Raw genomic sequence first — 53144 nt, forward strand, 5'->3', positions numbered from 1 at the left:
GCGTTCGGCGTATAGGTCGCCGTCGTGCCGCTGATCGACACCGTGCCATTGGCCGGATCGGTCAGCTTCGTCACGCTCGTATAAACTCCGGCAGGGGCCAGGGTGATCGATGCGGCAGTTTCATAGGCCGTCGTCGCCGACACATTCCCGGCGGTCGGGGCTGGAGGCAGGCTGACCGTCACCGTCACCGTCGCGGCGGGCGAGTTGCCGCCGGGGCCAACGGCCCGATAGGTGAAGGTGTTGGTGCCGTAGAACCCGGCGTTCGGCGTATAGGTCGCCGTCGTGCCGCTGATCGACACCGTGCCATTGGCCGGATCGGTCAGCTTCGTCACGCTCGTATAGACCCCGGCGGGGGCCAGAGTGATCGACGCGGCGGTCTCATAGGCCGTCGTCGCCGACACATTCCCAGCCGTCGGGGCTGGCGGGGTCGCGACCGTAACCGTCGCCGTGGCGGTGTTCGACACGCCCCCAGGACCAACGGCCCGATAGGTAAAAGAGGTCGTTCCGTAGAAGCCAGCCGTCGGGGTGAAATTGAACGAACCGGAGGTTCCCCCGCCCGTCGCCACGCTCCCGCCAGTCGCGGGCTGGGCGACCAATTGCATGTAATCCCAGCGCCCCGAGGGGGCGAGGGTGACAGCCGCAGTCTGGTTGTAAGGCGTGTTTGCGCTGACATTACCCACGGTCGGGGCGGGCGGAACAGCGGTGACAACCGTCACCGTCGCGACCGTCGAGTTACCGCCAGGGCCGGTCGCTCGATAAGTGAAGGTGTCCGTGCCGTAGAAGGACGCATTCGGCGTATAGGTCGCCGATGTGCCACTGACCGAGGCCGTGCCGTTGCTGGGCGCAGCCACGACAGCGAGAGAGGAGAACACGCCCGACGGGCTCAAAGCGAACGTGGTCGCCGTTCCGTAGGCGGTGTTGGCGTGAACATTGGCGACAGTTGGAGCTGGCGGCACGTTTACAGTCACCGTCACCGTCGCGGCGGCCGAGTTGCCGCCGGGGCCAACGGCCCGATAGGTGAAGGTGTTGGTGCCGTAGAACCCTGCGTTCGGCGTATAGGTCGCCGTCGTGCCGCTGATCGTCACCGTCCCGTTCGCCGGATCGGTCAGCTTCGCCACGCTCGAATACACCCCGGCCGGGGCCAGGGTGATTGACGCTGCAGTTTGATAAGCCGTCGAAGCGGTGACGTTCGACGCGGTCGGAGCTGGCGGCAGGCCGACCGTCATCGTCACGGTTCGGGTCGCCGAATTGCCGCCGGGGCCAAAGGCCCGATAGGTGAAGGTGTCCGTGCCGTAGAAGCCAGCGTTCGGCGTATAGTACGCCGTCGAACCCTGAATATACATATCGCCGTTTGCTGGCGGGCTGACTTCCTCCAGCCCCGTCCAAATGCCGGACGGCGTCAACGCAACTTCCGTCGCGGTCTGATAGGCCGTGCTGGCTGTCACATCGCTAGCGCCCGGCGCGGGAGGCAGGCCGACCGTCATGGTCACGGTTCGCGTCGGCGAATCCCCGCCGGGGCCGGTGGCGCGGTAGGTGAAGGTGTCGGTGCCGTAGAAGGCCGGCTTCGGCGTATAGGTCGCTGTCGTGCCGCTGATCGACACCGTGCCGTTCGCGGGCTGGGCGACCACAGCCAGGCTCGTGTAATTGCCGGAGGGGTTGAGCGAGACCGACGCAGCGGTTTCGTAAGGCGTAGAGGCAGAAACGTCCGACGCCCCCGGCGCGGGAGGCGTCGAGGGGATCATCACCGAAACCCGAGCTGGCGTGGATGGCGGACAGGTGCCCGTGACGCCGCAACCGGAACTCGCATCGTAGTCCAGATTGATGACGGCGTAATAGACATTGCCCGGCGTCGCATTGGCCGGAATGTTCCAGGTGTAGTTCAACTGTTTTGTGGGGTCCGAGAACATCCCGCCTTCAAAGGTGAAGCCCGAAAGTGTTTGCTCGCCCCCCCACACTAGTACCGGCCTCACGCCTCGCACCGTCAACGTGCCGGTGATCGTCTGACCCGCGTACGCAGTATAGGTGACGTGATCGCCGCAGATGCCGCCGAATGGGCTTGAGGGTATGGTACAGGTCGTCCGGTTGGTCTCCGTCTGCGCTTGCGCGGGCGCCGCCCACGACGCCGCGAAGATCAGCGTTGCCACGAGCAGGAGGAACGCCAGAAGGAAGCGATGCAGGGTTGGAGCGGGCGAAGCGATCTTCATAGCGATATCCTCAGAGCCCAGGACGAGGCCCGGCCGGTTTTATGGGATATGCTACATATTCTGTCGGTCGGACAAGCCTGAATATGTGGTATGGGCCATATTGATGAAGAGTGCGGGGGGCTCCGATGTCGGAGTGAAGCTCATTTTTTGGCTGTAGATGTCGATTTATGGTGACACGCTATACCGGGCTCGATATAAATGATTATCGGCATGAGGCCGGAGGGAGTTACACAATGTTCAAGTCTGTTCTTGCAGTTTCGGCGGCTATCGTTGCTCTGGCTTCGGCGGTTCCGGCGTCCGCTGACCAGTGGTCCACCATCAACGGTGAGCCCATCCGTATCGCGACTGTTCATACGCATCTGGAAGACGGCGACCGTGCGACCTTCAACCGGGTTGCGCGCGAGCTGCACGCTTCTGTTCGGATCTCGCGTGTTCCCCTGCCCTACACCACCCTGCAGTCCATTCCTGACGCGCGAGAGCTGGGCGTCGGCGACTGCAAAACCCTGTCGGTGGCTTTCCGCAACATTCTGGTGGCAGAGTACGGGTTCGACCGTGAGTCCCTGCTGCTGGCCACGGCCACGCTGCCGACCGGCGAAGGCCACGCCGTTCTGCTAATCAATGTGGTGGACAATGGGCGCCAACGGACGCTCGCTTACGACTCGCTGCGTCGCGCCGTCGTGCCGGTCGAAGACCTGACCCGCGCCGGCTATCAGTGGGAAGGGCGTGAGAGCTACCCGGACGAGAACGGGCGTCTGCTGAACTTCAACGGCCGGACCATCTACTAGGCCCGGATCGTTGACCAACTGGCCCCGCTTCGGCGGGGCTTTTTTTATTCTTCGGGCGGCGGGCTGGGCGGTAGCTCGCCATCGATCCCGTATGCGATCGTCGGCATTACTTCGGCCAGGCTGACCCCGGCGGCGCGGCACATCGTAATTACGGTCTGGAGCGACGGGTTGGCGTTATGCGTCTCGACCGCCGAGACATACGATTGCGTCAGACCCGTTTTTTGCTCGATTTCGAGCTGTGTCACCTTCGCCTTTTTTCGCGCTGCCTTATACTTCGCCGCGAAGTCCGCGATCTCTGGCCACTTCTCAACGTCGATTTCGACCCGTTTTGGCAAACGTCATACTCCAACCGACGCTGCGGCTTCCCACAGCGCCGTGATCCCCGCCACCTGGTCGCGTAACCCCTCCCGGTCAAAGGTATTGGCTGCGCTCCACAGTTTGGCATACCTGCCACCGCCGACAAGATTCCGCAACCGATAGGCGTACTCGCCGAAGGGGTAATCGGCGTTAACCTATTGTTGGCGGAAAAATATGTAGCTTACAACATATTCGCTTGCGGATCAGTCGGGCAAAGGGCAAGAAGGATTCGTCTTTTCGGGAACCGAACGGCGCGTCCGAGCGGGAACCGAAGACCGGCTTTCTAGGGGGATTACAGACACTTAGCGTTCGCGGCCCAAGGCCGCCACGGAATGCCAGCGCCGCGAGGTGGCGTTCGTCTTTTCGGGAACCAGACGATACGTCCTTTGGGGAACCGAAATGGGCTCCCCTGCTCGTCCATTCGTCCCTTAGGGAACTGAATGGCGGTTTGGCCGAATCGTCCTACCGTCGGCACGTCTTTTCGGGAACCGAAATAGGCCTATGTGCGGGCATCGCTTCGTCCCTTCGGGAACCGAAGCGGCCCCGCACCGAAAGCCAGGGCCGAATGAGGGCGTGGGAGGGCTGGTGCCGTGGCTGTGACTTCGTCTCGCCGGGAACCCAGCCTCGTTTCCCGCCCGAGGATTCGTCCCGCTGGGAACCGAAGGGGCCTTTTGGTGCGCCGTTTCTGGTGCGTCTCAGCGGGAACCGAACGCAAGTGAAGTCCAGCCCCCGTAAGGACTTGGTCGGCGGCCTCGCCTAGCGGGTGCGTCCAGCCAGGAACCGAAAGCCGAGACCTGTTCGCTTAGGCAGACATCCGTCTGTCACTTCGTCTTTCTGGGAACCGAACGGCTCCCGAACTGGAGTGCCTGCATGACCGTCCCGGCCAAAAAGACCCCATCGAAAAAGGCTTCCGCTGCGGATAGCGAACCCCTGCCCCTGATCGAGGTTATGGCTGCTGACGAGCCGGATCCGTTTAGCCTTCCGACCGCTGTCGCTGACGACGCACCATTGAGGGCGCCGACAGTGGTCGAGGAGCGGGTCTTGAAGATCCGGCAGGCCCCTTCCCTTCTGCGGATGGATCGGGTGCTCATGGAAAACCCGTTCTTTTCGCTGGAGAGGACCAATCCTCCGACAGAGCGCCAGACGCTCAACATTGGAGACGTGGAAATCATCATCTCGCCAAGCAGCTACGGCCAGGCCAACGTCTGGGACACCGACGTACTGCGGTACTGTATCTCGGAGCTGAACCGCCAGCGCGAGGCAGGAGAGAAACCGACGCGCGAAGTCGTCTTCGTAGCGCGCCAGTTCCTCCAGTTCGCCCGCCGAGGAACCGGCCAGACCGGCTATAAGGGACTGCTGGCGTCCCTACGTCGGCTGGCTGGAACCCAGATCGAGACCAATATCCTCTCCGGCGGGAAGCGAAGCATTACGGGCTTCGCGTGGATACACGACTACGAGCTTCTAGGTGACGATGATGGCGAAGGCGGCATTACTCGCCTGAAAGCAGTTCGCGTCGTGATCCCCGAGTGGCTGTTTTCGGCGGTTGTTGAAGACTCGCGCGTCCTCTCCTTCTCCCCCGAATATTTCAACATGACGGGCGGCCTGGAACGGCGGCTTTACGACCTCGCGAGGAAGTTCTGCGGCAGTCAGGACCATTGGCCGATCAGCCTTCGCAAGCTGCAAGCCCGTGTCGGTTCCAAGGCCGAGGTCAAGCGCTTCAAACTGGAGGTGGCCCGGATCGCCACGGCCGACAATCTGCCTGACTACAGCATCGAGGTCATAGACCAGACCTCCGGCGGGCTCCCTGGAAAGCGGAAGCCGCGGACGAACTTCGACCAGGTCAAAGTCATCTTCCGCCGCCGTAAGGGCGTTCAGGCCGACCAGACCGACGTTGCGGCCGCATCCAATGTCGTCCGGCTGGCCCCGCCAGCGCCTCAGAAAGCGTCAGGCAAAGGCGCCTTCCCCGAAAGCGGAACGATCCGTTACAGCCCTTGGAAAGAGGTCGCTCTGGACCACCTCCCAAGGCCGGCGGCAGATACCGACACCGTCGCCGCGCGCTTCCGCGTCTGGTGCGCCAGCCAGGGGATCAAACTGAACAGCGCGACCATCGAAAAGACCTTCATCGGCTTCTGCAAGGGCTGGAAGATTGAGCGTTGACGGTCGGCTGTTCGGTGCGTCCCGCCGGGAACCGAACGGTTCGTCCCGTCAGGAACTTGGCCGCGTCCCGCCGGGAACTGAACGTGCGTCCGGCCAGGAACCGGCGCACGTCCCGCCGGGAACCGAAGGTGGCGAAAAGCTAAGCGTTTTCCAACACTTCTAGTCCCTTTAACTCTGTAACTCTTTCTATAACCTTATAACTAGGGTTTCTGGTTTAAAAAATTTGGTCGGTAAGTCGCTGCTGCGTCTAGCACCGCGCCTGAACCCAACAGGCTCTCCGAAACCTAGTCGAGGACTCAGCCGTGCCCTCCCCTTCCCGGCGTTCCTCACCGCTATGCTGAACAGACGCCGATCAGTCCTGCTCAAGGCGCGGTTTTATCTTGTGCGCGGATCGCTTCTTGCCCTTTGGGAGGCGAAATATGTAATATGCACCATATGTCGTCCCCATCTGCCGCACTTCCGCCCGCTGTCTCACATCTCGCGCCCTTCAAGGCGGCTGAGACGTGCGACGGCCGTCTGATCGGCTACACCCGGTCTTGGGAAGACGATGACGGGCTGGATGCTCAGCGGGAGACGCTGCAGTTTGAAGGCTGCTCAGCGCTATACGGCGACGAAGCCAAGGGCTCCGCCACTTTTCGCTCGGGCCTCGACGCCGCCATTGGCGCCCTCTCGGCGGGAGATTGTCTCGCCGTTGTGAGCCTCGCCCGGTTGGCCTGGCGCGAGGACGAGCTGAGGACGATCATTCTGGCCGTGCAGGCGCGCAACGCGCACCTACGCTCCATTGCGGAGGACTTTGACACGCGGTCGCCGTCCAGCGTTTTCCAGACGATCCGCGCCTTGCAGGCCTTCGCCGTCGCTGTTCGACGTGATCGCGAAGACGAGGCGCTGGGCGGGCGCGATGGACGCACCAAGATTGTCTCCGCAAAGGCTCTGGCTGCCGCCATAGCCAGCGTTGAGGACGGATCAGCTACGGTTGACCAAGCCGCCGCGGCGCTGGGGATGTCCAGGGCGACGTTCTATCGGAAGCGCAAGCAAACTCAGGCAGCAGCATAGCGCCATGTTGTGTCACAGGATCAGCGATCGGATGGCAAGACAGCGGTACGAGGGCCGGAGCGGTCCTTTGAGCCGGTCTGTGGTCTCCAGCAGGACGCAGGGCAGACGCGATCTACTCACGAAGCCCTACGTCGGGCCGGGATCTTATCGAAATCGACCCCTACGGGGCGGTCTGGGCGGACCCTCCGGCCTTCCTAGCTGCGCGTCGTGCAGGCCGGTTTCCACCCAGCCCGGATTTCTCAGAACCCTTGAACCCGCCGTTTCAGGTCTCGTGATCGCGGATTGCCCGCGACCCGGCCGAAGCCCGGCCGGCTCTAAGTAGAAGGACCGAACCGATGAACCGTTGCATTTTTGAAGGCCACCTGGGCGTTGATCCGAGCTTCAACAAGACCCATTCCGATGCTGATGTGGCCAACATCTTCTTCCTGACGAACGCACCGGGCCGTCCTGACGGCCAGGGCGGCTGGACCAGCCCGGAAGCCGACGCCATTTCGGTCGCCGTCTTCAAGCCGAAGGCCATCGAGGCCCTTCGCGGGCTCAAGAAGGGTGCCAAGGTCGTCGTCGTCGCCAGCGCCGGCATTCGCGAGTGGACCGAAAAGGGTACCGGCGTGGTTCGCAAGGAACTCCAGCTCACCGTCACCGGCAAGTATCCCGGCCACGGCATCTTCGCCAGCATGGAGGCTTACGACGAGTACGAGGCGGAACGCCTGCGTCGTAAGGCTGAACGCACCGCCGCCTAAGTCAGCATCGCCCGCCTGGCGCAAGCCGGGCGGGCTTTGTGGTGCTTCTTCAATCTCTGACTAGTACCCTTTTCAGTAAGCATAGCATTTTTCGGGGCGACTTCGTTGGCTGACACTAAAGACAAAGGCGGCACGATTACTCCGTTTCCGAAAGAGCAGTTGAAGCCTCTGCCGGAACGTATCGTTGATCCTACGGAGAAGGGTCTCGATATGGTGACGACTGCTCTTGTGCAGCGCTTCGGCGTTGCGGGAGCTTATAACAAGCTTGTCGATCAGGCGATTAAGGTTCGCGAAGTTACGCGTAAACCGAGAGGTTAGATTTTGCTTGGCGATGTGTCCCGATAGCTTAGCTGTTTGGGAAAGGGGGGGCAGTCCCCGCCCCTGAGCCTGAACCCCTACGGGTTTCATGCTACCCCCAGGAAGCGGGGACACCCCGCAACGCCCCATTTTAACGCCGGGGAGGTGGGTGCTTTTCTTGGAAAATCGGGTTGCTGACCTCAAAAAATGGCCTATACTACATATTGAGAGACGGGCAGTCCGCCTCTTGGCCGTTCTGCTTCGGCCTTCTGACTGTGTAGTACCCTCCCAACTGAGGTCTCCCCTCTCCCCCCCCTCCGGTGAGACCTCTCCGAACCTGACGCCCTGCCGGTCAAAGCATGGGGCGTCAGGCGTCGCGAAAGCGGCGATCCCCCAGACCGCCCCCGGCAAAGCCGGACCGGCGGTCGGCCGATGCGGCCCCCCCGCCGCATCGGCCACCTTCGGAGGCAAGCTATGCCATTCGCCGAAATGTCCGTCCAGAACCGTGATCGCGTCCTTGCGTGGGCGCGGGGCCACAATTGGGGGCGAGAGGCCGAAATGAGCGAAGACGGGGTTCTCTACGGCGTACTGGAGCGGCTGGAGCCCGCTGACGACGGCCAGGCGCGGTCAGTCTCGCTATCCTTCTCGACCCTTCACGCTCTGGCAGGCTGGGCCGGATACTAAGCCTGAGTCACAGTACCCGCTTAGCGGGAATCTCGGCGGCTATGGAATCGTCAGAGTACGGCTCTGGTCCCGGCTCGGCCATTTCCGTGCAGGTTGTAGTGTCGGTTTGGGGTCATATCAGTAGAAACCCCTAAGAATGCGGACTTACGCTATTGTGCAGCGTACAACGATGAAGCGTTTTTCACATTTTTCTGACTGGTGAAAAGCGTTGCAGTGATTCAACATGACGCGGCCAAGTCGTGGACTTGGCGGAGTGCGCGCGCTAGTTCGTCACAATCTGGAAACGAATTGACGGCAAGGGTCGCGCAAGTTCTAGGGGCGTAACATGATTGTAGTAGAGAACGGGGCCGCTGTGGCCCTGTCGGCGTACCGGTGGCTAGAGTTTCTCGATAGCCGCGCTTCGGGCTTCCCGGCCTGTGCTTCCAGCTTCGGCCCGATCCTGGGCGATGTTTGCGGCGATGTCGCCGCCCTGCTGGCCGAAGGCTCCGACCCCCTGCTCTGCCCTGACCGCGATCCCTACGATCCCATCATCGTGACCGAAAACGGTCGCGCTGTGTCGCTTACGCCCGAACAATGGCTTGCCTACCTGGCCGCTAGCCTTGGCGGAGCTGGGGCGACGGCCGCCGCGTTCGGATCGGATCTTGGCGAGGTCGCGACCGTTCATGAGCAATTGACCGGGCCGAGCGCGCGCGTTCTCGCGGCAGGCGTGCGGGCGGCTCGCGCGGCCAACGGCGACGAGGCCCCCTCCCCTGCCCTCTTGACGGCCTCTGATCGCCCTCCGTTGAGGGCCTGCGCCTAATCTAGCCAAGTCCCGAGACTCGGCCTCTCCTAGACCCCCTAGACGTACTAGCTCCTCCGGTTTGGCTAGATGGTCTAGGGGGTCTAGTAGTTTTAGGCCCTCTAGACGGCCTAGCGGGTCTAGGCGGTCTAGGCGGCCTAGACGGCCTAGCCAGTCTAGGCGGGCCGGTCGCCCCGGCGGGTCCGCCTGCTCCGTCGCTACCGTTTTCGCTAGACGCGCCGTCTTAGCCGGTGTAACCGTTGTCTCCGTCGGGGCCGTTCGGTCCGTGCGCGCCGGTCTCTCCGGTTGGTACGGTCGGGCCGGTGTCGCCGTTTTGGCCGGTGTGTCCGGTCTCGCCGGGGTGTCCGGCGTGACCGTTCCGCCTACACGGAGGGGGCTATGCCCAACATTGTTGTTGCCAACGTGAAGGGTGGGAGTGGCAAGACCACTGTCGTCACGGTTCTGGCGTCTGAGCTGTACGAAGCCGGTGCCCGCGTGTGCATCCTGGAGGGCGACGTGAACCGCTCTCAGGCCCGTTGGGCGGGCCAGCGCGGCTTCCCGGTGATCGACACCAAAAAGCACTCCATCGCCAACGCTCGAGACGCTGCAGAGATTATCGCGCAGGTCGCGGGCGAACACCGCCTGCTCGTGATCGCTGCCGACAGCGAGGAGGGCGCGTCCCTGCTAGATTGGATCGAGGCGGCTACAGGGTGGGCCCAGTTCGTTCTCGCCGATCCCGAAGGCTCTCGGAACATCTGGCTCGATGATGTCGTGTCCCAGGCCGACCTTGTCATTGTGCCGTTCGCGCCGACCACGCTCGACGTGAACATGGTCATCGAGACGATCCGGTACATCGCTCACAAGTCGCGCACGTCGAACCGGTCGATTCCGTATCGGGCGGTTCTGACCCGTACAAGCAGCGGCGCGGTCCGCACTCGTGACGAGAACGAGATCCGTGCGTCCATCGGCAATGCCGGCGTTCCGCTTCTGGGCGTGTCATTGGCCGACCGACCGGCCTTCCGCGGCATCTTCAAAGCCGGGAAGTTGCTAAACGAGCTGACCGCTGACGACGCCGGCGGCCTGCCGGTCGCGCGCGAGAATGCGCGGGCGTTCGCCGCCGAGGTAATTCAAACCCTGCGAGCCGGAAAGGAAGCGGCATGACCACGGATACCAAACCGACGTACGACCCGTTCAAGGGCGCTTTGGATACGGGCTTGGACCTCACCGGGTTCTCTGATGCGAAGCCGAAGCCTGTTGACCGCGCAGCGGCCGAGGCCAGCCGCGAGGCGGGCGAGCAGGCGGGTTTCTCCAGCCGACAGCCGCCCGCCAGGGCGAAACCGGGTAGGGGGGCTGGCGCCGCTCCGAAGGGGGCTAAGGTCCGAATGTCGGAGGTGATCGGGAAGCCCGTCATCACCGGCCAGAAGTCGCAGCTCAACCTTGTCGCTCCGGTTGCTCTGATCCTCCGGTTCAAGGCCGCCCAGAAGACCCACGGCTTCGATAGCCAGTGGCAAACGCTGGAAGCGGCGCTCGATGCGCTGGACGCGAAGAAGGGGGGGTGAGCCCATTTCTGCGGATCGGATATCCCCCTCTCTGGCAGTTCTGGGCGACAGTAGCTGGAATGATAGCCAGCCCCGTCGTTTTGCTGCTGGCGTGGCGGCCTTGGCCTTGGCTCAAGGCCATTAAACAAGGCGGAGGAGGGCGGGGCTGATGACCGATCCGAACACCAACCATCCCGAACTCACGCCCGCACAACACGCGCAGATCGATGCGATGCTGAAATATGATCGGTGGGTATCCATCATCATGCGGACGGCCATCATCTACGGCGTTCTGACGGTAGTCGGGCTCCTGACGCTATCCTTCGTCTTGCTAACTGCTGATTGGCTGGATTGGTCGCTGGAGTTCGCTTCGGGCTTCACGACTATTTCCGCAGGGCTCTGGCTCCTGTTCTCGAAATGGAGGCCTAAGCCTCCTGCCGGATACGCTGAGATTTGCGCGGAGCTGGAGAGGCGCGGGCCAGAATTGCGGAGGCAGGCTGGCGGGGTCGCGAGTAAGGGGAGGGGGCCTTGGGGCTGACCTTGCAGACCGACTACGTCGTAGGCCAGGCCGTCGTCGTCGTCTATGAGTCGACTTGGGGCCGTGATCGCGAACCCCGGATCACGCCTGACGCCATCGACAAGATCGGTCGGCGCTGGATCACTCTGAAGAGTGGCCGGCGCTTCGACCCTGAGACCGGCGAACTGGACGGCGGCGCGCACGACAGCGACGAGACTGTCTGGCCTTCGGCCGAGGCCTTCCAGCGCCACGCCGCCCGGCGGTCGCACTGGAGCATTATTGTGGGCGCCGCCCATCGGCGGGGCCACAATGCTCCCGACGCCCTGGACGACGAGACCTTGGCGCGGGTCGCCGCCGCACTGGCCGAGGGCAGCGAGGACAAGGCGTGAGCGGGCCTCTTTGCCGGGCTTGCGGTAAGCCGATCCGCAAGCGGACAACAACCATGTGGTTTGGCCAGCAACGCGACCGTGAGGACAGCCCGTGGACGGCAACCAGCACGGCGCGACCGGCCAGCCGCGCGGAGGCGCAGCGGTTGTTCAATCTGTCGATCGTTCATCACCGAATGAGCCGTGATCGCAGCTACGTCGAAAAGGTCGCGCTGTGGGACGGCGAGACCTACATGGACAAGTTCTTCTGTTCCAACACCTGTGCGATGGTGCTGGGCTACGCCACAGCTCGCGCAGGATCTTGTACCGGCGCTTACAACGACGCCGTCGAGCAGAGAACCGGCAAGTAGGGCAGGGCGCTTCGCGCCGGTTTGAACGCCAGGAAGGGGGTCGGAATATTCCGCAATAGCCCCGGTTTTCCGTTGCGTTTCTATACCGGGTCCGGTATATATCAGGGGTGGGCGCTTCCCGCGTTCACCCGATGGCCGACCGGCTGTCGGCCTACCAAAGGAGCCTAACTGATGCTTAGAGCGCAGTTAGAAGTCTCTTGGCAGAGTAAGAGGACGAGCTGGCTAATGCGTCTCGTCCTCAAACTTCTCTAGCCACAGAGATAGGGGGCGTTCTGTTTGCAGCGGAACGTCCCCGCGCTCCCAAGGTAGGACAAGCGACCGGCGTTCGCAAGGCGCCACCTCCCCGGCGGGGTTGCCGGGTCCGACGATGGAGGCCCAGATGGCCCGCAAGATTTACTCCGAACTGGAAGCCGAAGCCGCCCTGTGCCTGTGGGAAGCGATGCTGGAGGCCAAGTTCACCAATGAGAAGCGCGAGGAAGAGGGTCTGGAGAAGACCTCTGATATGGTCCGCGTCTGGGATGACACCGGCACCCTGTTCATGCGCCAAGAGGCCCTGCGTCTGGCTCACGTCGTCTGCGAAACCTACGACCTGATCCCGCTCGATGCACGAGACGCCGTTCCCTACGATTGGGAAATCGTGCCTGCGATCCTCGACACCTTCCGCTGGGGCGAGAACGGCGCGGAGCATGACGGCCCGGCCAAGATCGCCGCCGTCGTGACCGAGGCTCTGGAGGCCGAGCGGATGCGGTTTCAGGGGAAGGCGGCTTAGGCCGCTGACCCCTGCTGCTGGAGCTGGCCATGCTTTCCGCCCTTCGCCGCCTGATTACCCGTCCGCCTTGCCCTCACGCGCTGGCTATGGCCGAGAGCCGCGAGCAAACCGCCGAGGGCCTGGCCCGTCGTGCCGCGAGGCTTCCGCACTCGCTTGAGGGTGTCCGCCTCGCTGACGAAGCCCGCCAGTGGCGCGAGGCCGCGCAGCGCGCCCGCCGAGGCGACCTGTCTCCGATCAAGTTGACCTGACCATGAAGATGACCCTGTTCGACCTCCCGCCTGTCGCCTCGACCCGGCCTTCTCGCGCGGTCAAGAAGCGCCAGCCCCACCACACCGGCCGCGATACGTCTGATGTCTGGCTGACCCCTCGTGCGATCCTCGATCCGCTGGAACCCTTCGACCTCGACCCGTGCGCGCCCGAGGTGCAGCCGTGGCCCACCGCTTCCCGGCGTTATACCGAGGCCGACAACGGCCTTGTCCAGCCGTGGGAGGGGCGCGTCTGGATGAACCCGCCCTATAGCCGCCCACTCTACAGCCAGTTCATGCGGAAGATGGCCGAGCATGGCTGGGGTACGGCCCTGATCTTCGCGCGCACCGAGACCGACGACTTTTTCCGTTGCGTCTGGGAGCGCGCCACCGGCCTGCTGTTCCTTGAAGGGCGGCTGTTCTTCCATCGACCCGATGGCGAAGACCCGGCGCGATGCGAGACTCGCGACCACGAGTTCGTCGCATATGCCGAGGACAGCAAGGTCATGGCCTGCCGTAACTGTGGCCGCTCCAGCGCCAACGCGGGCGCGCCGAGCGTTCTTGTGGCCTACGGCCAGGCCGACGCGGAAATCCTCGCAGCGAGCAACCTTGCCGGCGCGTTCGTGCCGCTTCGCCTTCCCAGATCGGTCGCGGTGATCGCCCTGGACCTGACGTGGGACCAACTCGTGCGCGAGACGATGGAACGCCAAGGCGGGACGGCGAGTGTGTCCGACCTCTACCGGAGCCTGTCGCGACACCCGAAGGCGCGAAGCCGTCAACACTGGCGCGCGAAGGTGCGGCAGACGCTCCAGCGAGGCGATTATCGACGGCTGGAGCGGGGCCGTTGGGCCGCATAGCGCGAGCGCGAGGCGGCTTGCGTTCCTATACCGGAGCCGGTATATTGATTTTGGGCCGCGTGTTTGCGGTTCCGCCTCCCCGGCAGGGTTGCCGGGTCCAACGATGGAGGCCCGCATGGCCAAGCAAAAGACACCCTTAGCCTACGTGGCTTGGCTTCTCAGGGTGGTTCCCGCCTGCGTCACGAGCTGGATTGTCGTGGGTGTGGCCCTGTTCATGCTCAGCATGGTCTTTGTTGGCTGTGCGAACGCGTTGGGCGTGATCCGCGTCGATATGGAGTTGTTCTTGCCCGCGTTGGAAGTGGGCTTCCCCGCTTTGGGTATGGTCGGGTCTGCGTTGGCCGCTCTTTGGATCGTCGGCCATGTCCTCGGTCAGCTTGTCGCGGAGGACTGATATGGGCCAGACCAAGACTCTCCCGAGCGTTGAGCGTGTCGTTGGCGCGTTCGTCCTGCTGATGCGTCGGGAATTACAGCCTGTCGAGTTCTTCGAAATGCAGATCAGGAACGCTACGGCCGCTCCCGGTGTGTGTCATTCGCACGATTTCCGAGACGCGAATGACATCATGGACGAGGCGTTCTGCATGATCGCCGGTCGCGAGAGTGACTTGCTCGACGTGGACGATGGCGACCTCGCCGTCTGGAACGCGGCGTGGGACATCGCCAAGGCGGAATACTTCACTGATCGGACGACGACCATCGTCACCCTGACGGCCGAGTATGAGGCTTGGCTGGAGGCCGAGAAGGTGGACAAAGTCTGCGCCGAGGAATTGGCTCTCGACCCCGCCTTGACCCAGCCGCAACGCGAGTGGCTGGACCTCTTTGTGCAGCGTTGGGACATCGTTCGCGACGCGGGCCGGGAAGGCTGAGGGGGGAGCGATGGCCGCTATCGTGTTCCGAGCAGGGGAGACCTATTTCTGGGCGTGGTACGATCAGGAAGCCAAGAAGGTCGAGGTGGACGAGTATGTCTGTCGGACCCTCAACAAGAACGGCGCCTATTTGATCCAGCGCAACAGCTCGACATGGGGCAAGCGCAGCGGGAAGCGCGGCGACTTCGGTTGGCTGGACCCCATCTGGCGCGGCTTCCGCACTCACGTCAGGGCCAGCCAGGTCGTTGACGGAAAGCACTCGTTCGGAGTGACAAAGCGAGGGGCGATCAAGAAGGCCATCGCCTCAGAGCGGGACGCGCGGATTTTCTGGGCCAAGGAGGCTGATATCGTCGCCGACTGTGACGCCGCGATTGCGGGTCTGACGCGCTCGCTTTCTCGCTATCCCCCGAAATAGGGGTTGCGTCATTATACCGTCTCCGGTATAACTCATTTGTTGCCGCGACGGCGCGGCACCGCCTCCCCGGCGGGGTTGCCGGGTCCGATCCTTGGAGAACTACGATGGCCGACGCGCTGCAGATCGCAACTGATCGCGGTCACTATCAGACCGGTCACTTCTCCGGCGGCGAACAGGACTTGCACCTGGCCTTCGCGCCGAACGCGGACATCGACGGCGAATTTGATGCGACCTGTCTGGAAACCGGGGAGCGCCTGACCGTCCGCGGCTGGCTCTACATCGTGGAGCTGGGCCGCTCCGATGAAGCGGGCGCTGACGAAGCTACGGCCTGGCTCGACTTCTAGTCTCGGCTCTGGCCCGGCCTAACGGCCAACACCCTCCCCGGCGGGGTTGCCGGGATCCGATGATGGAGACGACTATGCCGAAGCAACCGCTTTCTCTTGGCGCGAAGATCGCGCGCGACCGCCACGAGCGGGCCGACCTTCTGGAGCGTGGCGCAGGCCATCATGGCGGGTCTGTCTGGGCCCTGCGGCAGCTTGACGAGTCCCGCCAGTGGCGCGCGGCCGCCAAGCGCGCCGAGCGGGGCGACACGACCCCCTTTCAGATCGCTTGAAGGGGCTGGCCATGTTCCCGACCGAGATTCCCCATCTTCGCGTTCGTATCTCTCCTGTCGCCCTCGCTAACCGGATGGCCGGGACGCGGCCCCATGCCTACGCCTGCCGCATGGATCGGATTGTCGCTGACTGCTTTCCCCAGCGCGAGGGGATTGTCGTCAAGACACCCGAGGGCGCGCTTTGCCTGTTCACCGTGGACGGCGATCTATTCGCCGCCAACCTGCACCCGACCAGCATCCACATCGAGGACCGGGCGCAGATCGACAAGGCTCCGGTCGCGGACTGGCTGGCCCTGATGGAGAAGGGGACGCTGCAATGAGGCGCTATGAGTTCGATGTTCGCCTGTTCTCGGCCGTCACCGTCGAGGCCCAGGACGAACCCGCCGCGCGCAAGGCGTTGGCGGTGCTATTGGCCGGTGCGAGCCTCAGTGTCTCCCGAGAGATTGACGGCTCCCCTCTGGCGTTCGACGTGTCTCCCGAAGGGGAAGCCGACTTGAACGAAGTGACCGAGCTGGAGGGCGCAACGGCATGACCCGGCGCCTATGTGCCGTCTCCATCGACGGCCAGACCGTCGATGTCGAGATTGACGCCAATCCGGGCCTTGGCTGGAGGTTCTGGACTTTCGCGGGTTTCCCGCAAGATCCGATAGAGCCGCGACGGTACGGCGGATCGCGCGGGCTCGCGCTCGCCTACATCGAGACGGATCGCGGCGCGGCCTGGCTTGTGGCGATGGAGCTGGACGGGTCCGCCCAGCTCTTGACGCCTCACGAGCTTTTCCCGTGCGCCGATCAGGACGGGGCGGATGCGTTCGCGCGGACGTGGATCGAGAACCACGCCAGTCAGCCGAGCTTGATCTAGCGCCGGCAGGGCCGCCAAGGCGGCCGGATTAACGCCAGAAGGGTGATCGGAAAAGATCGACTACGGACGGAAACCGGTTGCTTGTCTATACCGTCGAGGGTATAAATCAGGGGTGGACGCATCGCGTTTGCACCTCCCCGGCGGGGTTGCCGGGTTCCGATGATGGAGACGACGATGGCCAAGCAGTTGACCCCCAAAGCGAAGATCGTTCTGAACACGATGAAGTTCTCGCGGTTCGGGGCTATGTCGCAAATCTTCATCATCGACGCACTGATGAAGGCTGGCCACGCCGTTGAACATCGCAAGGGCGAGTTTAACGAACAGCTCGTGACCCGGATGCTTAAGGCTCAACCGAACATCGTCGCCGACATCCAGAGCCGTTGCCGTGAACTGATCGAGGCCGGGGCCGAGAAGACCGCAGCCGAGTTCAAGGCTTGCGGCGCGGACAAGTGGATGAACCCGGTGGCTTGGCATGGCGCCGCCGTCGAGCTGGGCGACAATCTGGGTGTTGCCGCCTGATCCGGCAGGGGAGGCATGGCCTCCCCATCACCTCCCCGGCGGGGTTGCCGGGCTTCAATGATGGAGACGACGATGGACAATGCAGAGACCGTCCGCACGGCCTGGAATATCGCCTGCCCGGCCTGTGGTGACGATGCGCGGCTGACGGTGACTATCAGCACGACCGCGCGCCTCTACGCCAGCGGGACCGATGCTGATGGCGACCACGAATGGGACGACACCTCGCCGATCCGCTGCGATTGCGGCAAGGAGGGCACCGTCGCCGAGTTCAAATGCGCTGACGACGATCAGGCCGGGCGTTTCGCTGTGTTTACCCGGATCGGCTTGGAGTGGGCCGACCTGTGGTCCGAGGACGGGCGGCGGGTTCGCTTCCACAGCCGCAGGGATGCGAAGGCGGCACTTCGCCAGCACTTCGCCGACATGGCGACGGGCGGCGTCGAGTTCAGCGCGCGGGACTATCGGATCAAGCCTTGCGAAGCCTCCGCAATCCCGCACGAAGCGCCCCGCTGATCGACCGGCGGGGCGGCTTGGCCGCCCTGCCTCTCACCCTGGCATAGCCGCACCTTCCGACACTGGAGACCTTCATGGCCGGTACGAGCCCTGACACCAAACTTGCCCGTGCGCGGGCGTTCCACCTCAAGCACGGTCGCGCGTGGGCGATCATGGAGGAAGCCGGTCGCGAGGGTGGCGACCGGGAGTGCGGACTATTCGTCAACTACTCAGTGGCCGCAGATTCCATCATCTCCAGATATGACGCCGACGAGCGCGAGGCGCTGTCTGTCAGGATCGCCAAATGGGAGCCGGATGGCGAGTTCTGGAGCTACGACCACTGATCCAAAGGGCCGCCAGGGCGGCCAGATTAACGCCAGAAGGAAGGTCCGAAAAAGCGAGGGCGGGTGCTTAAATTGCTTGTGTTGCCATACCGGCCCCGGTATACTTCGGGGGTGGACGCAACGCGTTCACACCTCTCCGGCGGGGTTGCCGGGTTCCGAAGTTGGAGCGTCCCATGCTGCTGTCCCTGAACTCTTACGCCGACTCCCTTTTGAGTGTGGCGGGGTCTCCCGAGGACTTGCGGGGCGAGCTGCTGGCTTCGCCTGCCCGACACCCTCAAATGCCGGTCGGGTTCTGGCTCGACATTCACAAACTGCTGGAGTGCGAACGCTCGATTGAGGATCGGGTGATCGACCTGGCCTGCGCCTACTTCGACAACGCGGCCCGTAGCCAGTTCCTCGCGGACGGCTCCGAGGACATCGGCACCTGTGGCGGTGTGATGCTTGGCTATCGCGCCAACACCAAGTTTGCGCGGGCGCTGCTGGAGCGGCGCGACGAGAACGGCTCAAAGATCGCCTTCAAGAGCGGCGGGCGGGTCTACGTCATCAAGTCGCTTCCTGCTGGCGTCCAGACCCAGCACATGACGGTGCAGGAGAAGGCGCACGACGCCTTCGCCGAGGTGGCCGCTGAGGCTGGCTACCACCCGACCGAACACCGCTCTTACGTCGATTGAGGGCGGGCCAAATGTTTCCTCTTTATACCGATCGCATCATCCCCGAGCCGAAGGCTCCTGAGCCCGAGGCGGTTGACGCCGTGGAGCGCTTTCACGTCACCGTCGAATACCGGACGAAGGGCGGGGCGCCCTCGTCATGGAGCGGCTATGTGAACGCGACGTGGGACACCGTTCACGATGTCGGCCAAGCCGCAGCCCGCAAGGCCCGGCGGAGCCTCTGCAAGATCGACGGCGGAAGCGCCATGCTGGCGAAGATGGTCCGACCGTGAGCCGGTGCAGCGTCGTCCAGCTCCGCCTTTTTGGCCGAGATCCGATCCCGGCCGAGGTGCAAACCATGATTGACCGGGGGGCTCTGTTCGTCGCCAACCACAGCGGCGGCAAGGACGGCCAGGCCATGTTGATCGAGCTTCAAAAAGTCGTTCCGGCTGACCAGCTCCTAGTCATCCACGCCGAGCTTCCCGGCGTGGAGTGGGAGGGGACGCAAGAGCATATCCGCGACACTATCGGCGGGCTTCCGCTGATCGTGACGCGGGCCGTCAAGACCTTCTGGGATATGGTCGAGGCGCGCGGCAAGTTCCCGTCGCCCATGCAGCGCCAGTGTACGTCTGACCTCAAGCGCGGGCCGATCCAGCGCGAAATCCGGCGGTTCCTCAAGGCAAATCCGCGGTTCAGCGGTCAGGTCGTCAACTGCATGGGAATGAGGGCAGGGGAGAGCGCCAAGCGATCCAAGCTGGCCCCGTTCAAGCGGTCTGACGCGAACAGCAAGGCCGGGCGTGAATGGTTCGACTGGCTTCCGATCCATGACTTCACCGAAGCAGAGGTATTCGCCACGATCCGGGCCGCTGGCCAGCAACCCCATTGGGTCTATGCGGCGGGCATGACCCGCAAGAGCTGCGTCTTCTGCATCATGGCCAGTGAGCAGGATTTGAAGACGGCGGCGCGGTTGGCGCCCGAGGTTTATCGCACCTACGCCGCCGCCGAGCGTCGGCTGAACTTCACCCTCACCATGAACGGGCGGACCTTGCCCGAAATCACCGGCATCGCGGCCTGACAGGGCCTCAGACCGGAGTGCAGGGGCGGCGGGTTTCCGCCGCCCCTTTTGTTTGGGTCGCGGCTGGCGCGGTGCCGGCGGGGAGGGGCCGCGCGGCCCGGCCAGGCCGCCCAGGATCGACACTCCGCGATGTTGAGGTGTCGGGTCGGTGGCTATTCTTGTTCTGACAGTAGTTCTTGAGGCCAATGCTGTTTGACGGCTTGCGCCGTCTTGTTAACGCCAGAAGGGAGATAGCAAAAAGAGGGGTATTTACTATCTTTGTGCTTGAATACACGGCAAATATCCTTAGAGTGATCTTGTAACCAATCGCTTTGAGGACAAGCAAATGTATCAGTTCGCAAGCCCGATGAACGCTCTGGCCCAAGGTTCCATCCCGGCCCCGCTCAGCAACTCGATCACGGTGGCCCTGCAACAACTGGCCGAAGCCGCGAAGGCCGAAGCGGCCAACTGATTGAAGACCTCTCCGGCAGGGTTGCCGGGTCCGACGATGGAGAAGAAGATGGGCGACGTTATTCAGTTCAACCCTGAGCCGGTTCAGGCGGCTTCCGGTGTCATCGAGCGCGGGGGGCGGACGCTGGCCCTCTATGCCAAGGCCTCCGGTCTGGTGGGCCTGTATCTGGACCAGAACGACAATTGGGCGCTGCACACTGGCGATCAGGTCAATGGCTTCCGTGGCTATGTGATGCGCGAGGGTGATGCTTTCGTGATGTCCGCGTGGTGCGCCAGCGGGAAGCCGGACGCCTATCGTCAGCCTAATATCTCCTACAAGAGCGAAGACCTGGCCCTGCAAGCCCTGACCCGTGCCGCCCGTTGGATCGAGGCCTGATATGCCCGGCCCGCAAATCTTCCGCCCCGCCCATATCGAAACCCTGCGCTGCGCCGACTCGCGCCCCGGCTGGCGCGGTTGTGAACCGGCGAGCATCGAACTTGGCCAGTGGCCTGACGGTCGCTGGAGTATGGCTGTCAGCGCTCATTGCAGCGTCATTGGCCGAGCCCAAGGCGTCAGCGAATGGAGCGATGGGCGTCCTATGGCTCGCTTCCCCAGCCGGGTCGAGGCGCTGGACGCGGCGGTCGCCGAGCTGATCGATGTGGCCCGGAGCTGGGCGCATCTGGCGTCGGCGGGGGAAGTCGCTCGCATCCGTGAATGGGCCAACTCCCAGCGGACGGCTCAGGGCGACCTCTTTGGCATGGCGGCATAACCGCCATGACCCCCTGCAAGTTCAGCTTTGACGACGGCCCCGACTTCGACGGCTTCGACCTTGGCACCCGCTGGAATGGGTGGGCCAACGTCCTCGTGACCGAGGCTGTCCGCGACCAGATCGCCGATTGGTTCGACGGTGAGGTGGAGCCCGAGACGAACGCTCAGCTCCGCGCTCTGCCTGTCGTCGCGGGTCTGGTGTCTCTCGCCGACGGCTACGCCGTTACGATCACCACGGAGGCTTGATCGTGTCTCAATCTCACATTCTTAGAAACGGGGTGAGACTCTATCCCTACTCCCAACCCTCTGAGGTGGTGGGCCTCTATCTAGATGGCGATGGCAACTGGCGCCTTCACACCGGGGGCGAGGCGGGGTTCAGGGGGTACGCCTACGAGCGGTTTGGGGAGTGGACCGTGGAGGCCATGTGCGGCGTATCGGGGTTCAACTTCCGGCGCGCTGGCTACAAGACCGAGGCTGGCGCGGTTCGCGCCCTGGAACGCCAGGTCGAAAAGATCCTGCAATGAGGGGAGGGGGTTCGCCCTTTTCCCTTCCCGGCGTTCCTTAACCCTGCCGATTTTTCAGGCGTCGCAGTCGGTTTATGTTGCATCCATATACCGCGCCCGGTATAACCACATAGGCGCTTAGCGCCACCTCCCCGGCGGGGTTGCCGGGATCCGATGATGGAGACAGGCATGGCCCGCGCCAAGAAGCACACCGCCCCGGTTGAGATTGCCCCGCGCGCTCCCGATGAAGTGCTGGAAAAGCTGATTGCGGCGGGCATCAGGACGAACGATTGTCTGCTGGAGCTGAACGGCTTTCTCAGCGTCCCCTATGACTTTGAGCTGACGGGTCTCTGGGCCCTTCCCTCTGGGCTGTTCGCGTGGCCCATCGCTGTCACCAGCTACGACGGGATCACGCAGCGCCGTATGTCCCTGATGCACCCCGGCGTGAAGGAACACCCGTTCGTCCAGCACGTCGAGCAGGCCTTGGGCATCGAGCTTGAGTTTGACCCGGTCCTGTTGCGCGACGGTCGGGGTGGCGGCTGGCATGGTTATGACCTGATGACGGCGAAGCACTGGCGCGATCTGATCGCGACCCGTCACCTGACGACGGATGCGGCGATGGTCGCCTCTCTGGCTGGCGCCGTCCGCAGCGGAACGAGCGGTATCGGGACCAAGCTGGCGCGCGAAATCCTTGGACACATCGGTCTCGCCTTCCCCGACAACGGGCTTGAGAGCCTGTGCGGGTTCTCGAAACCTACCTCCCTTGAGGACGAAGATAAAAGCACCCGCTGGCCTGTGAACCACGGCTGCATCCCCTCGCTGGACCTGCTGGCGGCTTATGTCGTCGGTCTGGAGCGCGGCTGGCTCAAGCATGACCGCAGCGGCCATATGCAGTGGACCGAGCTGGGGACCGAGCGGCACGGTACGCCGCACGACGCAGTTGTGGTCGAGTCCAAGGGCGGCCAGTTCGCCTTGGCCTTCTAAGGGAGGGCCAGGACGTGACTGAGGCCCGCCCCTTCCCGTGGATGAACAATCGTCGGGTGGCCGCCCAGCCTCCCGAGTGGCTGGACACCGCCCGCCCTGACGGCCTGCCCGCTCGCTGGCTTGTGTGTGGTCGCGATGACAACCGCGCTGGCGTCTATATCGGTTGCCAGTTGGGCGATCCGAACGAATACGCCTCTGAGGGCATCCCCTATCGAGTGTCCGGCTTCGGCCAACGCTGGAACATCGTCACTGACTATGGCCGGTTTGTCCGCACCGCCCGTCGATGCGATGGCCGCAAGCCGTCGCGCCGTCAGTTCAAAACCGCACTGGCCGCCGCGAAGGCCGCCGAACTTCTGGAGACCGGCCTATGAGTGGATTTGCACAATCCAACCGCCTTGCAGCTCACCACCCTTGCCGCTATCCGCGACGGGAAAGTGTCGGAGGTGAACACCGGAATTGGCTCATGGCGAATCCAGGGTGCGCCCCCGAGCGTCGTCGGACGGCTTCGGTCTCTTGGTCTGACCGTCAAGACGAAGGTGGGTGATCGCGAGTACGCTTTCGCCCTCACAGACGCCGGGCGCACCTTGCTCCCGGCCGAGCAACAAGACGCGCCGGAGGCGCAGGGGAAGCAGATGATCCAGATCGGCGAATACCGGGTTGACCTGCGGCGCGACGGTGGCCGCGACTTGACCGATCGCACGGCGACACCGTCGCTGGCGGCTGCATTCGTCGCCTTCCGCGAGTTGCTGGCCCGCACTGACCTTGAGGGTCAGGATGTCGCCGCGAGGTTCGTCGTGAACGGCAGGAGCCTCTACTATTCGTCCTTCAACAAGCCCTTCGGCCAGGGGCGCATCCATCCAGACGCGCCGATCCGCGCCGACGCGGACCGCGCCGAGGCTGACCGCCTCGCGAAGTGGACGGTGGCGGATCGAGAGCCCGAGCCGATGGCGATGGTGGCGGGGACGAGCCAGCGCGCCCTTCTGGCCTTGGCCCGTCTGTTCGACCTGGCCAAGAGCGACACCGGTCAGTCCCGCCGCGTCGCCGCGTTCCTGATGGCCTGCTGGAACGCGGAGGAGCTGGGTGGCTTCGATCCGGTCGAGTTGAGCAATGTGGATCGCGCAATCGGGCTGGACATGGTCGAGGTGCTGGCGTTCCTCGCCAACCACCCCGGCCCGATCTATTTCAACGAGCTTGGGTTCGGCGAGGACATCCAGACGATCATCGCCCTTTGGAAGGCTCGGTGAGCAAGCCTGCCTTGCGCGAAGCGGTCCAACTGTGCGGGCTCCGTGAAGGGGTGAGGTGGTGGTTGTTCTCCCGTATCCCGCTCAGGCCAGGCGGCGCGCGCGCCGCCCTTCTGGAACCCAGCTTGAAGGTCTATGAGCGGTTCGCCGACAGTGAACGGCAGCAGCGCGCCGAAAGGGAGCGCAAGGCTGCACAGGCCAGAATCGCGCGGGGAGGCGGGCCTTGGGGCTGATAGGGTCGCTCCATCGTGGATAGTCGCGCCACAGTGGATGGCGGACGGGTGCGCGCCGCTGACGGTATGCGGCGGCCCCGCGTTGGCCAGTTCGTCAGCGCCGACGCGTCCGTGACACGGAATCGAGAAGGGCTCTGGCAGACGGCCATTAAGGCGTCGCCGGTTTCACCGCCTTCCGACGCCCTGCTGCAGTACGATCCTGAGGGCGAATGGTTTGCCTTGGTCGTCACCCGCCGAGCCGTGGAGGGGCGAGCGCTCATTCAGCAGCTCCGCTCTGGGGAGCTGGTTTGGGATGCGATCACGCGGACGACCATCGCGCGCAGCGGTGCCGTGATTGATGGTATCTTGGCCTCGCTGCGTTGAGGCTGGCTAAGATGGCAAAAGGCCCGCCGCCCCATACGAGGGGCGGCGGGCCTTGTCGTTTCACTCCAGCCTGGCTCAGCCGCCGAGGAATACCGCACCGACTGCGATCACGCTCGCGACGCCGGCAAGCACCGAGGCGGTGACGGCGACGGCTTTCGCCGACTTTGCGGCCGTGGTCTCGGCGACCATAGCCGCCAGCGTCGGCCGCAGCGCATCCAGCACCCCTTCCGCGATCTTCGGCCCCACTGTCTCGCCCGCCGCCTGGATCTTCTGGGCGATGAAGTCACCGCCCTCATTCACGATCCGTCCAGCGACGGCCCGCGAGGCTATCATCTGTTCTTCGGCCGAGTGGCTGAGCGCATCGAGGCCGCGGTTCAGCTCCGTTGACATCGCCCTCATGTGTCGCTCGCTGACCGCCTCGAAAATGGTCAGCAAGACGAGGGCCGGATCGTCCGCGCGCAACAGGAGGTGATGGCGCTTGGCGACCAGGGCGATGATGTCTTTGATGTCCGACGGGACAAAGCGCGGCCCCAGCTCGCCGCCGAGGTCCAGTTCGGCCCCGGCGGCTGGCGCCTCCGCCTTCCTCTCTGGCGTTTCCATCGCGTCGGTCACAGCACCGTCGCCATGCGATCCATGTACCGCCGGCCGAGCTGTCTCAGCCGTTGCTTCGGCATGATCCCGAACACGTCCGATTCCTGCGCTTCGGCGAAGGTCATCCGCCGGGTGATAAGCTGGGCCAGGTCTTCCCGGTAGGTGTCGGTTCCCTCACGGTCGAGGCGGATCACGCCCCGCAGACGGGCCTTGTTCTCCAGATAGAACGCGAGGTCTTCCAGCTCCTTTTCACCGTGTTGGATCGGGCCGAAGAACGCGTTGGCCCAGAGCACGATTTGGGTCTCGGACGGCATCTGCTGAACGAGGTTCACGAAACCCTCCGAGGTGTGGCGCATGGCTTCGCCTCCGACGACGACCGGATGAACGAACAGCTCCTTTCCGGCCGAGTGGATCATGTCAGGCACATCGTTCTCGATCAGATACGAGGTCAGGGCCAAAAAGGCCCCGGCGCCGCAGTCCACGACGAAGTCGCGGTCTTCGCTCAAGATGACTTCCATCATCTGATCGAAGTTTCGCTCAACGATCCGGTCGCTGTCATCGAGCAGATTTAGGCGCACGACATCGAGTCCCTTCCAGCCCGAGAGGCTGTCGTTCACGGGGTCGGTGTCGAAGCACTTGGCGGGCTCGCCGTTGCGGCCCTGATATTGGGCCAGGAAGGCGGCGATCATCGTCTTGCCGACGCCGCCCTTGCCTTGAAGATTGAAGTGTACGCGACGCATGGGGGAGGGCTCCTAGAATAGCTCGCCTTCGGGGCGGCTCAGGTTTCTGAACCGCTTAGGGCGGTCCTCATGTTGGGCTTGCAGCGGTTGGCCGTCAGTCGGAGGCGACTTCGGCACTACCGGCTCAGGCGGAGGCGGAGCAGTCGGCTGGATCGTCGCCACGGCTGCCTCCGCGACATTCGCCTTGGGGCGGAATGCCCGACGGACGTGTCTCGTGAACTGAGGGTAGCTGAACGGAAGTCGGTCTTTGTACCGCTCATAAATCGATGACATCCACTCGCCCCTGTCGAGGGCGGCCTTGATGTCATCGGCCACCAGATTGAACGCCATTCGTCCGACGGGCGGCCCCTTTTTCGGGCGTTCGTCGCTCATATTCTCCACCTCCAGGCCTACGGGTTTTACCCGAGCCTTGCAGCGGCCCGAATATGTACGATAGACCATATTCTAAGAGCTGGCGGAGCGCAATTGAGCGCAATTGAGTGCAATAGTATGCAATACCGAGACGTGACGGCCCCCTCCATTGACCCGCTTGCATGGATTTGCACACATTTGCCTGGCGTTAGGAGGCAGGATAGGTATTGTGGGCCTACACCGCTTCGCGGCTCCGCCCCCCAATACAGCCTTATTCGCCTTCGGCTCATCGGCTTCCCTGCTCTGCGAGGCACACGCCGGCTACCGCCGGTAATCGCTGGCGCGAGGGGCAGGGCATGACCGCCCGCCCTATCCGTGAGCGGGATCGACCGCTCAAGGTTTACGTCACGGCGGACGAGCGGGCGGCCATTGTCCGCGGCGCTGAACTCACCGGCCTAACGGTCTCCGACTTCTTGCGGCGCGTGGGTCAGGGCTTCGAGCCCAAGACAGCCCTCGACCACGAAAAGGTCATGGACCTTCATCGTTTGAGGGGCGACCTCGGCCGGATGGGCGGCCTGTTGAAACTGTGGCTCACCGACCGCGCCGGGGAGGGCGCCGATGTCGGTGATGTTCGCCGACTTCTGAACGACATCGAGGCCATCGGCGAGGAAGTCCGCGACAAGGTGCGTCAGCTATGATCGCCCACCGCATCACCCGTAAGTCGGGCAAGGACTCGTACACCCGTCTCGGGCTGTACGTTCTCGACCTTGACCATCCGCAAGATCCCCGTGCCTTTGATCGCCTCGCCTCCTATGTCACGGACAGAGAGGGCGGGGGGGAGCGGGTTGTCGCGGCGCGGGTGACGAACTGTGAAACCCACGATCTGGAAATGGCGCTGGATCAGATCGAGCGTGTCCAGGCGTTGAACACCCGGTCCAAGTCTGAGAAGTCCTACCACCTTGTCATCAGCTTCCCCGAGGGCGAGCGCCCCACGCATGACCAGCTCCGCGACATCGAAGATCATCTAGTCGCGGCTATCGGGCTGTCGGACCACCAGCGCATTTCAGCGGTCCATGACGACACGGACAACCTGCATATCCATGTCGCCATCAACAAGGTTCATCCCGAGACGTATCGGAACGTCGAGCCGTACCGGGATCACCCGAAGCTGATGGAAGCTTGTCGCGAGCTGGAGAAAAAGCACGGTCTCAGGCTCGACAATCACGGCCTCGCAGACGACCGGGTTGAGGCGCGCCAGAAGGATCGCGGCAAGGCCCAGGACGGGGCCGACAAGATGGAGGCCCACGCCGGGCGAGAGTCGCTAGGCCGTTGGATCGAGGAAAATGCTCGAGAACAGATCGTCGGCGACATCGAGAAGGCGGAAAGCTGGCAGGACGTGCATGAGGCCTTTGCAAAGCACGGGTTGACGGTGGCGGCGCGGACACGAGGCCTGGTCGTCGGAGTTGAAGGGACAAAGGCTTGGGTGAAAGCCAGCTCCATCGACCGCGCGCTTTCCGCTCACAAACTGGCCCAACGCTTCGGCGAGTTCCAAGCGGCCAGCCGCGAAGATCGCAGACAGGGCGCCGAACAGGACGGCGAAGATAGGGCGGGGGCTCAAGAACGGCCGAAGGCCGAGGCAAGGGCGGAGCGCTCGGCGGTTCCGCCCGGCGGCGGCTATCGAGGCGCGCCCCGGCACGACAAGGCTTTGGCGAAGGCGCTGTTTGCTCGATACGAAGCTCAGAAAGAGGTCGCCCTGTCAGCCCGGACACAGGCGCTCGCCGACATCGAGCAGAAGTACGGCGACTACGCGGTACAGCTACGTTCGCACTACCAGGGCCAGTTGAAAGCGCTGAAACTGCAGCGTGGCATTAACCCTGCACTCAAGAAGGCGCAGCGGGCGCAGATCGAGACGATGCGCGCGAAGTCGGCCGTTGACCGGAGGGCGCGAGCCGCCGCTGATCGCAAAGCTATTAGGCAGGCCTACGGCCTACCAACATGGCAGAGGTTCCTTGAGGCTGAGGCGGCCCGAGGCGATGAAGCGGCGCTTTCGGTCCTGCGCTCCAGGACCATCGCGAAGGATTCGATGGCGGCCGACATTCTTACCGCGGCTGACGTAATGTCGGCGCGGAACGTCGTCTATCAGCAGCTCTCGCCAGAGGCGCGTAAGAATGGCGACATGGTCTATCGGACCAAGGATGGGGGTCAGGTCACAGATCGAGCGCGGGAGGTCCGGGCAGACACAGCAACGCTCAGTTCGGCATTCCTCGCTTTGTCGCTGGCATCGGATCGCTTCGCTGGCCAGCCTCTCGTGATCGCCGGCACCGACGCCTTCAAGGCCGCCGTCATCGAGGCCGCGACCGTTCCTGGTATGAACGTGCGGTTCGCCGATCCGGCGATGGAGGCTGCGAGGGTGGCGGAAATCGCCAGGTTGCGGCCCGAAGATCCGAAGGACCGTGTCCCCGACCAGACGCTCGCTGCGGCATATGTCGATCAACGGAACGCGTCGCGGGCGCGCATCGCTGATATTCCGCCGCACCGCATCTGGACCCCCGCTGATGCTGGGCCCACCGAGTACGCCGGACGACGCCGGTTCGCCGACGGGTCTGAGGCGGTCCTGCTGCGCGACCAACGCGGGATTACCGTTATGCCAGTGACGTGGCGACAGGCGGCCAAGGCAAGCCGCTGGACGCCCGGTGCGCTCGTTGTGACCGATCCTACCGGACGCTTCGTCAACCCCACTCGTTCGGCTGGGAAGGGGCCTCAGGAGCGCTCCTAAACGAGGGGAGGGGGCAACGGCGCTTCCAACCGGCAGAATATGTAGTATGTACCATATTTCTGACCGTCTATTGGGATTGCCGATGTCAACTGTGAAGACGACGAAGCCCCGCACTGTCCGCCCACATACGACGAAGCTCGCATTGTGGGGGCTACTCGTGCTCGCAGCCTGGCTAGTCCTGTCGAGCTGGGCGACAACGCAATGGCTGGCCCATAAGTTCGGCTATGTGCCACAGCTCGGCGAGCGGGGCTCGCTGGGCCTCTATGGACCGTTCGATTGGTTTACGTGGGTCGCGAAATACTATCGCTCCCAGCAGACAATCTTCGGCATGGGTGGTCTAGGCTTCACGGCCTCCGTCGCTCTTGGCTTCTTCGTCTATGCCTTGTCTCTGGGCTTCGGCGTCCGCTCCAGCAAGACCGCCAGCGACTTGCACGGGTCGGCCCATTGGGGCGCTATGGACGATGTTGAGCGCGCGGGTTTCATCCCCCGCAAGCTTGGCTTCCTACGGCGCCGACGCCCGCCATCGGCGGGGGTATATTGCGCGGCATTCGAGGCCAAGGACAGGAAGCGCTACTACCTCCGCCACAATGGCCCCGAACACATCGCGGTCATCGCCCCCACGCGATCCGGCAAAGGTGTCTCGGTCGTTGTCCCCACGCTGTTGAGCTGGCCTGCCAGCGTGGTCATCCACGACCAGAAGGGCGAGCTTTGGGCCATGACCGCCGGATGGCGTCAGCGCGAGGCTGGTAATCTCGTGATGAAGTTCGATCCAGCCGCCCTCACGGGCAGCGTGGCCTTCAATCCTCTGGACGAAGTACGGGTAGGCACCGCCTACGAGGTCGGTGATGTCCAGAACCTTGTGACGATGATCGTTGACCCGGACGGCAAGGGTCTGGCCGACCACTGGGCGAAGACCGCCCACGCATTGCTCACCGGCCTCGTGCTGCATCTGGCCTACAAAGGGCAGGCCGCCGGGAAGCCCGCCACTTTGCCAGGCCTAGCCTTCGCCCTGTCCGACCCTACGCGAGACGTGACGCAGCTCTATCTCGAAATGCTGCACAACTCGCACCTGGTAGCGCGAGACGCCGCCGGCAAGCCTGTGATCGACGCCAATTCCGGTCGCCCGGTACGGAGCGCCCACCCCGTCGTCTCGGCCGCCGCGCGCGATATGCTGAACCGGGCCGACGCCGAGCGCAGCTCGGTCCTTTCGACCGCGATGTCCTACCTCTCCCTGTACCGGGACGAGCTTGTCGCCAAGAACGTCAGCCACAGCGACTTCCGCATCAATGACCTGATGAACGCTGAAAAGCCGGTGTCGCTCTATATCGTCGTCCGGCCGGAAGATAAGGACCGGCTCAAGCCGTTGATCCGCTTGCTCCTGAACCAGCTCGTTCGCGTCCTGCTGCGCCCCGAGCTGCAATACGTCGATGGCCGTCAGGTAGACCCCCACAAGCATCGACTGCTGTTGATGGTCGATGAATTCCCGTCGCTTGGCCGCCTTGATGTGTTTCAGGAGTCGCTGGCCTTCATCGCCGGTTACGGCATCAAGGCCATGCTTATCATGCAAGACCTGTCGCAACTGCATCAGGCCTACACGCAGCATGAGTCGATCCTGTCGAACTGCCACATTCGGATCGCGTTCGCGCCGAACAGGCTGGAGACCGCACAGTGGCTCTCCAACTCATGCGGTGTAACGACGGTCGTAACCGAGAACATCACCTCGTCCGGTTCGCGGTTTGGCGGCTTCCTTGGCAACACCTCGCGTTCCTTCCAATCGACCCAGCGACCTCTAATCACGCCGGATGAAGCCCTGCGTCTCAAGTCCCCTGAGAAGGACGGGACGGGGCAGATCGTTTCGCCCGGCGAGGTGATTGTTCAGGCGGCGGGCTTCCCGCCGACGAAGGCGATCCAGAGCCTCTATTTCCAGAATGCGGTCTTCTCCCAAAGGGTGAAAATCGCGCCGCCGGAAATCAGCGATCGCATCCCGTACACGCCGCCCATGTCGGACGTGCCTTTCGAGCTTCGGGCCGATGTCGTCTCCGAAGCCCAGGCCGAAGTCAACGAGGCGGCCCCGGCGCCGTCCGGCGGTACGGTCGCCCAGCACGGCACCGACCCCTTCACTTCCCGCCCGCGTACTTCCGACATTTCCGAAAGGTTCGTCCCATGAGGATCCCCGACGCCTTAGTCCGGTTCGCAGACCGCGCTTCTCTCTCGATGCTGCGCGTGGCGCTGATCGGCAGCAGCACCCTGGCCGTTGCGGCCTGTGCGCTGACGGCGACCGCCTACGCCCAAGGCTACCGCGTGAACCTGACGCCATCCATGCCGCTCGGCATCTGGAAGGTCGCCAGCAGCAAGGCGTTCAGCCGCGGCGATGTTGTATGGGTCTGCCCGCCCAGCTCTGGCCCGATGAACGAAGCACATCGTTTCGGCTACATACCTGCCGGGTTCTGCGGAAGCGGGTTGTCGCCTCTGCTCAAGCCGGTCGTTGCGGTCGAGGGCGACCATGTCTCGGTCAATGCCGAGGGCGTCCGGGTGAATGGCGAGCTGGTCCCGAATAGCGCTCCGGTGCGTGTTGATGGAAGCGGGCGGCGACTGCCGCGTCTTCCGAATATCTCGTACACGGTGCAGCCGGGCCAGGTCTGGCTTGTCAGCTCCTACAATCCCGCCAGCTTCGACAGCCGTTACTTCGGCCCGCTCTCGGCTGATCTGGTGGATGGCCGGGCGCGACCGGTTCTGATCCAGCCGGAGGAGCAGTAATGGCGCCGCGCCTCGCCGTGCGTCTCGCCGTCGCAGCTACTCTCGGGCTTTCCTCTTATGCCGCGCCACCGGAGGCAAGCGCCCGGTCCAGGGCGCTAGATCCGGCGCTCGCAGCCTGCGCCCCTCATGTCAGCCCAGCTACGCTCGCCCACATCATCCGGGTTGAGAGCAGCGGAAACCCGCTTGCGGTCAACGTCAACGTCATCCGCGGGCGGGCTCGCTACCGGGTGCCCCGCATCCAGTCCGCCGCACACGGCGCCAGCGTGGTGCGCGACGCGATAAGCCAAGGCTACAACGTCGATATTGGCTTGATGCAGGTAAACAGCCGCAACTTGCCCCGTCTGGGCTACACGATTGAGCAAATGTTCGTCCCCTGCACCAATGTACGCGCAGGCGCAGAGATTTTGACGGACAACTATTCTCGGGCGCGGCGTCAACATGGTGACGGACAGAACGCGTTACTCGCCGCTTTGTCGGCTTATAACACCGGAAGCTTTACGCGCGGCTTCAATAACGGATATGTCGCTAGGTACTTCAATATAGAGTATGCTACATATACTCCTGCGCCAGCGGGTGTTGTTCCTGCCTCTCCGGTAGGTTCGGAGGCCCCGGCGCAAGACGTGCCGAACCCATACACTTCCGAACTTTCAGTCTATTCACGAGAGAGAGCCGAGAATGTCCAGCAACCCCAGCAACCCGTCGGTGCGCCAGCCGATCTTGTCGGCCCGGATTGAGGATTCTGACACCTTCGGCGTGATGTCCGTCGTCTCGCCGGAAGACGCCGAGCGAATGGGGGCGTTCCATGAAGACGCCCTATCCGAAGATGAAGCATGGGATTCTCAGGTGGACGGGGAGGGCGCCGCCAATGGCTAAGGCTCCCAAGAAGCAACGGACGCCGAAGACCGAACGCGAAGACTTCGCGTCCGAGGTCGCCCGCAAGTTCGTCGTCGCCATGTCCGAAGGAACCGCGCCCTGGCAGCGCCCTTGGCAGGCTGGAGAGCTGACGGCGGCCTTCAACCCGACGACGGGAAATGCCTACAAGGGCATCAACCAGCACTGGCTAGGCCTGCAAGGCTACGGCGACCCGCGCTGGCTGACCTACAAGCAGGCCGAGGCCATTGGCGCCCAAGTCCGCAAGGGCGAAACCGGGACCAGCGTCGAATACTGGAAGTTCCACGACGAAAGAGCGGTCAAGGACGACGGCGGACGCCCCGTGATCGATGCAGACGGTCGCCAGATCACCCAGCGCGTCGAGCTGGAGTCGCCCCGGCGGTTTTATGCGCGGGTCTTCAACGCCGAACAGCTCGACGGCCTGCCGGCGCTTCCGCCGCGCGAGCCCGGTAACGAATGGGAACGGCACCAGCGCCTTGAGGCGATCCTGGCCGGGTCCGAGTCTCCGATCCGGCACGTCGAAGGTGACCGCGCATACTATTCGCTGACGAAAGATCACATCGTCCTGCCCGAGCGCAGCCAGTTCCCCAGCGCGGAGAACTACTATGCGACGGCCCTGCATGAGCTGGGTCACTCCACCGGCCACGCCTCGCGCCTGGATCGCGACCTCGCGCATCCCTTCGGTTCGGAGGGCTACGCGAAAGAAGAACTCGTAGCCGAGCTGTATAGCTACATGATGGCCCAGCGGGTCGGATGCGAATTCGATCCCGGCAACCATCACTCCTACGTCGCGAGCTGGATCAAGGCGCTGGAGGAAGACCCGCGCGAAATCTTCCGCGCCGCCAGCGCCGCAGAGAAGGCGATGGAGTATGTCTTGACCCGCGAGCGTGAGCGCGAGCTGACCCAGGACAACGCGAACGCCCTGTGGCTTCCCGCCGATCTTTCGCTATCGGATTTCCGGGCAGAGACCGCCGCCTTGGGCCTGTCCGAGCAAGACCAGCAATCCTTGCTGTTGTTCGGCAGGGACATCGCCAACGCCCTCACCGTCGGCATCCCCCATGATCTGCCGGGGGCGCCCGAGCTGACCACGCCATTCGAGGACATGATGGCCTTCGCCCAGCGCGGGGAGGCTCAGATGATGGCCGCCTCGCACGTCCTGAGCATGGCGATGGCGCGCGATCCCGAGAAAGCCGCATTGCTTCGCCCGAAGTGGGCGCTGGCGGCGGCCTTGGTCGAAGATCGCATGAACGACATCCGCCTCGATCTGGCGGAAGCCGAAATGCGAGAGGTGGACGCCGCAATCGGCGCTCAACACGCCTACGCCGAACGCGCCGCCGAGCTGCGCGATGACGCGACCATTGATGAAGACCAGGCGCAATCCATCCTCGACCGGGAGTTTCCGATGCGCGAACAGACCGAGGCGCGGTTCGCCGACGAGCGCGTCAACCTTCACGTCCCGTTCGCCGATAAGAACGCCGCCAAGGCCGCCGGGGCGAAGTGGGACAAGGTCGATAAGCTCTGGTACGCGCCAGCCGGCGCAGACCTCGCCAAGCTCGATAACTGGCTCGCGCCAGCCGAGCAAAGTCAGGCCTTTGTGAAGCCGCCGCACGAAGAACTCGCTGACGCGATGGTCGCGATGGGGCTTATCGTGAACAGTCAGCCCAAGCTCGACGGAAAGTGGCATCGTGTCCCGACGACGGACGACAAGAAGAATGGCCAAGGCAACTATATCGACCAAAGCGGGGCATACCGCGCGTTCGATGATCGCAACGAAAACGGCCTTCCGGCGGGCACAATCCAGAACCACCAGACCGGCCAGGTCATTACCTGGAAATACTCGCAGATCGTGCAATCGGTTAGTCCAGAGGTGAAGGCCAGACAGGAGCGGGAGAAGGCCGAGAAGAACGCGGCGCGGGAGGCGCAGGCGCTCGCTGATCGTTCGGCGCTGGCCGACTTGGTCACGCAGCTTATCGATCAAGGCCAGCCAGTGCCGGCCGATCACGCCTACCTCTCGCGCAAGGACATCGCGCCGCAAGGTCTGGTGATGATGGACAGCGTCGTTGAATGGCCGCCGAACTTCACTCCGACCGCCGCAGAGCCCAAGGCTCAGCAGCTAGGCGGAAAGGATCACCTGTTGATCCCGATTCACGACATGGACGGCAAGGTCTGGAGCGCCCAGGCCATCAGCCCGCACGGCAAAAAGTCCTTCCCGCGTGGTTGTCCGAAATCGGACATGCACCACCTGATCGGCGACGTGGACAATCAGCGGCCGATCCTCTTTGCCGAGGGATACGCCACTGGCCGGGATCTTCACGAGGGGACCACCTATCCGGTCGCCGTCTGTTTCGACTCTGGCAACCTGCCGCGCGTCATGCAGCTCTATCGTGACCGCTACCCCGACCGCCTTCTGATCGCTGCCGGCGACAACGATCACCGTAAGGAACAGGAAATCAATGCCAGCACTGGCCAGCCGAAAATCAATGTCGGCAAGACGAAGGCTATAGCCGCGGCGGAGGCCGTCGGTGGCCAGACGCTACTGCCTGAGTTCCAGCCAGACGACAAGGGCTCCGACTGGAACGACCTTCGCAAACTGCACGGCAAGGAAGCGCAGCTCGACCAGCTTCGCGAGGGTATGAGGGCGGCGATCCGTCGCCACCAGGCCGACGAGCTGACCCGATCCGGCGAGGGCGAGAAACACCGTAAGGACCGCGACGCTCGACAGCTTGAGCGGGACCAGGAGAAGGAGCGGGGTCGCGATGATGACCGCGACCTGACCCGTGGTCTAGATCGCGGCGGTCGTGAGGTCGAGCGCGGCGACCGTGAACCGGAGCGCGCACCGGCCCTTGCAATGGGCCGCTGATCCTCGCTTCCTCGATCTAACCTCTGGCCGTCGTCCTCCACAGGGCGGCGGCCCTTTTTTCGGAGCCTTCCATGCTCTTTCGCTTCTCCAGCCGCCGTCTTCGCTTAGGCCTGCCGATGATCGCCCTTGGCATCCTCGCGACCGGCTATGCCGCACTCGGAGACCGCCTCGCTCTCGCCTCTGGCGTTCCTATCCGATCGCATAGCGATCCCACGCTCAGCGGTCGGCCGTCTCACGTCACCGACGGCGATACGATCCGGTTCGGCCGAACTCGCGTTCGTCTTCACGGCATCCAGGCGCCTGAAATGGATACCGCCGACGGTCCCCGTTCTCGGGCCGCTTTGATCGAGCTGATAGGGCAGGGGGAAGTCTCGTGTGAAGACACTGGCCAGCGCTCCTATCGGCGCGTGGTGGCCCGGTGCTTTGACGCCCAAGGGCGTAATTTGTCCGCACGGATGGTTCGCGCTGGATGGGCGACCGATTGGCCGCGATACTCGTCAGGCCGCTACGCGGCGGATCAGATCTTGGCCACCGTCCAAGGACGGGGTTTGCACGGTCGCTGACGCGCCATTTCGTGCGGCGTTACTACGCCGGGGGGAAGAGTTTTGCGGGGGTGGCGATAGTGATTTTTCCGCTTGCGGTTATACCGGGCTAGGTATATTCTAGGGCTCTAGATCGGCATTTTGTCGGGAGGCTGTTATGGACGTGAGGCAAGAGGATTGGTCGATGGGCGCCTTGGCTCCGGTGATCGACGCCGAGCCGATCAGGACGGTTTACACCGTGCGGGACGAACAGGTTGTCCCTCTGGATCAACGCCAGCAGGAAGCCGGGCAGGGGAGGTCGAGGGGCCTTATCGTTCAGAGCCTCTTGGAGGTCGGCAACGCCTTTGTTGGGGTGGGGTTCGGTCTGTTCAGGTTCGTGGTCGGCCTGTCGTTCGGCCTCGGCCTGCTGGGCTGTCTCGTCATGGGGATCTATTGGCTGCTGACCCAGCATCCTAACAGCATTAAGTTTGGCCTGATTTCGCTGGCCTTCATGTGCGTGGCGGCCCTGCTCCAGGGCTGCTCCTACGCCGTCCAGCAACGTCTCAATACGTGGGTCGCCAAGGGCGGCCGGCGCGCTTCCTGATCGAAGCATCGATCTGACGAACTCTCACTTCGGATACTCCTATGCGTCGTAGTCCTTTTGATATCCCGCTGGTGGCTTCGCCTTCACTGTTGCGGGAGCGTCTGGTTTTTAACCCGATGAAGACCGCCACGTCCTTGATGGTCGCCAGTGTGATCTTTGGTATCGGATTTTGGGGTTCCGCCGCGGCCGGTGGCGCGGGTAGGGTGGGCGATGCTCTCCTGTTTGCGGCGCCGTGGGTGCTGGCGGAGTTTCTAGGCTGGCTTTCCAGGGCCATTCCCTTCTTCGCGAAGCACACCGCCGCTCGCATAGCGTTGGTTGTGTTTCCCGTCTTCTACGTCGCGCATATGGTGCTTTGGGCCAACGGTATCGGCCCGTTGCAGAACGTCATGGCCCTCACGGGCTGGTCGGGTTCCTGATCGGGTCTTCCCTGTTCGTTTCGTCTGGCGGGCCTTGGTTCTAGATCCAAGGCCCGTTTTCTTTTCTGGATAGCTTCATGTCGCCGACACCTCAGGTCGATGAACTAAAGCGGCTTCTGATTACCCAGCTCGCCAACGAGATTCGGAGCTGGGGCGTGACGCAGAATGTGGCGGCGAAGCGGATAGCCGATGCGAGACTTTCGGAAAGGTCGGGAGCAATCCCGGCCTTTTTTATTGGTCTGACCACAACAGCCAATATATAATATAGGCCATATTCGACCCGCTATTAAGTGGAGAACGGTGTGTCCATCACGAAGCGTCCGGCATCTGACGATCTTCGACCAGAGCTTGGGCTTTTGAAGCGCCTGGTCGCTGGTGTCTGCGGTGCATACCTCGCCGCGGGTCTGCTGCTGCTGGTCGGATGGCCGATTGTCGGCCTTGCGCTCATGGCCTGCGCGGGCGCCAGCCAGTGTGCGCTCGTTGTCTGGTGGTGGTTTGCAGTCCGCCGTAGATGACGGCCTTTGAATCTTCCTAACGCATTGAAAACAATAGAGAATTTCGCATAACGGATTATGTGCGCGATTTTCCTGAGCGTTTTCAATGCCTTCCCGTCGGGCCACATTGGATGGGTCCGGCCTGTGCTTAGTTCTTGGGTGTTTCATGTTTGATCGTGCCGTTCAGTCTGACAGCCGCCGCGTAGCCAATCTTGACGGCTCTGACCCGATCCACCCTGTTCTCAAGTCGGCGATCCAAGATCCGACGACGCCCGCCGAGGTGAAGGCGGTCATCTTGGACATCCAGAAGCTCGATGCGGTCCAGGCTGCGTACGAGGCCCGTCTTTTCGCTCGCGCTCTCCGCACCGACGATCTTCCCGAGGATGGCCCTCTGGCCCGAAACCGCGCTTGGCGTCAGGCTTACGCCGACTGGCGGTCCGACTTCCCGAAGGAAGCCTACGTCAAGTCCGGTGATGCGTTGGCCCGGATCCTGGACGCACGGGCGGATGACGAACTGCGAGACCTCCTTTGAGGCCCGAGCCTCTGGCGGCTGTGGCCTCCATAGCAGGCGTCACGCAGAGCATGATCGCCGAGGTGGCCAATCACCTAGCCCATCACTACCGCGATCCTGAGGGCGGCTGGCGGAGTACGGCCGATGTCGCCGAGACGCTGAACATCACGCACCTAGAAGCTCGTCTGAGGCTCAATGCGGCGCAGCTCGCCGGGCTGTGCGAATGTCAGGTCTGGGAAAACCTCTATACGTGGCGGATCATAGCCCACTAGCCTGCCTCCTCTCTCTGGACAGTCCCATGCCCCGAATTTCGTCGCGCGCTACTGGCCCCGTACCGGACGACATCGATCCGATCGATAAACACGTTGGCGGTCGAGTGCAGATGATCCGCAAGGCCCGCGGCTTGAGCCAGGCCGAGGTTGCGAAACGGATCGGTGTGAGCTTCCAGCAGCTCCAGAAGTACGAGACAGGCGCTAACCGGATTAGCGCTTCGATGGTTTGGGAAATCGCCGATGCGCTGGCCGTTCGGCCGGACACGCTGTTCCCGGCCCTGGCGCTGGACGCCGAGGGAAACTGGAACGAGGCAAGCGCTCCATCTGCAAATTCGGACAGCCTGCCGGCGGCGCTTGCGAGGTTGCCGCTAAAGCAGCAGCGGCTTGTCATTGCGGTGCTTCGCGAGCTGCTGCCCGCTGTGAAGATCGATGGGGATGCTGAGAATGGTTGACTGCAGTAGCCCGGACCCGAGCCCTCCTGCACTCACCGCCGAGGAGCTGCTGAAACTTGTCAGCGCTGGCTTGGTCGTGAAAGTGGAGGGTTGGTCGATCAGTGCGGGCGAGGACCGCATCTGGTCAACAAATCCCTACGGGGTCGATGTCGGCTGCGCCCGCCTCGATCTTGCTGGCGCCCAGGGCGTGCTATCCGCCATCGAGGCGGACGACCACGAGAGGGAATGGGCCTAGTTTAAGGCCTACGCCTCCCTCCCTGCTTCGCCTGTAGCGCCGCAGAGAGGCGCGGCTTCCAGTTAAAGCGGTTCAGAGTTTCAACGCCGGCGTCATCGAGCAGGAAGCGCAAGCCGTTCTCCAGCCGATAGGAGAGCCGCCCGTCGGCTCGCGCGGCCATATACACCACGGGCGAGCCTTGGTTCTCCCGAATGAATTTCCCCGCGCGCGTGTCGGCTTCGGGCCGAGCTGGCGATTGAGAGGTGCCCAGCATCAATCAATCCCCCAGGTCGAATACGATACCGCCGCTGCCATCCTCGCGCGGTGACGCGAGCGGGGCATCATAGCCCTTGGCGCGAATGTGCCAGCGGCCGTGTTTTCTGAACGGCCGGCGCATGGCCTCAAACTCATCCGAGCTGACATACACCCGTGGATGGAGGCTCAGATCAGGGGCGTTGGCATTCGCCCATGTCCGGTAGTCTTCCAGCGCGAGCCGCACGGCTTCGTCCACCGAGATCTGCGAAGGATCCGGTCTTTGGCTTTCCACCGTCATGCCTCCCCGCTCACAGCACTTGAGCGACGGCGGGTCTTCGCCTGGGCGCGGGCGCTCGCCCTGCCCGCTCGACGCGGCGCGTAGGGTTCAACAGGTTCCTCGCTCTTAGCCGGCGGAGGGGCGGCCTTGTCCGCCTCCGGTTGGGCCACTTCCTCGCCCAGCTCGAACCTGGCCGACTTGCCATCGACCGTCAGGGTGACTTCCAGCCCGACCTTCTGCGCCAGCAGGAGCAGATGCGTGAGCGGGAACATTTCAACCTTTTCCTTCAACAGGTGGCTGATGCGAGACTGTGTCGTGCCGAGCTGGAGAGCCGCAGTCTGCTGATTGATCTTCCAGCCGCGCACGACTTCGGCGACGCGCGGGAGCAGGAGTTTCCTGACTTCAAGGTAGTGGTTTGCGGACATCAGCGGGCCTCATGGTTTGCCTAAGAATATACCCTGCTCGGTATTGCGGCAAGCCTAGACATCATCCGCCGCCGCGCCCGCCTGCTGGCCAGGAACGAACAGCGCTCCAACGTCCTTGACCGGCGCGAAAGGCAACAGGGTTGTCCCGCCGTCGAGGGAACAGAACAACGTCAGTCCCGGCTTTCCCCAGACGTTCACCTTCGCTTCGCGGCAGTGATATTTGACTCGCGTAGCCTTCGATGGGCGGGGCTCCTGTCCCTCCACGATCACGCCCGCCGCGATCAGCTCGGCGAGTGCTTCAGGTGCGGCGCCAGCCAGGCCCTCGCAATACCGATCATGCCACGAGATGCGGAACTTCTCAGTGACCAGCTTCTCGACGGCGGCCATGAAGGGTCCGCCCTCTATCGGATAGTCCGCCATCTTCTCGCCTGTCTGGGCTCCGCCAGGCTTTCCAGTCGATGACGGCATGAGGCCGACCGCCTTCATCTTCGCGGCAAACTCCCTGTTGTGGTAGCGCTTCCTGCCCGGATTGCCGAAGTGCGCCTGCCACAGATGCACCATCTCATGCACGATGGTTTGCAGCGTCTCCAGCAGACCGCCCGTCGCGAAATATGCCGGGTTCACCGCGATTTCATCCGTGAAGGTCTGGCCTGTTGAGCTGTTGATGAAGCGGCGGTGCGAGAAGTACCCGTAGGTCTTCTTCTCGCGCTGGAGCGTGAGCAGGCACGGCGGCAACTGGCTGTCGAAGAGGTGTTCGTTGAAGTGGTCGAACGCCTTTTGCAGCTCCGTATAGACGACCGCCGTGGGCGGTCCTGATTCAACGCCAGAAAGGGGGTCTGGAAGGTTCGGGGCGGGCGTCATTGGCGGTGCCGGAAAGCTGTCATTTGTTGGATTGTGCAATCCAATTCGCTTGATGTCGAGCGCTGATTATGGGATATATTACATATTCACCAAGCGGCCTTTGCCGCGCGGACACTCGGAAGTACCGACATGAAAAGCATCGGCGAAAGCCTCCGGCAGTACGATCTCGACTTCGCGCCCGAGGCGGCTTTCGTGCCGTCGCCGATCCCGCCGCGTCTGCTGCTCCTGGCTTGTTCCGCCACTAAGGCCGAGGGCGAGGGGCTGGCCGCGCGTGATCGCTACGATGGTCCGCTGTGGCAGACCCTCCGCGCTGTCGATCCTGACGGTTCGCGGGTGTTTGTGGCCTACCTGTCGGCAAAGTACGGGCTGGGTGACGCCCGGTCGCCCCTGCCCGATTACAACTCCGTTCTGACCGCCGAGAGCGCCCGCCAGATGGCCGCTGACGGCATTGGCGAGCTGTATCCTCGCGTGAAGCTGGACCAGAAGACCGATGCTGGGCGGGCTCGTGCGCTGGCCGCCGTCGGAAAGCGGGATACCGCCTGCCTCGTGGGCCTGCGGATGGTGCGAGAGCTGGGCCGTCCCTTCCGCGACGTGGCCGTGGTCGGGGGCAAGCATTACGTCACCGTCGGTTCCGCTTTCGTCGCTGGTCTGATCGAGGCCACCTACATCGAGCGCGACGCCAAGCTGACGGTCATCAACGACCAGATTGGCTATATGCGCGCCGGTCTCCGCTCTTGGATCGTGGGGGCCAACTGATGCGTGTCCTGATCGGTTGCGAGTTCTCCGGTGTTGTGCGGCGCGCTTTCGCCGCGCTGGGGCATGATGCGTGGTCGTGTGACCTGCTCCCCGCCAATGACGGCTCCAACCGTCACTTTGTCGGGGACGTGCGCGATTACCTGCACATGGATTGGGACTTGCTCGCGGTGTTCCATCCGCCGTGTACCCGCCTTTGTAACTCTGGCGTCCGCTGGCTCAGCGAGCCGCCGGTCAACGCTCCGAGCGATGCAACGGCGGCCGAACGGATGGCCTGGCCGACCATGCCTGTCGAGTGCAAGCGTCAAATCATGTGGCGCCTCCTGGACGAGGGCGCGGCCTTGTTCTCGGACCTCTGGGAAGCACCTATCGAGCGGATCGCTCTCGAGAACCCGATAATGCACCGCCATGCTCGAGAACGCATCCGCGACTTCCGGCCGCCCGCCCAGACGGTGCAGCCGTGGTGGTTCGGGGACAAGGCGTTCAAGGGAACGGGCCTGTATCTCCGCAACCTCCCGCCTCTCACGCCCACCAACAAACTGACGCCGCCCGCTCCAGGCACCGACGAACACAAGCAATGGTCTGGGGTTCACCGGCATAGCGGCTGGGGCAAGGCTGGAGCCGCCCGTTGGGCCGCGCGATCGCAAACCTTCCCAGGGATCGCCGACGCGATGGCCCAGCAATGGGGCGACCTCGACGGCATGACGCCGACCCAGCGCGATCTATTCGACCTGCAACGGGAGGCGGCATGACCCCCTCCCCTTTCTCTGGCGTTTCTGACCAAGACCAGATTCGGGTCGTTCTGCAGGACGGCGAAACCGTAGAAGGCAGCTTCATGGGCGTGGCCGGAATGGCGTTCGTGATCGTCCGAGATCCCGGCGCCCTGCTCGACCGATCAACTGGCCCGTTCAACGCGGCCGAGGTGGCGTCTGTGTCGGTCATCCGGCGCTGGACGGACATTCGGGCCGAACGGTTCGACCGTCTCAGGGGCGAGCGTTTCCCCGGCGCGGAGCCGCGCACGGCGATGGATTTCGAGTACCGCCTACAGCGCCTCGCTCGCGCGGTCGCGGAAGAGAAAGCCGCCTTGCGCCGCGCCGAGCTGGAGCGCCAGTTCGGCGACACGGCCGACCAGATCCAGTTGAGCATTGCAAAGCGCCGTTGGGTTCTGATGGAGGGCCGATGGAGCCTCGCGAACAACGCACCGCCCGCTCTGTCCGACCTATGGTCCGCGGACGTTGCTTCCCCATCGCTCATTGCCCGGCCGAGGCCACAGGACTTTGACCCTGATCCGGTCGTGCGGCGTCGGCGCGTCCCCCTTCCCGCACAGATCGCAAACGATCCGGGGTCAGTGCCAAATGTCGTCCGTTCCCTGATACGCGCTGGCCTTAAGGCTCGCGTCTCGCTGGCCGGCGACCCCGCCTGGAGCCGCGCCGAGGTGCAGATTGACCTACGGCCAGGACGTGCCGGGCGATTCATCGCGTCCGCCTGCCATGACGGCGAGCAGACGAGTTGGGCCCTAGCTTGGGGTGGAAACTACGGCCCGACCGCGACGCGGCATCACAACTCCGCCCGACGCCTACCAGAGTACGAGACTCTTCGCAGTATCATTCCCCGCCGTCCGAGTAAGCGAGTAGCTGCATGACACCCGGTTCAGACCTGATCCTCGCCGCGCCCCTCGAATTGATCGAGGCACACCGCAACGAGAGCTTGCGCGTGTTCGGCGAGGCCTTCGATATGATCGAGCAGGCTCTTGGCCACATGGCCAAGGCCGCTCCGTCCCAGCCGTCCCCCTACGTCCGCAACCTCGTTGAGCGCCTTTCGGAGCGCGGCCCCACGGGCAGGGCGCGGTTCATTGAGGCCGCCCGTCAGGATGTGGACCGGGCGACATGGCGTCACCTCCTATCGGTAAGCGGCATGGAGCGGCTGATGGACCAGACCGCCAAAAAGCAGTTTGACGAACAGCTCAAGACGGACCCGCCGGAAGTGTCGGCTGACACCTGTCGGGCGACCATGGCCGGTCTGTTCTTGGATGCGCCGACCATCTTCATGCGGGGTATCGCCGAGGCGTTCTCGTCGCTCGACCGCCGCTTTAAGTCCCACGACGGCTTCAAGGTCGGATCGCGGATCGTCCTAACCTGCGCGTTTAGCGAGCATGGATCGTGGAACTACCATAGCCGCGCCGAGGCTACGTTCAGGGACGTGGAGCGGACCTTCTGTGTGCTGGACAAGAAGCAACAGCCGGATCGCCAAGACGGCATCTTGGGCGTGATCGACGCCGCCCGGCCGAGGAACTTCGCTCCCAACAGTTTCACCATCGAAGACGAGTATTTTCGGGTTCGGGCGTTCAAGAACGGCAATCTGCACGTCTGGTTCAAGCGGGATGACCTTCTGCAGAAGGTCAACCAGCTCCTCGCCGAATATTACGGCGCCACGCTGGGCGACCGACGCCAGAAGAAGGCCGGGGCTCCTGAGCAGCGCGCCCCTGCTCGCCATTTCAGCTATTTCCCGACACCAGACGCCCCGGCGGCCGAGGTGATGGACGCGGCCATGATCCGACCGACTATGTCGGTTCTGGAGCCGAGCGCCGGGTGTGGCAGCCTGGCGCGTCGCGCGCTTGCCAGTGGCGCGCGTGTGACCGCTGTCGAGCTGGATCACCAGCACATCGAAAAGCTCCAGGGCCTCGCCGGCATCGAGCGCGTGATCCAAGGAGACTTCATCGCTCAAGATCCTGTCGTTCTTGGGCGGTTCGACCGTGTCATTATGAACCCGCCGTTTTGCGACGGCCGCGACGTGGACCACGTTCGCCACGCTCTGCGCTTCGTCGCTCCGGGCGGAAGGCTTGTCGCGATTATGTCCGCCGGGATTGCCTTCAAGGAGGACGCCGATCACGTCGAACTGCGCGAGCTGATCGCGGCGGCCGGTGGACGTATCCGCGATTTGCCCGCTCGCTCATTCTCCAGCGTCGGGACGAACATCAACACCTGTATTGTCACCATCCCTGTCGGGGGGCAGCAATGAAGTCCCTAACCCCTGCCATGACCCAGATCATCAAGAACCTGGCGCACGGACGGTATCTCGACGCCGGGTTCGCGGCGGGGCGTTCGACTTCCGGGGGGCTGACCGGAACGGTCGCAGGCCTCCAGCGGAGGGGTCTGCTGGATGGGCGTCATGGTCTCACCGACGCTGGCTGGGCCTACGCAACCGCGAACGGCCTATCCCCGATAGGCGGGGCCTGAACAGCGGTCGCGCCCGCCCCGCTTGCTTTTGACAGCAAAGCAGGCCCATCCTCCTCACGTAACGCGCGGCAGGAGCCGCAAGGTTCATCGGCACAGGCCGATCTACGCTCTGTCCCCTTTCAATCTTTCAGGCGCGCTTCGCGCCAAGGAACCGTCATGTCTGCATCGCCTGTCCCAGAATGGCGTCACAGCCCCGAATTCCGCCTCCGCCAGGCTGCTGAGCGGCTATACGGCCCCGAATGGTCAAGGCCCGTCTCGGAGGCGACAGGAATAAGTCTCAGGACGGTGCAGCGCGTTGCAGCCGCCATCAACGCTCACCGTCGCGATCCGCGCGCTGACTCTATCCTATCAGAGCTTCGGCAGCGCGTGGGCGACATCGTCGCTGGGATGACCGATGTTCGCGATAGCCTGACCTTTCAAATCGGGACCACGGATGACCTCGATGACCCGCTCTTGATCCCAGCCTACCTTCGGTCCCTTTCGGAACAATGCGAACCCTCGCAGTACGAAAGTGGATCGGGCTCGATCACTCTCTGGCGGTCTGATCTGAACCTGATCCTCAGGATGGCCCGAACGGCTGAGGACGCCAGGAACGACCTCTTACAAGCCGCCGCTTGGTTTTCTCATGGTGATGATCTTCCCCCCCAGGCGCGGGCCTTGGCCAACCGGGCTATTGAGCAATGGGGCGATTCAGGCGCAGCGACTGTTATCGACGGTAAGTGGCGGCTACTCCGCCTGCCGTGGACGCTGTTTCCATTTGTTGGCGGACAGCCTGAGAGACCAGCCTCAGACCATGCGATAGTTCCGCGCTCAATCATCGTCGCTTGCGACGATCAAGCCGCCGTCGCCGCTTTGCAGGCCTGGGCGAGCGAAGCACGAAGCGAGGTACTGCTTCGCGGACCGATTGAGACTCAGGTTGCCGGGGTCCAATCCGGTCCAGACATCAACCTGATTTACCTAGTGGTAGTCCCGCCTGAAATCGATGCGCTGGATGTTGGGCTCCAGATCGAAGACGTTTGCTATTGCACGGCTATAGTTGTCGGATTGACGCTAGAGGAGCAGGCCGAAATCAATCGCTTCTACGAAGACCTATATCCAGATGCCGGCGGCGACGGTTGAGGGCTCAATGCGCGGTTTTCGGATGCCGCTTCTGGAGGGCGCCCAGATAGTCGATGCAAAGAAGCGTATCCACGAATGCTTCCCAGAGAGACCATGCGAAGCGGTCAATCCAGACCGCTCCGGGTGTGTCCGCATAGGGTTTGCCGACAGGGGTGCGTTGCATTCTCACGAAATGCGCCTCGACGCCCGGATCTCTGGCCGGAACACCGGCCAACAACCCGCCCACGATCTTGACGAATTCGGGGGAATCTCCGTGTCTCTCCAGCGCAACACAGTCCAGGAGCAGCTTGTGCCACGCGGCGTTAAAGACCTTCTCAAACGCCGGGCGGGCGAGCGGCGTGAACAGGGTAGCGCCAAAATCCGTCGCGGCGCGGATTTGCTGAGTTCGGCTGAAGCCCGTCTTCAGATTATATTTCTCGCTATCCCATAGGTCGTACAGTTCGACCGCACGGCCCTCTACCACCTCGCTAAAGTCTCGGCCGGAAATGGACTCCAGCAGCACCCGCATCAACTCTTTTGCGATTGGCTCCCGACGTAGCATTTTGAACTGCGTTCTACGCTTTGCACCGATGCTCGCCTCTTCACCCGGCATCGCGTCCAGCATCAAACCGATGTGGTCGAGGAAGTATCTTAACCTTTGATCGCGGGCATAGGTGGCGCGAGCTTCGATATCGGCTGCGACGTAGTTCTTGACCCGCAACTCACATTCCGTCGTGAACGCCGATGACGCCTGATAGTGGGCGAAATAGTGCGTTGTCTCCTCCCGCACCCTCTTGAAAAGGGGTTCGCGGCAGTTCGGACAAACGACCTGATAACTCTCGCAGTCGCCGTATTCCAACAGCTCCGCCGGGACCAGCTCGCCGAGGATATTGCTGTAGCCTTGCCGCACTAGACACCCCTGAATCTACGCGGCCCGATTTTAGGCCATGACGCTCATTCTGCCGCAAGCCCTGAGGCCTCGATCATCTGAGGCCAGTCTTTCAGGTAGGTTGCGGAGCCCGCAAACCCTCGTGCCCGGCGGGGATGTCTAGCTGACCATGAAAGCAACCCTCGGCCGGCTGGGGACGCCCAAAAATCGGGGGTCTGATTGCTCCAGAGCGGCGATGCAGTTTCCCGGCTAAAGCCAATTCCGAACTCCTCGGCCAACCGGATAACCTCACTGACGGTCAGGCCGACGAGCGAGATCCTTGGCTCGTTCGGGCCATACTTGCAGACGTAGTATCCTCTGCCTTCGCTCCCGGCCGGGTCCGCATCAATCCAGCTAATCTTGGTCTTCGCACCTAGCGCGACGTGTCCTCGATGCCGGAGCCCGTCAGGGGCATCCTCTATGTAAGGCTCCGCGCTTCCAGCCAGGCCGCGAAAGGCCCGACCTCCAATCTCAGTGCTGTAGAAAAGATCACGATTCGACACAGCTACTCTCAGCTTACGGGGCTAGGTCTCGACCTCATGCCGCTATGAGTTGCAGCCTGCAACCGTCCATCAGGAATCAACACCATGAGCGTTATTCCAGCGTCAGGCCTCAAAGGCCCATCGACCGTCGGCGCGGCGTTCACCGCGGCGGTTCATTTGACCGCCCGCCTCCGCGAGTCCACGACCCATCGCGTCAGAGTTCGGTTCTGGGCGGCCCATCCCGACGCGCCAGACGGTGTGAGCATCTTCGCGACCGCGAAGGCGATGACGACGCCTCAGTTCGACGCCATCCAGGACAAGGGAAAGCGGTTTATCCCGTGGGCCGACTTGGAACGCGAGCCCGGCTGTCTTCTGACGATGATGGAGGAAGCCGCGGCGGAGATCGACGCGCTGATAACCGCCGCGCCGCCGCCTCCGCCCTCGCAATCCTCCGCTGTTCAGGACGCCGAGGACCTGGCTGAAATCAAGAAAATCAGCGATGGCCTGGCTGACGCCTTCCGGCAAAAAGCTTTGGTCGTTCTCACAGAGGCGAAGGCCAAAGGCTTTGACGGGGCGCTTCTGGCCGAAGCCGCCGCTTTGGGCGCCTGCTCGGCGGCCGGGTTCTTTGGGGTAGTCGCAGGAATGGACCGGTCAGAACTCCACCGCTCGATCAACGATGCCTTGGTTGCGTCCGAAGACGACCTGCAAGCGGCCCGTCTCAAAAGCTATGGGCCGCTCCAGTAGGGTTCAGGTCGGGTCTGAAAACCAGACGACCTCAAACCACGCCTCAGGGTCGCGCCCGTAGCCCAGCTCCCGCATCAGCCAGAGCCATTCGTCCTTCATCGGTCGCATCGGGGTTCCGGCTCCAGTCGTCCAGTAAAGCGAACGGGGACCGCCACAGGCCTCGCAGCCGTCAATCTCGTTCCAGATCACGTAGCGGCGGCCGACACGGCCCAGGTACTCTCCGGCATCCCACGGGCGCCATTGTCCGCATCCGTGGCAGCGCCAGCGAACCGCGCCGCCCCCATCCAGACAGCGGCAGGCGTCCGCCACTGACGGCAGGTTCCTCCAGTCGTTTCGTTGCCTCATGCCGCCGCCCATCCCTACCGGATGCGCCAGTCGCTTGCCGCCTGCAAGCGTGGCCCTTCATGCCGCGCTAGCAGCTAAAACGAAAAAGGGGCCGCCTTCGGCGACCCCCTCGACCTAGTCTCTTCTGTCCTGGCGTTCCTACGCTTCCGCGTCGTCCTCTGGCGTCGGCGGCGCGGGCGGGGTCCACGATCCCCAATCCACCTTCCCGAGATCCGAGGTGTAGGTGATATCGACCCCCAGAGCGATGCTGTCGGGATTGGCCAGCTTGATCGCTGCCGGCGGCGTGAAGTCGTCCGGCAGAGCTTTATGGATGTAGTCGGCCGCGATCAGATGGGCCGCGACACGGGCCTTGGCGACACCGTCGAGGACCGTCGCATTGTCGGCTCGGGCGAGATAGAGGCCGTCGCTCAAATAGGGCGGCGCGTCGTTGCGTGAGACGACGAGCTGGAAGAGGTAATACATTCGGTTTTTCTCCTCGCGCGGTCGGGGTTTGGTGGGGCGCCGCGCTCGCCCGATGGATCACAAATCGCGTCGCCGGCAGAGCTTCGCAAGGCCTGCAACGGCAAAGGGGACCGGCGCGCTTTCCGGTCCCCTCCAGCCTGGCTCTGCGATGGGTGGTCGCCCCGCCTGCTGGCAGAGCGGACGGCCGGTGAAACCGCCCGCCCATCCCAATTTTACCGTGCCCGCCACTCCCTCAGAATGAGGTCTTGCGTCACCTGCACGTTAAGCAGGAGGCCGGGGCGCAGCGTGAGCGTCGGCTGAACCTGCATCCGCCTTCTTGCAGTCTCTTGGCCGAGTTGGCCGATTTGCTGGCCGAGCTGGGCCGCCGCCGTTTGACCGGCGGTCTGGTTCTCGCCGTTCGTCGCCTGCGGCTGTGAGAGCTGGGCGCCGGCCGCGAAGATCGAGAGGAAGATCGCGCTGCCGAACGTCTGACCATAGTGGTTGTTCACCCGATCGCGCATCCCGGCGTAGCCCCCCGCGTCAGCACCCGGCATCGATCCGATGTCGATGGACGAACCGTCCGGGTAGATGATCCGGTTCCAGGCGACCAACACGCGGCTTTGGCCGGTCGTGACGGTGCTGTCGTACATCCCGACCAGCCGCGCGCCTTGCGGAATGAGCAGACGACGGCCCGTGGCCGTGTCGTACACATTGCGCGTCACCTGGGCGGTGACTTGGCCCGGAAGGTCGCTGTTCACGCCGCCGGTCAGAACGGCCGGAATGACCGATCCCGCCTTGATTTCGTTCGGCGAAACCGCGCTCTGAACACGGCCCGAAGCGTAGGGGTTGCGACCGCCACTGTTCTCCATGAAGGAGCGCTTGTCCTCCTGGCGGTTCAGATCGGGCATAGCCTCACCGCCGCCCGACCCTCGCGGCATCGCCGGCATCGCTGGCGCACCGCCCATCGGAGGCATCGCACCAGCTCCACCGGACGGCATCGCCGGACGGTTCTGCGTCGCGGCTCCCCGCCGGTCACGGACCTCTACCGCCGACTCGGCACCAACGGCGTTGAACGCCTGTTCCCTGCGGGTCTGGACGGCTTGTTCGCGCTGTTGGTGGTAGCGTTCCCACGCGGTCGCATAGGGGTTCATCGGAGGGCCGACGGGGTTCTGCTGCACGAGCTGGGGCGGCGGCGGTCCGCCAGCATGGATCAGCTGCGCTTCTTGGCCTTCGGACAGCGCGGGCAAGGCGCCGTATCCGGTTTCAGGTTGCGCGATCCCACCTTGCGGCGCGTTGGTCAGAAAGTCCGGCGCCGTCTGGCCGGTGCGTTCCCGCCCGGCCTTCTCGGCGACGGCCTCCGCCGGAGCATTGGCGCCGCGGTTCTTCTTCTCAGCCCGCTCATTCACGGTATAGACCATCACCATCGAGATTAGGCCGATGGCGACGCCGGCAATGATGATCGGCTTCTTGTTGACGATCTTCACGCCTTCGGCGCGCTTCGGAGGGGCGCCGAGAATATCGGGCGAAGCCGGAGCCTCCTGCTTATCCGGCTTGGGCTTGAACCATTCGCGGTCCTGCAATCCCATCGGCGTTACTCCTTAACCGTCAGCGGACCGGCAGGGCGATACTCGCCATGGCCGTCGCGGACATACAGTTGCGTGGATTCCCGGCCATCGATCACGAGCCTGAGAATGATGCTGTCCTGCCAGCCGCCGGTCAGGTGATACTTCACCTCATGGGCCTCCCGGCTAACATCCCGATGCGTGGCCAGCGCAAATCCCGCGCGGCGCAACTCGCCATCGAGCGCGGTCGAAAGGGGATCGCGGCCGCACCGATCATGCGGAACGACGTACAGGGTAGTTGCTGCGGGCGGCAGACGGTCCGACAGGAAGGCCGTCGTCGCTGCCGCGATGCTGTTGGCCTCGTCGGCTTTCAGGGGGATCGAGGTCGATCCCACCTGGCCGCCGCCGAGACCCAGCGCGCAGAGCCCGCTTGCAAGCGCGAGAGCTGCAATGGACATATCAGCCCTCCCCCGCGCGGATGATTTCGACCTTCACCTGACGGCGGCCGACGCCGCTAATCAGCGCGCCACGGTCGAGAACCTGATCCACCACATACCTGTCACCATCGACACGATAGTTGATGATTTCGGTGCTGTTGCCCGCGCCGATACCGACGAGCGCAGGAGCAGCGCCATTCGTCATGCTGGGCGGGAACTGAATGTAGGTTTTCTGGCCGTCCGAATAGACGCGCAGGGGACGCCAGGACGGACTATCGCCCGCGATCCTGAAACCGAAGTCCAGACTTGCGACCGTCATCCCTTCGGTCTGCGGAAGCACCGTCGCCCGCTGAACGTCCAGGGCTCGCGCCGCCTCGACGGCTTGGGCCGCCCGCTGGTTCGCGAGGTAGTTTTCCCATTCCCGGCGTTGCTCGTCAGGATAGGAGAAGGCGACGCGCGGCATCCATTCCGTACGGTGGCTGACCAGCTTGAGCACGTAGGTACGGCGGTCCGTCGTGACGACAAGGTTCGTGTCCAAACCCGCGTCCGTCGGCTTAATCAGGACGTGCGTCACCGCCTCCGCGCCCCGGCCGCTCTGTGCCGGCGACACGCGCCACCGAACGCTGTCGCCGAGGTTGATGTCGTTCACGACCTCGCCCGGCTGGAGCATCAGATCGCAGACATACAGTGGCGCGCAGACGATGGACGGCAGGTTTTCGCCGAAGCCGAAGATTGCGGCCCCTTCCGTGCCCGTGGCGGGCCGCGACGTGCCGCCTTCATAGGCGTTTGCGATGGAGACACCCGCTCGCTCACGCTCCGTCAGGCGCGGGTTGGCTCCCATGACCGTCGGGATCATCGGAGGCGCGTATCGAGGATACTCCGGCTGGGCCGGACCGGAAGGCGCGGCGGCCGGAGCGACCGCAGCCGTCGCAGGGGCCGACGTGTCCAGCGCCGGAACCTGCTGGGCTGTCGCGGCCGAGGCGGCGGCGAAGGCGGTCAGAGCCGCCGAGACGAACAGAATCTTTTTCATTTACGAGGCTCCTTGAAGCCGCTGCGACCAGCTCACGGCGTTGACGTAGATCCCCAGCGGGTTCGTGAGGATTTTGGCTTCGTCGGTGGACGGGACGATCTTCGTCTCGATCACGCCCGACCATTGCTGGCGACCCAGCTCAGTGCCGTCGCGACCGCGACGGACCTCGACCCACTCCACCCGCCAGCTATTGTCGCCGACCGGCAGAACCGATTGCACGTCCACAGCCACGCTCTCGTTCTGGGCGCGTTTGAACGGGTCGTTGTTCTTCATGTGTTCGGTGACGGTCTGGAAGCCCGCGCCGCTCTGCTCAAGGTACGAATAGGCCTTGAGGATTTTCTCGCGGGTCGCCGTCGTATCGAAGTGAACGCTTCGGACGTTCACGATCCACTCGCCCATCGCCGCCCTGATAACGGCCGCATCCGGTCGCGCGGCCTGCGTGGCCGGTCCGACCGGAAGGACGGTGCTGAGTTGGTCCACCTGGACCACATACGGCACGACCTTTTGCTGGTGAGCCACGGCAACCATGCCGAACGCCAGGACCATCGCCGTGCCACCCGAAATCAGGCCGAACCAGCGCCAGGTCTGCGCGCTTTTAATGTAGTCGCCGTAGCGCTCCAGATACTCCTTGCGAGCGAGCAGATACAGGCTTTCCGATCCGACCGGCTTCGCGCCTTTAGGCTTGCTGAACATTGTTACGTTCCTCTTGGACTATGACCGGGGCCTACTGGCCCTTGGGGGTTTTCGGGCCGGGCCGGATACCGCTGGCCCGTTCGCTAAGGGTGACGGCCCTACGGGCCGGTTTCGGCGGCGGCGATTTCGCCGGTTCGGCTGTGACCATCTTCGCCGTCGGCGGCGCGCCTTGGACCGTTCCCGACGGCGTCGCAGGCGGCGCATCGCTCGACAGCGGCGGTGAAGCGTTCGCCGAAGAAGCGGCCGGGGCGGCTTGCGAACGGCTGGCCGGTCCGCCGCCGGCATCAGAGGCCGCCGCTCCCGAAATCGTGGAGCCGGTCGAAGGCATCGACGCGGCATCGTCACCCATCACCGCAGATGCGGCAGACGAGTCGGGCGCCGCGCTGATCGAGCCACCTTCGGAGACCCCGCCCGGAGCCGAACTGGAAGCACCTTGGACGGTCTGGCTCTGCCCGGTCTGATCCGCTCGGGCGGCTTCGCCAAGCGCCGCGGCAACAGATGCGATTGCCTCTCCCTGCCCCGGCGTTCCCGTCGCCGCGTCCAAGGCCGCCGTAGCGGCGGTGTCCGTCAAGTTCGGACCGGATCCGCCAGCTCCAGCACCGCTGACCGTGGCCGAGGGCGATGACCGTTCCGATGCTTCGGCCGCGGCCAGACCCGCAGACGCGGACTGAGAAGGCTGCGCGCCGGGGGCTTGGGCCCCTGCGCTAGCGCCCTTGCCAGCGCCGCCCGCCGAGGTGCCGTTCGATGCGGCTGATCCGCCGCCAGCAGCAGCACCCGTCGCAGCAGCGCCGGTGGCCGCCGTCGCTGCCGCATCAGCGGCCGACGAGCTGGGTTTTGCGTCCGACGACGGCGCTGCTCCACGGATAGGTTCGGACCCTTCGCCGGGTCCGCCGCCAGCCGGGCCGCCCGGTCCACCAGGACCGTCCGGCGAAATCGTCCCGCCCGCTTCGGGCGCAGCCGCCGCCGCAGCAGCAGCCACGGGTTCAGGGGCCGCCGGTTTCATGCGTTCCTTCTGCATCAACCCGGCCTGATCGTGGAGCGAGGCCCCGATGCTGGCCGGGGCGT

At 63.7% G+C, this 53144-nt stretch carries 72 protein-coding genes (1 of these 72 running past the window's edge); 56 read left to right on the forward strand and 16 right to left on the reverse strand.

Features of this window, described 5'->3' with window-relative positions; genetic code table 11:
* Positions 1-2204 (reverse strand): Ig-like domain-containing protein (locus ACODRV_RS15575; protein WP_488908919.1); only part of this gene is annotated, 2204 nt, incomplete at its 3' end.
* 233 nt (positions 2205-2437) lie between these two features.
* Between ACODRV_RS15575 and ACODRV_RS15580 the strand changes: the two genes are divergently transcribed.
* Entirely contained in the window at positions 2438-2989 is a 552-nt protein-coding gene (locus ACODRV_RS15580; RefSeq protein ID WP_488908920.1) for a transglutaminase-like cysteine peptidase, read from the forward strand.
* A gap of 44 nt (positions 2990-3033) precedes the next feature.
* Here the strand turns inward: ACODRV_RS15580 and ACODRV_RS15585 are convergent, their stop codons facing one another.
* Positions 3034-3324: a helix-turn-helix domain-containing protein gene (locus ACODRV_RS15585; RefSeq protein ID WP_488908921.1), complete on the reverse strand. Its 291-nt coding sequence runs from the start codon at positions 3322-3324 to the stop codon at positions 3034-3036.
* A gap of 1111 nt (positions 3325-4435) precedes the next feature.
* Between ACODRV_RS15585 and ACODRV_RS15590 the strand changes: the two genes are divergently transcribed.
* The 35 genes from ACODRV_RS15590 to ACODRV_RS15760 all read left to right on the forward strand — a co-directional run bounded on the left by ACODRV_RS15590 (position 4436) and on the right by ACODRV_RS15760 (position 23469).
* The gene (locus ACODRV_RS15590; protein WP_488908994.1) at positions 4436-5503 is read left to right on the forward strand and encodes a replication initiator protein A; all 1068 of its coding nucleotides are present in this window, start codon (positions 4436-4438) and stop codon (positions 5501-5503) included.
* Between the two features lie 426 nt (positions 5504-5929).
* Positions 5930-6556, forward strand: a complete 627-nt coding sequence (locus ACODRV_RS15595) for a recombinase family protein (protein WP_488908922.1) — start codon at positions 5930-5932, stop codon at positions 6554-6556.
* A 335-nt stretch (positions 6557-6891) separates the two neighbouring features.
* On the forward strand, positions 6892-7296 hold the full coding sequence (locus ACODRV_RS15600) for a single-stranded DNA-binding protein (protein ID WP_488908923.1): 405 nt from the start codon (positions 6892-6894) through the stop codon (positions 7294-7296).
* Positions 7297-7401: 105 nt separating this feature from the next.
* Entirely contained in the window at positions 7402-7614 is a 213-nt protein-coding gene (locus ACODRV_RS15605) for a hypothetical protein (RefSeq protein WP_488908924.1), read from the forward strand.
* A gap of 537 nt (positions 7615-8151) precedes the next feature.
* Entirely contained in the window at positions 8152-8277 is a 126-nt protein-coding gene (locus tag ACODRV_RS15610; RefSeq protein ID WP_488908925.1) for a hypothetical protein, read from the forward strand.
* A 325-nt stretch (positions 8278-8602) separates the two neighbouring features.
* A complete protein-coding gene (locus ACODRV_RS15615) occupies positions 8603-9076 on the forward strand; it encodes a hypothetical protein (protein ID WP_488908926.1) in 474 nt (157 codons plus the stop codon).
* Between the two features lie 378 nt (positions 9077-9454).
* A complete protein-coding gene (locus ACODRV_RS15620) occupies positions 9455-10216 on the forward strand; it encodes a division plane positioning ATPase MipZ (RefSeq protein ID WP_488908927.1) in 762 nt (253 codons plus the stop codon).
* Positions 10213-10614, forward strand: a complete 402-nt coding sequence (locus ACODRV_RS15625; protein WP_488908928.1) for a hypothetical protein — start codon at positions 10213-10215, stop codon at positions 10612-10614. The genes ACODRV_RS15620 and ACODRV_RS15625 overlap by 4 nt, the downstream gene beginning before the upstream one ends.
* Before the next feature lie 148 nt (positions 10615-10762).
* A complete protein-coding gene (locus ACODRV_RS15630) occupies positions 10763-11131 on the forward strand; it encodes a hypothetical protein (protein WP_488908929.1) in 369 nt (122 codons plus the stop codon).
* Positions 11122-11499 carry a beta barrel domain-containing protein gene (locus ACODRV_RS15635; RefSeq protein WP_488908930.1) on the forward strand — a complete coding sequence of 126 codons (378 nt, stop codon included), beginning with the start codon at positions 11122-11124 and terminating at the stop codon, positions 11497-11499. The genes ACODRV_RS15630 and ACODRV_RS15635 overlap by 10 nt, the downstream gene beginning before the upstream one ends.
* Before the next feature lie 53 nt (positions 11500-11552).
* Complete coding sequence (locus ACODRV_RS15640; protein ID WP_488908931.1) at positions 11553-11846, forward strand: hypothetical protein; 294 nt, start codon at positions 11553-11555, stop codon at positions 11844-11846.
* Between the two features lie 379 nt (positions 11847-12225).
* On the forward strand, positions 12226-12615 hold the full coding sequence (locus ACODRV_RS15645; protein WP_488908932.1) for a hypothetical protein: 390 nt from the start codon (positions 12226-12228) through the stop codon (positions 12613-12615).
* 29 nt (positions 12616-12644) lie between these two features.
* Complete coding sequence (locus tag ACODRV_RS15650; protein WP_488908933.1) at positions 12645-12863, forward strand: hypothetical protein; 219 nt, start codon at positions 12645-12647, stop codon at positions 12861-12863.
* 2 nt (positions 12864-12865) lie between these two features.
* Positions 12866-13717, forward strand: a complete 852-nt coding sequence (locus ACODRV_RS15655) for a DNA N-6-adenine-methyltransferase (RefSeq protein ID WP_488908934.1) — start codon at positions 12866-12868, stop codon at positions 13715-13717.
* 115 nt (positions 13718-13832) lie between these two features.
* A complete protein-coding gene (locus ACODRV_RS15660) occupies positions 13833-14108 on the forward strand; it encodes a hypothetical protein (protein ID WP_488908935.1) in 276 nt (91 codons plus the stop codon).
* 1 nt (position 14109) lies between these two features.
* Positions 14110-14580 carry a hypothetical protein gene (locus ACODRV_RS15665; protein ID WP_488908936.1) on the forward strand — a complete coding sequence of 157 codons (471 nt, stop codon included), beginning with the start codon at positions 14110-14112 and terminating at the stop codon, positions 14578-14580.
* Between the two features lie 10 nt (positions 14581-14590).
* Positions 14591-14995 carry a hypothetical protein gene (locus ACODRV_RS15670; RefSeq protein ID WP_488908937.1) on the forward strand — a complete coding sequence of 135 codons (405 nt, stop codon included), beginning with the start codon at positions 14591-14593 and terminating at the stop codon, positions 14993-14995.
* A gap of 104 nt (positions 14996-15099) precedes the next feature.
* Positions 15100-15339 (forward strand): hypothetical protein, encoded by a 240-nt coding sequence (locus tag ACODRV_RS15675; RefSeq protein ID WP_488908938.1) that lies wholly within the window; start codon positions 15100-15102, stop codon positions 15337-15339.
* Between the two features lie 74 nt (positions 15340-15413).
* Positions 15414-15608, forward strand: a complete 195-nt coding sequence (locus tag ACODRV_RS15680) for a hypothetical protein (RefSeq protein ID WP_488908939.1) — start codon at positions 15414-15416, stop codon at positions 15606-15608.
* Between the two features lie 11 nt (positions 15609-15619).
* Positions 15620-15928 carry a hypothetical protein gene (locus ACODRV_RS15685; RefSeq protein WP_488908940.1) on the forward strand — a complete coding sequence of 103 codons (309 nt, stop codon included), beginning with the start codon at positions 15620-15622 and terminating at the stop codon, positions 15926-15928.
* Positions 15925-16140 carry a hypothetical protein gene (locus ACODRV_RS15690; RefSeq protein WP_488908941.1) on the forward strand — a complete coding sequence of 72 codons (216 nt, stop codon included), beginning with the start codon at positions 15925-15927 and terminating at the stop codon, positions 16138-16140. Before ACODRV_RS15685 ends, ACODRV_RS15690 begins: the two co-directional genes overlap by 4 nt.
* Positions 16137-16466 (forward strand): hypothetical protein, encoded by a 330-nt coding sequence (locus ACODRV_RS15695; protein WP_488908942.1) that lies wholly within the window; start codon positions 16137-16139, stop codon positions 16464-16466. The genes ACODRV_RS15690 and ACODRV_RS15695 overlap by 4 nt, the downstream gene beginning before the upstream one ends.
* Before the next feature lie 174 nt (positions 16467-16640).
* The gene (locus ACODRV_RS15700; protein ID WP_488908943.1) at positions 16641-16985 is read left to right on the forward strand and encodes a hypothetical protein; all 345 of its coding nucleotides are present in this window, start codon (positions 16641-16643) and stop codon (positions 16983-16985) included.
* Between the two features lie 72 nt (positions 16986-17057).
* A complete protein-coding gene (locus ACODRV_RS15705) occupies positions 17058-17495 on the forward strand; it encodes a hypothetical protein (protein WP_488908944.1) in 438 nt (145 codons plus the stop codon).
* Between the two features lie 74 nt (positions 17496-17569).
* Complete coding sequence (locus ACODRV_RS15710) at positions 17570-17818, forward strand: hypothetical protein (RefSeq protein WP_488908945.1); 249 nt, start codon at positions 17570-17572, stop codon at positions 17816-17818.
* 173 nt (positions 17819-17991) lie between these two features.
* Positions 17992-18489 carry a hypothetical protein gene (locus tag ACODRV_RS15715; RefSeq protein WP_488908946.1) on the forward strand — a complete coding sequence of 166 codons (498 nt, stop codon included), beginning with the start codon at positions 17992-17994 and terminating at the stop codon, positions 18487-18489.
* 11 nt (positions 18490-18500) lie between these two features.
* Positions 18501-18758 (forward strand): hypothetical protein, encoded by a 258-nt coding sequence (locus ACODRV_RS15720; RefSeq protein WP_488908947.1) that lies wholly within the window; start codon positions 18501-18503, stop codon positions 18756-18758.
* A 65-nt stretch (positions 18759-18823) separates the two neighbouring features.
* A complete protein-coding gene (locus ACODRV_RS15725; protein ID WP_488908948.1) occupies positions 18824-19540 on the forward strand; it encodes a phosphoadenosine phosphosulfate reductase domain-containing protein in 717 nt (238 codons plus the stop codon).
* A 325-nt stretch (positions 19541-19865) separates the two neighbouring features.
* Entirely contained in the window at positions 19866-19991 is a 126-nt protein-coding gene (locus tag ACODRV_RS15730) for a hypothetical protein (RefSeq protein ID WP_488908949.1), read from the forward strand.
* A gap of 48 nt (positions 19992-20039) precedes the next feature.
* Positions 20040-20366, forward strand: coding sequence for a hypothetical protein (locus tag ACODRV_RS15735; protein WP_488908950.1), 327 nt, complete (start codon positions 20040-20042; stop codon positions 20364-20366).
* Positions 20367-20568: 202 nt separating this feature from the next.
* Positions 20569-20739, forward strand: a complete 171-nt coding sequence (locus tag ACODRV_RS15740) for a hypothetical protein (protein WP_488908951.1) — start codon at positions 20569-20571, stop codon at positions 20737-20739.
* Positions 20740-20744: 5 nt separating this feature from the next.
* Positions 20745-20984: a hypothetical protein gene (locus tag ACODRV_RS15745; protein WP_488908952.1), complete on the forward strand. Its 240-nt coding sequence runs from the start codon at positions 20745-20747 to the stop codon at positions 20982-20984.
* 446 nt (positions 20985-21430) lie between these two features.
* Entirely contained in the window at positions 21431-22225 is a 795-nt protein-coding gene (locus tag ACODRV_RS15750; protein WP_488908953.1) for a hypothetical protein, read from the forward strand.
* A 14-nt stretch (positions 22226-22239) separates the two neighbouring features.
* Positions 22240-22596 (forward strand): hypothetical protein, encoded by a 357-nt coding sequence (locus ACODRV_RS15755; RefSeq protein WP_488908954.1) that lies wholly within the window; start codon positions 22240-22242, stop codon positions 22594-22596.
* Positions 22597-23469: a DUF7673 family protein gene (locus tag ACODRV_RS15760; protein WP_488908955.1), complete on the forward strand. Its 873-nt coding sequence runs from the start codon at positions 22597-22599 to the stop codon at positions 23467-23469. It begins immediately after the preceding gene.
* A gap of 668 nt (positions 23470-24137) precedes the next feature.
* Here ACODRV_RS15760 and ACODRV_RS15765 read toward each other — a convergent pair.
* Positions 24138-24674 carry a hypothetical protein gene (locus ACODRV_RS15765; protein ID WP_488908956.1) on the reverse strand — a complete coding sequence of 179 codons (537 nt, stop codon included), beginning with the start codon at positions 24672-24674 and terminating at the stop codon, positions 24138-24140.
* Positions 24671-25393 carry a nucleotide-binding protein gene (locus ACODRV_RS15770; RefSeq protein ID WP_488908957.1) on the reverse strand — a complete coding sequence of 241 codons (723 nt, stop codon included), beginning with the start codon at positions 25391-25393 and terminating at the stop codon, positions 24671-24673. Before ACODRV_RS15770 ends, ACODRV_RS15765 begins: the two co-directional genes overlap by 4 nt.
* Before the next feature lie 707 nt (positions 25394-26100).
* Between ACODRV_RS15770 and ACODRV_RS15775 the strand changes: the two genes are divergently transcribed.
* The 14 genes from ACODRV_RS15775 (at position 26101) to ACODRV_RS15840 (ending at position 38533) form a co-directional block, all read left to right on the forward strand.
* Positions 26101-26442, forward strand: coding sequence for a plasmid mobilization protein (locus tag ACODRV_RS15775; RefSeq protein ID WP_488908958.1), 342 nt, complete (start codon positions 26101-26103; stop codon positions 26440-26442).
* Complete coding sequence (gene traI / locus ACODRV_RS15780; RefSeq protein ID WP_488908959.1) at positions 26439-28520, forward strand: TraI/MobA(P) family conjugative relaxase; 2082 nt, start codon at positions 26439-26441, stop codon at positions 28518-28520. Before ACODRV_RS15775 ends, traI begins: the two co-directional genes overlap by 4 nt.
* A 46-nt stretch (positions 28521-28566) precedes the next feature.
* A complete protein-coding gene (locus ACODRV_RS15785; RefSeq protein ID WP_488908960.1) occupies positions 28567-30687 on the forward strand; it encodes a type IV secretory system conjugative DNA transfer family protein in 2121 nt (706 codons plus the stop codon).
* A gap of 56 nt (positions 30688-30743) precedes the next feature.
* Complete coding sequence (traF, locus tag ACODRV_RS15790) at positions 30744-31277, forward strand: conjugative transfer signal peptidase TraF (RefSeq protein WP_488908961.1); 534 nt, start codon at positions 30744-30746, stop codon at positions 31275-31277.
* Positions 31277-32011, forward strand: coding sequence for a lytic transglycosylase domain-containing protein (locus tag ACODRV_RS15795; RefSeq protein WP_488908962.1), 735 nt, complete (start codon positions 31277-31279; stop codon positions 32009-32011). The genes traF and ACODRV_RS15795 overlap by 1 nt, the downstream gene beginning before the upstream one ends.
* On the forward strand, positions 31953-32150 hold the full coding sequence (locus ACODRV_RS15800) for a hypothetical protein (protein ID WP_488908963.1): 198 nt from the start codon (positions 31953-31955) through the stop codon (positions 32148-32150). The genes ACODRV_RS15795 and ACODRV_RS15800 overlap by 59 nt, the downstream gene beginning before the upstream one ends.
* Entirely contained in the window at positions 32080-35028 is a 2949-nt protein-coding gene (locus tag ACODRV_RS15805; protein ID WP_488908964.1) for a zincin-like metallopeptidase domain-containing protein, read from the forward strand. Before ACODRV_RS15800 ends, ACODRV_RS15805 begins: the two co-directional genes overlap by 71 nt.
* Before the next feature lie 116 nt (positions 35029-35144).
* A complete protein-coding gene (locus ACODRV_RS15810; RefSeq protein WP_488908995.1) occupies positions 35145-35591 on the forward strand; it encodes a thermonuclease family protein in 447 nt (148 codons plus the stop codon).
* A 136-nt stretch (positions 35592-35727) separates the two neighbouring features.
* Entirely contained in the window at positions 35728-36153 is a 426-nt protein-coding gene (locus ACODRV_RS15815) for a hypothetical protein (protein ID WP_488908965.1), read from the forward strand.
* A 41-nt stretch (positions 36154-36194) separates the two neighbouring features.
* On the forward strand, positions 36195-36569 hold the full coding sequence (locus ACODRV_RS15820; RefSeq protein WP_488908966.1) for a hypothetical protein: 375 nt from the start codon (positions 36195-36197) through the stop codon (positions 36567-36569).
* A gap of 660 nt (positions 36570-37229) precedes the next feature.
* Positions 37230-37595: a hypothetical protein gene (locus tag ACODRV_RS15825; RefSeq protein WP_488908967.1), complete on the forward strand. Its 366-nt coding sequence runs from the start codon at positions 37230-37232 to the stop codon at positions 37593-37595.
* 50 nt (positions 37596-37645) lie between these two features.
* The gene (locus tag ACODRV_RS15830; RefSeq protein ID WP_488908968.1) at positions 37646-37846 is read left to right on the forward strand and encodes a hypothetical protein; all 201 of its coding nucleotides are present in this window, start codon (positions 37646-37648) and stop codon (positions 37844-37846) included.
* A gap of 26 nt (positions 37847-37872) precedes the next feature.
* Positions 37873-38298, forward strand: coding sequence for a helix-turn-helix domain-containing protein (locus tag ACODRV_RS15835; protein WP_488908969.1), 426 nt, complete (start codon positions 37873-37875; stop codon positions 38296-38298).
* Complete coding sequence (locus ACODRV_RS15840; protein ID WP_488908970.1) at positions 38291-38533, forward strand: hypothetical protein; 243 nt, start codon at positions 38291-38293, stop codon at positions 38531-38533. The genes ACODRV_RS15835 and ACODRV_RS15840 overlap by 8 nt, the downstream gene beginning before the upstream one ends.
* A gap of 1 nt (position 38534) precedes the next feature.
* Here the strand turns inward: ACODRV_RS15840 and ACODRV_RS15845 are convergent, their stop codons facing one another.
* From ACODRV_RS15845 to ACODRV_RS15860, 4 genes are read right to left on the reverse strand one after another with little or no spacing between them, the layout of a single operon-like run.
* Positions 38535-38786: a hypothetical protein gene (locus tag ACODRV_RS15845; RefSeq protein WP_488908971.1), complete on the reverse strand. Its 252-nt coding sequence runs from the start codon at positions 38784-38786 to the stop codon at positions 38535-38537.
* Positions 38787-38789: 3 nt separating this feature from the next.
* A complete protein-coding gene (locus ACODRV_RS15850; protein ID WP_488908972.1) occupies positions 38790-39065 on the reverse strand; it encodes a hypothetical protein in 276 nt (91 codons plus the stop codon).
* Positions 39062-39469, reverse strand: coding sequence for an XRE family transcriptional regulator (locus ACODRV_RS15855; protein WP_488908973.1), 408 nt, complete (start codon positions 39467-39469; stop codon positions 39062-39064). The genes ACODRV_RS15850 and ACODRV_RS15855 overlap by 4 nt, the downstream gene beginning before the upstream one ends.
* 54 nt (positions 39470-39523) lie before the next feature.
* Entirely contained in the window at positions 39524-40330 is an 807-nt protein-coding gene (locus ACODRV_RS15860) for a SprT-like domain-containing protein (protein ID WP_488908974.1), read from the reverse strand.
* A 129-nt stretch (positions 40331-40459) separates the two neighbouring features.
* On the opposite strand from ACODRV_RS15860, the gene ACODRV_RS15865 reads away from it, so the two are divergent.
* From ACODRV_RS15865 to ACODRV_RS15885, 5 genes are all read left to right on the forward strand, one after another.
* Positions 40460-41086, forward strand: a complete 627-nt coding sequence (locus tag ACODRV_RS15865; protein ID WP_488908975.1) for a hypothetical protein — start codon at positions 40460-40462, stop codon at positions 41084-41086.
* The gene (locus ACODRV_RS15870; RefSeq protein WP_488908976.1) at positions 41086-41835 is read left to right on the forward strand and encodes a hypothetical protein; all 750 of its coding nucleotides are present in this window, start codon (positions 41086-41088) and stop codon (positions 41833-41835) included. The genes ACODRV_RS15865 and ACODRV_RS15870 overlap by 1 nt, the downstream gene beginning before the upstream one ends.
* Positions 41832-42725 carry a hypothetical protein gene (locus ACODRV_RS15875; RefSeq protein ID WP_488908977.1) on the forward strand — a complete coding sequence of 298 codons (894 nt, stop codon included), beginning with the start codon at positions 41832-41834 and terminating at the stop codon, positions 42723-42725. Before ACODRV_RS15870 ends, ACODRV_RS15875 begins: the two co-directional genes overlap by 4 nt.
* Positions 42722-44101 (forward strand): DUF4942 domain-containing protein, encoded by a 1380-nt coding sequence (locus tag ACODRV_RS15880; RefSeq protein ID WP_488908978.1) that lies wholly within the window; start codon positions 42722-42724, stop codon positions 44099-44101. Before ACODRV_RS15875 ends, ACODRV_RS15880 begins: the two co-directional genes overlap by 4 nt.
* 584 nt (positions 44102-44685) lie before the next feature.
* Positions 44686-45438 carry a hypothetical protein gene (locus tag ACODRV_RS15885; RefSeq protein WP_488908979.1) on the forward strand — a complete coding sequence of 251 codons (753 nt, stop codon included), beginning with the start codon at positions 44686-44688 and terminating at the stop codon, positions 45436-45438.
* Positions 45439-45442: 4 nt separating this feature from the next.
* Here ACODRV_RS15885 and ACODRV_RS15890 read toward each other — a convergent pair whose 3' ends face one another.
* Positions 45443-46327, reverse strand: coding sequence for a hypothetical protein (locus tag ACODRV_RS15890; RefSeq protein WP_488908980.1), 885 nt, complete (start codon positions 46325-46327; stop codon positions 45443-45445).
* A gap of 605 nt (positions 46328-46932) precedes the next feature.
* On the opposite strand from ACODRV_RS15890, the gene ACODRV_RS15895 reads away from it, so the two are divergent.
* Positions 46933-47571: a hypothetical protein gene (locus tag ACODRV_RS15895; protein ID WP_488908981.1), complete on the forward strand. Its 639-nt coding sequence runs from the start codon at positions 46933-46935 to the stop codon at positions 47569-47571.
* A gap of 3 nt (positions 47572-47574) precedes the next feature.
* Here ACODRV_RS15895 and ACODRV_RS15900 read toward each other — a convergent pair whose 3' ends face one another.
* From ACODRV_RS15900 to trbL, 7 genes are all read right to left on the reverse strand, one after another.
* Positions 47575-47916, reverse strand: a complete 342-nt coding sequence (locus ACODRV_RS15900) for a hypothetical protein (protein WP_488908982.1) — start codon at positions 47914-47916, stop codon at positions 47575-47577.
* A 138-nt stretch (positions 47917-48054) separates the two neighbouring features.
* Positions 48055-48378 carry a hypothetical protein gene (locus ACODRV_RS15905; protein WP_488908983.1) on the reverse strand — a complete coding sequence of 108 codons (324 nt, stop codon included), beginning with the start codon at positions 48376-48378 and terminating at the stop codon, positions 48055-48057.
* 212 nt (positions 48379-48590) lie between these two features.
* Entirely contained in the window at positions 48591-49943 is a 1353-nt protein-coding gene (locus tag ACODRV_RS15910; protein WP_488908984.1) for a TrbI/VirB10 family protein, read from the reverse strand.
* Positions 49944-49948: 5 nt separating this feature from the next.
* Entirely contained in the window at positions 49949-50377 is a 429-nt protein-coding gene (locus ACODRV_RS15915) for a hypothetical protein (protein WP_488908985.1), read from the reverse strand.
* 1 nt (position 50378) lies between these two features.
* Positions 50379-51386: a P-type conjugative transfer protein TrbG gene (gene trbG, locus ACODRV_RS15920; RefSeq protein ID WP_488908986.1), complete on the reverse strand. Its 1008-nt coding sequence runs from the start codon at positions 51384-51386 to the stop codon at positions 50379-50381.
* The gene (gene trbF / locus ACODRV_RS15925) at positions 51387-52079 is read right to left on the reverse strand and encodes a conjugal transfer protein TrbF (protein WP_488908987.1); all 693 of its coding nucleotides are present in this window, start codon (positions 52077-52079) and stop codon (positions 51387-51389) included.
* A 31-nt stretch (positions 52080-52110) separates the two neighbouring features.
* Positions 52111-53144, reverse strand: partial view of a P-type conjugative transfer protein TrbL gene (gene trbL / locus ACODRV_RS15930; protein ID WP_488908988.1) — the final stretch only. Its footprint extends 1135 nt past the window's final position; the window shows 1034 of its 2169 coding nt (coding positions 1136-2169); its start codon lies beyond the right edge, outside the window; it ends in the stop codon at positions 52111-52113.

This window comes from Brevundimonas sp. FG8 (assembly GCF_057808845.1).

Bases quoted from the DNA above. Each gene is read 5' to 3' on its own strand.
- ACODRV_RS15580 (WP_488908920.1), top strand. From the start codon at position 2,438: ATGTTCAAGTCTGTTCTTGCAGTTTCGGCGGCTATCGTTGCTCTGGCT.
- ACODRV_RS15590 (WP_488908994.1), top strand. From the start codon at position 4,436: ATGGAAAACCCGTTCTTTTCGCTGGAGAGGACCAATCCTCCGACAGAG.
- ACODRV_RS15595 (WP_488908922.1), top strand. From the start codon at position 5,930: ATGCACCATATGTCGTCCCCATCTGCCGCACTTCCGCCCGCTGTCTCA.
- ACODRV_RS15600 (WP_488908923.1), top strand. From the start codon at position 6,892: ATGAACCGTTGCATTTTTGAAGGCCACCTGGGCGTTGATCCGAGCTTC.
- ACODRV_RS15610 (WP_488908925.1), top strand. From the start codon at position 8,152: ATGAGCGAAGACGGGGTTCTCTACGGCGTACTGGAGCGGCTGGAGCCC.
- ACODRV_RS15615 (WP_488908926.1), top strand. From the start codon at position 8,603: ATGATTGTAGTAGAGAACGGGGCCGCTGTGGCCCTGTCGGCGTACCGG.
- ACODRV_RS15620 (WP_488908927.1), top strand. From the start codon at position 9,455: ATGCCCAACATTGTTGTTGCCAACGTGAAGGGTGGGAGTGGCAAGACC.
- ACODRV_RS15625 (WP_488908928.1), top strand. From the start codon at position 10,213: ATGACCACGGATACCAAACCGACGTACGACCCGTTCAAGGGCGCTTTG.
- ACODRV_RS15630 (WP_488908929.1), top strand. From the start codon at position 10,763: ATGACCGATCCGAACACCAACCATCCCGAACTCACGCCCGCACAACAC.
- ACODRV_RS15640 (WP_488908931.1), top strand. From the start codon at position 11,553: ATGTGGTTTGGCCAGCAACGCGACCGTGAGGACAGCCCGTGGACGGCA.
- ACODRV_RS15645 (WP_488908932.1), top strand. From the start codon at position 12,226: ATGGCCCGCAAGATTTACTCCGAACTGGAAGCCGAAGCCGCCCTGTGC.
- ACODRV_RS15650 (WP_488908933.1), top strand. From the start codon at position 12,645: ATGCTTTCCGCCCTTCGCCGCCTGATTACCCGTCCGCCTTGCCCTCAC.
- ACODRV_RS15655 (WP_488908934.1), top strand. From the start codon at position 12,866: ATGAAGATGACCCTGTTCGACCTCCCGCCTGTCGCCTCGACCCGGCCT.
- ACODRV_RS15660 (WP_488908935.1), top strand. From the start codon at position 13,833: ATGGCCAAGCAAAAGACACCCTTAGCCTACGTGGCTTGGCTTCTCAGG.
- ACODRV_RS15665 (WP_488908936.1), top strand. From the start codon at position 14,110: ATGGGCCAGACCAAGACTCTCCCGAGCGTTGAGCGTGTCGTTGGCGCG.
- ACODRV_RS15670 (WP_488908937.1), top strand. From the start codon at position 14,591: ATGGCCGCTATCGTGTTCCGAGCAGGGGAGACCTATTTCTGGGCGTGG.
- ACODRV_RS15675 (WP_488908938.1), top strand. From the start codon at position 15,100: ATGGCCGACGCGCTGCAGATCGCAACTGATCGCGGTCACTATCAGACC.
- ACODRV_RS15680 (WP_488908939.1), top strand. From the start codon at position 15,414: ATGCCGAAGCAACCGCTTTCTCTTGGCGCGAAGATCGCGCGCGACCGC.
- ACODRV_RS15685 (WP_488908940.1), top strand. From the start codon at position 15,620: ATGTTCCCGACCGAGATTCCCCATCTTCGCGTTCGTATCTCTCCTGTC.
- ACODRV_RS15690 (WP_488908941.1), top strand. From the start codon at position 15,925: ATGAGGCGCTATGAGTTCGATGTTCGCCTGTTCTCGGCCGTCACCGTC.
- ACODRV_RS15695 (WP_488908942.1), top strand. From the start codon at position 16,137: ATGACCCGGCGCCTATGTGCCGTCTCCATCGACGGCCAGACCGTCGAT.
- ACODRV_RS15700 (WP_488908943.1), top strand. From the start codon at position 16,641: ATGGCCAAGCAGTTGACCCCCAAAGCGAAGATCGTTCTGAACACGATG.
- ACODRV_RS15705 (WP_488908944.1), top strand. From the start codon at position 17,058: ATGGACAATGCAGAGACCGTCCGCACGGCCTGGAATATCGCCTGCCCG.
- ACODRV_RS15710 (WP_488908945.1), top strand. From the start codon at position 17,570: ATGGCCGGTACGAGCCCTGACACCAAACTTGCCCGTGCGCGGGCGTTC.
- ACODRV_RS15715 (WP_488908946.1), top strand. From the start codon at position 17,992: ATGCTGCTGTCCCTGAACTCTTACGCCGACTCCCTTTTGAGTGTGGCG.
- ACODRV_RS15720 (WP_488908947.1), top strand. From the start codon at position 18,501: ATGTTTCCTCTTTATACCGATCGCATCATCCCCGAGCCGAAGGCTCCT.
- ACODRV_RS15725 (WP_488908948.1), top strand. From the start codon at position 18,824: ATGATTGACCGGGGGGCTCTGTTCGTCGCCAACCACAGCGGCGGCAAG.
- ACODRV_RS15730 (WP_488908949.1), top strand. From the start codon at position 19,866: ATGTATCAGTTCGCAAGCCCGATGAACGCTCTGGCCCAAGGTTCCATC.
- ACODRV_RS15735 (WP_488908950.1), top strand. From the start codon at position 20,040: ATGGGCGACGTTATTCAGTTCAACCCTGAGCCGGTTCAGGCGGCTTCC.
- ACODRV_RS15740 (WP_488908951.1), top strand. From the start codon at position 20,569: ATGGCTCGCTTCCCCAGCCGGGTCGAGGCGCTGGACGCGGCGGTCGCC.
- ACODRV_RS15745 (WP_488908952.1), top strand. From the start codon at position 20,745: ATGACCCCCTGCAAGTTCAGCTTTGACGACGGCCCCGACTTCGACGGC.
- ACODRV_RS15750 (WP_488908953.1), top strand. From the start codon at position 21,431: ATGGCCCGCGCCAAGAAGCACACCGCCCCGGTTGAGATTGCCCCGCGC.
- ACODRV_RS15770 (WP_488908957.1), bottom strand. From the start codon at position 25,393: ATGCGTCGCGTACACTTCAATCTTCAAGGCAAGGGCGGCGTCGGCAAG.
- ACODRV_RS15775 (WP_488908958.1), top strand. From the start codon at position 26,101: ATGACCGCCCGCCCTATCCGTGAGCGGGATCGACCGCTCAAGGTTTAC.
- traI (WP_488908959.1), top strand. From the start codon at position 26,439: ATGATCGCCCACCGCATCACCCGTAAGTCGGGCAAGGACTCGTACACC.
- ACODRV_RS15785 (WP_488908960.1), top strand. From the start codon at position 28,567: ATGTACCATATTTCTGACCGTCTATTGGGATTGCCGATGTCAACTGTG.
- ACODRV_RS15795 (WP_488908962.1), top strand. From the start codon at position 31,277: ATGGCGCCGCGCCTCGCCGTGCGTCTCGCCGTCGCAGCTACTCTCGGG.
- ACODRV_RS15800 (WP_488908963.1), top strand. From the start codon at position 31,953: ATGTCCAGCAACCCCAGCAACCCGTCGGTGCGCCAGCCGATCTTGTCG.
- ACODRV_RS15805 (WP_488908964.1), top strand. From the start codon at position 32,080: ATGAAGACGCCCTATCCGAAGATGAAGCATGGGATTCTCAGGTGGACG.
- ACODRV_RS15810 (WP_488908995.1), top strand. From the start codon at position 35,145: ATGATCGCCCTTGGCATCCTCGCGACCGGCTATGCCGCACTCGGAGAC.
- ACODRV_RS15815 (WP_488908965.1), top strand. From the start codon at position 35,728: ATGGACGTGAGGCAAGAGGATTGGTCGATGGGCGCCTTGGCTCCGGTG.
- ACODRV_RS15820 (WP_488908966.1), top strand. From the start codon at position 36,195: ATGCGTCGTAGTCCTTTTGATATCCCGCTGGTGGCTTCGCCTTCACTG.
- ACODRV_RS15825 (WP_488908967.1), top strand. From the start codon at position 37,230: ATGTTTGATCGTGCCGTTCAGTCTGACAGCCGCCGCGTAGCCAATCTT.
- ACODRV_RS15830 (WP_488908968.1), top strand. From the start codon at position 37,646: ATGATCGCCGAGGTGGCCAATCACCTAGCCCATCACTACCGCGATCCT.
- ACODRV_RS15835 (WP_488908969.1), top strand. From the start codon at position 37,873: ATGCCCCGAATTTCGTCGCGCGCTACTGGCCCCGTACCGGACGACATC.
- ACODRV_RS15840 (WP_488908970.1), top strand. From the start codon at position 38,291: ATGGTTGACTGCAGTAGCCCGGACCCGAGCCCTCCTGCACTCACCGCC.
- ACODRV_RS15845 (WP_488908971.1), bottom strand. From the start codon at position 38,786: ATGCTGGGCACCTCTCAATCGCCAGCTCGGCCCGAAGCCGACACGCGC.
- ACODRV_RS15850 (WP_488908972.1), bottom strand. From the start codon at position 39,065: ATGACGGTGGAAAGCCAAAGACCGGATCCTTCGCAGATCTCGGTGGAC.
- ACODRV_RS15855 (WP_488908973.1), bottom strand. From the start codon at position 39,469: ATGTCCGCAAACCACTACCTTGAAGTCAGGAAACTCCTGCTCCCGCGC.
- ACODRV_RS15860 (WP_488908974.1), bottom strand. From the start codon at position 40,330: ATGACGCCCGCCCCGAACCTTCCAGACCCCCTTTCTGGCGTTGAATCA.
- ACODRV_RS15865 (WP_488908975.1), top strand. From the start codon at position 40,460: ATGAAAAGCATCGGCGAAAGCCTCCGGCAGTACGATCTCGACTTCGCG.
- ACODRV_RS15870 (WP_488908976.1), top strand. From the start codon at position 41,086: ATGCGTGTCCTGATCGGTTGCGAGTTCTCCGGTGTTGTGCGGCGCGCT.
- ACODRV_RS15875 (WP_488908977.1), top strand. From the start codon at position 41,832: ATGACCCCCTCCCCTTTCTCTGGCGTTTCTGACCAAGACCAGATTCGG.
- ACODRV_RS15880 (WP_488908978.1), top strand. From the start codon at position 42,722: ATGACACCCGGTTCAGACCTGATCCTCGCCGCGCCCCTCGAATTGATC.
- ACODRV_RS15895 (WP_488908981.1), top strand. From the start codon at position 46,933: ATGAGCGTTATTCCAGCGTCAGGCCTCAAAGGCCCATCGACCGTCGGC.
- ACODRV_RS15900 (WP_488908982.1), bottom strand. From the start codon at position 47,916: ATGAGGCAACGAAACGACTGGAGGAACCTGCCGTCAGTGGCGGACGCC.
- ACODRV_RS15905 (WP_488908983.1), bottom strand. From the start codon at position 48,378: ATGTATTACCTCTTCCAGCTCGTCGTCTCACGCAACGACGCGCCGCCC.
- ACODRV_RS15910 (WP_488908984.1), bottom strand. From the start codon at position 49,943: ATGGGATTGCAGGACCGCGAATGGTTCAAGCCCAAGCCGGATAAGCAG.
- ACODRV_RS15915 (WP_488908985.1), bottom strand. From the start codon at position 50,377: ATGTCCATTGCAGCTCTCGCGCTTGCAAGCGGGCTCTGCGCGCTGGGT.
- trbG (WP_488908986.1), bottom strand. From the start codon at position 51,386: ATGAAAAAGATTCTGTTCGTCTCGGCGGCTCTGACCGCCTTCGCCGCC.
- trbF (WP_488908987.1), bottom strand. From the start codon at position 52,079: ATGTTCAGCAAGCCTAAAGGCGCGAAGCCGGTCGGATCGGAAAGCCTG.